This window comes from Halpernia sp. (assembly GCF_048269545.1).
Taxonomy (GTDB): domain Bacteria; phylum Bacteroidota; class Bacteroidia; order Flavobacteriales; family Weeksellaceae; genus Halpernia.
The window spans coordinates 57672-115342 of sequence record NZ_JBLXIJ010000008.1 but is presented as its reverse complement, the minus strand read 5'-3'; the positions used below and the strand labels follow the sequence as shown (position 1 = coordinate 115342).

Genomic DNA, 57671 nt, shown 5'->3' with positions numbered 1-57671 from the left:
CAAAGTCTAAGTACAAATCTGCAATACAAGAAGTACCTTCACTTCCTTTTTTTGCCCCTACTAATTCAGAGATGTATTTTTCAGATGTTAATTCTGTATCCTTTAAATGGAAAAAATATTTAATAGCCTGTTGTCCTAAAGGAATTATTGTTACAATTTTTAGCATTTGAAACTTTCCATAAAAAAAAGGTCTGTTTTGTGGCACTTCATTTACGGCAATATGTAAAGTTCTAACCGAAGTAGAGAGTTCCAATGTAGAACCAGATATCGAATTAATATTTTCTAAAGATACATAACCGCCACTTTTATTATTTCCTATAAAGGCTTCAAAAAGCCTCACAGAAATTGGAACATTTGAATTGATGTTATTTCTTAAAACCGTCAAAGAAGAAACTATAACAGAGGCTAAAAAAAAGACACCTATAAATTTATACATTGATATTTTCCACTTCGTTAAAACAATATAAGAAGCCACAATTCCGGTAGCTAAATATATAACAGGCCCTCTATCACCAGAAGCTAAAACTGTAAAAGTATAAACTATTAAAAAAGAAAGTCTTAATAAACCGAGTGATTTTACAAATTGGAAAGGAGAAATTTCTTTTCTATTATCACTACTTAAATTAAGAATATGTTGGATAATCCCCGCTGTAAATGATAATTCAAAAAGCACAGCACAAAAGCGTGCGGGTTCGCCCATTTCCATAACTCCATACCCACCAGCAATATAAAGAGGATTTATAGTTATTAAGTATATTAGTAAAAAAAGTGCAGTAAGAACATTATAGCCATTTAATGAGAGCTTTGAAGGAGTAATTTCAATTTTCTTTCGAGTAGGGAATTGCTTTTTAATAGAATATCCTAAAAGGAAACAAACTAAACCAATTGACGAAATTATTAAAGCTTTTGGAACTATATTATAATTTACCCAAAATCTAGTAAATGACTCTCCAACATTTCCTAATACATAATCTAAATTAAATTGAAAAAAGACAACACAATACCCTAATAGAAAAATAGTAGAGATTCTAATATATTGTTTCCTAAGATTAGAATACGGTTCATACTGAAGAAAAAATATAACAATAATAAGTAGGTTAAATATTAAAATTTTCGATATTAGAGCCACGTTCATTCTCTCGGACTGCAAAAAAGCATACAAAATCAAATAAACAATAAGGGATACTGCTATAAGAAAGGTTGAAAGTTTTATGTTCAACTTCATTTAATTAACATTTTTTTTAAAAATTTAATATTAAATATTATTATAAATATAAAATAAAATATAAATTTCAATATTCCTTCAATTAAACTATCCAGATTAATCCAACAAAATAGAGAATCTACAATAATTAGAGACAAAACAGATAAAATCAGAGGACGAACTATAATACTAAATTGAGAAAGCATTCCGTATTCTAACTTAATTTTAACAAAAAATGAACTTAAAATAGCAATTATAATACTATTTAAAACAATAGAATAGGCAATCCAATGCAAACCTTTACTTACAACGAAAATTAAAAGTGTAAGTCCAACAGTAGTTATGGCAAATTCTAAAGCTAATATTATTTTGGTCTCACCATGTGCTTTTAATAAACTTCTATTTAATATCTTAATAATTAATGGAATTATCGCATAACATAAAATTTTAAATATTGGAGCTGAAATAATCCACTTATTTCCAAAAATAAAAATAAAAAAATCTTCAGATATTTCATTAAAATATACGAAAATTGGTATAATTACAAAATATAGATATTTATATAAATCATGCCCCACGGTTATCATTTCTTTAAGATCTTTCGCTTTTGATAACATGGTAAAACTCACTTTATCAATTACTGCGGAAACAATTCCAACAGGAGTGTTTTGTAGTTTATTACTTTGATAAAAATATCCCGCATCTTTCGCGTTATAATATTTCCCAATAATTGAACTATATATATTATTATTAATAATCATAAGTATATTAGATATTAATAATGGACCTCCAAAAGAAAATTGTTCTTTGAAAGATTCTCTTGAAAATTGAATACTAAGTCTAAATTTGTTTACTATAGAAAGAAATAATGCACTAAAAAAAAAATGTAACAATTGCAAAGCAATTAATGACCAAATACCATAACCCATTTTAGCGATTACAATAGATAATAAAACTGAAAGTATTTGAGAACTTATTGTAATAATTGCCTGAGTTTTAAATTGTAAATCTCTCGTTAACTTAACTGTTTGGACTAACCCAAAAGCATTGATAACAATTGCGAGTGACAATATTCTAATATATAATATTATAGAAGGTATATGGTAAAAATTTGCAATTAAAGGTGCTGAAAAAAATAAAATTAAATAAATTAAAACACTAAAAAAAAGATTATAAGTAAAGAAAGTATTATAATCAATGTTTTCAACATACTTTTTCTTAATTAAAGCACCCATCATTCCAGAGTCGATTAATACATTTGATAAATTTATAAATATTGATAATATTGCAATTAAACCAAAATCGTAGGGACTAACCAAATGAGATAAATAAATTAATGCAATAAACTGCATTAATAACATTCCGCCTCGATCAAAAAGAGCCCAAAAGAAATTAGAAGAAGAATTTTTTAATAACATTAATAAATTTTAGTTTTAAAATCATTAAAACTTTGTGCGTCTTGGTCTTTTTCGGACAAAATCATTTTTTCAAAATCTATTTTCCAGTCTATTTTTAAAGTTTTATCTAAAGGATTTACTCCATTTTCTGAACTTTTATTATAGCCATTATCACACTTATAAAAAAATGTTGCATTCTCACTTAAAACTGAAAAACCATGTAAAAAACCACGCGGTACAAAAAGCTGTCTTTGATTTTCAGCAGATAATTCTACAGAAACCCATTGCCCGAAAGTATCGGAATTTGGCCGAACATCTACAGCAACATCTAAAACTGAACCTTCAATTACGCGTACTAATTTTGCTTGCGCATTTTCTCCGGATTGTAAATGCAGACCTCTTACAACTCCATAATTTGAACGCGATTGATTATCTTGTACAAATTTTGGAGAATATCCCAAAATGGTATTTAATTTTTCTTCGCTATACGATTCAAAAAAATAGCCTCTATCATCTTTAAAAATAGTGGGTTCTAAAATAAAACAACCTTTTAATTTAGTTTCTATTCCTTTCATACTATTTTGTATATTGTTTTTGATAGTATTTTTGATAATCTCCGGACGTCACATTTTCGAGCCAATCTTTATTTTCTAAAAACCAATCAATTGTTTTAGAGAGACCTTCTTCAAAAGTAACCGAAGGACTCCAATTTAATTCTTTGTTTATTTTAGTGGCATCAATTGCATATCTTAAATCGTGACCAGGTCTATCTTTAATAAATGTAATAAGATTTGCCGCAGTTCCAATTGATCGATTTAATTTTTCGTCCATTTGTTTGCACAATTCTTTTACCAAATCTATATTTTGCCATTCATTAAAACCACCAACATTATAAGAATTGCCATTCTCACCTTTATGAAAAACCAAATCAATTGCTTTTGCATGATCGATTACAAAAAGCCAATCACGCGTGTATTTTCCATTTCCATAAATAGGAAGTGGTTTATTATTTAAAATATTATGAATACAAAGTGGAATTAATTTTTCAGGAAAATGATTTGGCCCATAATTATTCGAGCAATTAGTTATCACAATTGGTAAACCATAAGTGTCATGATAAGCTCTTACAAAATGATCCGAGGAAGCTTTAGAAGCAGAATACGGTGAGTGTGGATCGTAACTTGTTTCTTCAGTAAAAAAACCAGTTTCGCCTAAAGCGCCATAAACTTCATCCGTAGAAACATGGTGAAATCTCTTTCCTTCATAATTGTCTTTCCAAATTTCTTTTGCTGCATTAAGTAAATTAACAGTACCAATTACATTGGTCATTACAAATTCTAAAGGATTTGTAATAGAACGATCTACATGAGATTCTGCAGCAAGATGAATAATGCCGTCTGGTTTATGTTTTTGGAAAATTTCCATAATTGAAGATGCATTTGTAATATCGGCTTTTATAAACTGATAATTATTACAATTTTCAATATCTGAAAGATTTTCTAAATTTCCTGCGTAAGTTAATGCATCAATATTGATTATTTTTTTTTCTGGATATTTATAAACAAATTCTCTCACTACATGAGATCCTATAAAACCTGCTCCGCCAGTTATTAATATCGTATTCATTTTTTTTATTTTAATTATAATCTTCCATCAATAGGAAACTTCAAAACACCTTTTATATCGTAAACCACTGCATTTTCTTTTTTAAAATTATTTAGATCAAGTTCTAAAAATTCATTATGAGCAACTCCTAAAATTATGGCATCAAAATTATCGGTCGGAATTTTTGATGTACTTACAATATTATAAACTTGTTTTACTTCATCAGAGTTAGCCCACGGATCAAAAGTTGTAACTTGAGTTCCATAATCTTCTAATGAATTTATAACATCTACAATTTTAGTATTTCTAACATCAGGACAATTTTCTTTAAAAGTTATACCCAACATTAAAACTTTTGCATTTTTAATTGAAATGTCTTTTTTAATCATGGTTTTGATTATTTGCGAAGCAACATAATTTCCCATACTATCATTAAGACGACGACCGGCTAAAATAATTTCTGGATGATAACCAAATTCCTGTGCTTTTTGGGCTAAATAATAAGGATCTACTCCAATGCAATGACCGCCAACTAAACCTGGTTTAAAAGGAATAAAATTCCATTTCGTACCTGCAGCTTCTAAAACATCTATTGTATTAATTCCCATTAAATTAAAAATCTTAGCCAATTCATTCACGAAAGCAATATTAATATCACGTTGTGAATTTTCAATCACTTTTGCAGCTTCTGCGACTTTAATTGTTGGTGCTAAATGAGTTCCTGCTGTAATTACAGATTTATAAATATCGTTTATTATAACACCAATTTCTGGTGTAGAACCAGAAGTTACTTTTAATATTTTTTCTACAGTATGTTCCTTATCTCCAGGATTTATCCGTTCTGGCGAATAACCTACAAAAAAATCTACGTTAAATTTTAAACCTGAAATATTTTCTAAAATAGGAACACATTCTTCTTCTGTTGCACCGGGATATACAGTAGATTCATAAATCACTATATCTCCTTTTTTCAAAACTTTACCAACAGTTTCGCTCGATTTTAATAATGGATTTAAATTCGGTCGGTTATTTTTATCTATTGGAGTTGGAACGGTTACAATATAAACATTGCAATCAGAAATATCTTTTAAATTTGAAGAACATAATAATCCTGTATCTTTTTCATTAAAATTTTCAACTAAAACTTCTTTTAAAATATCATCAGAAACTTCTAAAGTGAAATCTATTCCAGAGCGTAAATCTTTGATACGCTTTTGATTGATGTCAAATCCAACAACGGGATATTTGGTTGCGAATAAGCGCGCCAAAGGCAAACCTACATAACCTAAACCTATTATTGCTATTTTATACATCTTTAATTTTTACTACTAATTAATTGTTATTTTAAATTATTCCAATACCAATCAACGGCTTCTTTTAAACCGTCTTTCATTGAAAATTCTGGATTATAATTAAGTAATTTTTTAGCCTTTTCAATACTCGCTAAAGAATGTGGAATATCACCTGCACGGTTTGGACCATGAATTACTTCTACGGAAGCAATTTTTTCGTCATATTGAGACATATGTTTTTTTAAGTATTCCATTAAGTTATTCAAAGTAGTTCTGTCTCCAAAAGCTGTATTATAAACGGTATTCATCGCTTCTGGATTTTCAGTAAGCATTGCTAAAACATTCATTTGAATTACATTATCAATATAGGTAAAATCACGAGAATAATTACCATCTCCATTTATAATTGGGCTTTCGTATTTCATCAACTGCATTACAAATTTTGGAATTACTGCAGCATAAGCGCCATTCGGATCTTGCTTACGCCCAAAAACATTGAAATAACGAAGACCAATTGTATTTAAACCATAAGTATGAAAAAAAATATCTGCATACAATTCATTTACATATTTTGTAATAGCATACGGAGACAAAGGTTTTCCGATTGTGTTTTCTACTTTTGGCAAGGCTTCTGAATCTCCATAAGTGGAAGAACTTGCTGCGTAAATAAACTTTTTTACTTTTGCATCTCGTGCCGCAACTAACATATTTAGAAAACCCGAAACATTGACATCGTTACTTGTAATTGGATCATTGATTGAGCGTGGTACGGAACCAAGAGCTGCTTCGTGTAAAATATAATCTACTCCTGAAACTGCTTTATGACAATCACTCAAATTTCTAATATCACCAACTATTAATGTAAAGTTTGGATTACTTAGCAAGTGTTGAATATTAGATGTTTTACCCGTTGCAAAATTGTCTAAGCAAATTACTTTATTTCTTTGACTTAAAAGATATTCGCATAAGTTGGAACCGATAAAACCAGCTCCACCTGTTACTAAAATGATTTTATTCTCAATTTGCACCATCATTCATGAATTTTATAAAAATCTTTATACCATGATACAAACTGACTTACACCTTGTGAAATTTTGGTATTTGGTTGATAATTATATTTATTCTTTAATTCAGTTACATCTGCCCAAGTTTGTTCTACATCTCCTGGTTGCATTGATAAATATTCTTTGTCCGCTACTTTATTAGTTGCTTTTTCAATTTCTGTAATGAAATCGAGTAACGCTACAGGTTGACTATTTCCAATATTATAAATATTTGCATTTCCCTCTTCATTATTAGCAGTTATTACTTTTGTAACTCCTTGAATAATGTCATCTATATAAGTAAAATCTCTTGATAAGGCTCCATTATTAAATACTTTAATTGGTTTATTATTCAAAATAGCGTCAGTAAATAAAAACATAGCCATATCTGGTCTTCCCCAAGGTCCGTAAACGGTAAAAAAGCGCAAACCTATTGTTTCTATCCCAAACAAATGGCTATATGTGTGCGCCATTAATTCATTACTTTTTTTTGTGGCTGCATATAAACTTATAGGATGATCTACATTATCATTTACTGAAAAAGGCACTTTTTTATTACTTCCATAAACACTTGAACTACTTGCATAAACTAACTTTTTCACATTGAAGTGACGACAGGCTTCCAATAAATTTAAAAATCCAACAATGTTACTATCAATATAAGCAGAAGGATTTTCTAAACTATAACGTACTCCTGCTTGTGCAGCTAAATTGCAAACTATGTCAAATTGCTGCGATTGAAATAAAAAATTAATGATTTCTTTATCTTCTAATTTTGCTTTAATAAACTGAAAAGAATTATTTAAATTACTTTTAATTAATTTTTCATTTTGAATTTCATTTTTAACTATACCTAATTTTTCTAATCGGGCATATTTCAAATTCACATCATAATAATCATTAATATTATCTAAACCTACCACTTGATAATCTTCAGTTATCAATTTTTCACACAAGTGAAATCCAATAAATCCAGCTGCTCCAGTAACTAATATTTTTTTATTTGTCATCTAATTTTACGATTTCTATGTTCTTAATTTCTCTTGTGCAGCCACCAATAAAACTCCAACACTTTAAAAAGATTATATTCTAAACAATACTGGTTTTGTTTAAAATTATAATTTTAATCATTCCCAAATAAATCTCGTGTGTAAACTTTATCTTTTACATCGTTAAGTTCTACTGCAAAACGATTTGAAATAATCACATCACATTCTTTCTTAAAGGCTTCCAAATCCCGCATTACTTTTGATCCAAAAAACAAATCTTCTTCCAAAACAGGTTCATAAACCACGACTTCAACTCCTTTCGCTTTTATTCTTTTCATTACTCCTTGTATTGCGGACGCTCTAAAGTTATCTGATCCAGATTTCATAATCAATCTGTAAACGCCTACTTTCTTAGGATTTTTTTCTAAAATAGAATCTGCAATAAAATCTTTGCGTGTACGATTTGCATCAACAATTGCTTGGATGATATTATTTGGAACTGAATTATAATTGGCCAACAATTGTTTTGTGTCTTTTGGAAGACAATATCCACCATAACCAAAAGAAGGATTATTATAATGCGAGCCAATTCGAGAATCTAAACTCACACCTTCAATTATTTGTCGACTATCTAATTTATGGATTTGTGCATAACTATCTAATTCATTAAAATAAGCAACACGCATTGCCAAATAAGTATTAGAGAAAAGTTTTATAGCTTCCGCTTCAGTTGGATTAGTAAATAATACTGAAATGTCTTTCTTTACTGCACCTTGTTTCAATAATTCAGTAAAGATTTCTGCTCTTTTACTTTGTTCACCTATGATAATTCTGGAAGGATATAAATTATCATATAGTGCTTTACCTTCTCTCAAAAATTCTGGAGAAAAAATAATATTTTGAAAATCTAGTTTAATTTTTAAAGATTCTACAAATCCAACAGGAACCGTAGATTTAATTATAACAACCGCATTTGGGACATATTTTTTTACGTCTTTAACTACAAATTCTACATTGTCTGTATTAAAATAATTAGTTTTGGGATCATAATCTGTAGGTGTCGCAACGATGACGTAATCTGCATTTTTATAAGCTTCTTCTTTATCTAAACTTGCTTTAAAGTTTAAATCTTTGTTATTTAAAAAATTAATAATTTCATCATCTTCAATTGGAGACTGTTTATTGTTAAGAATCTCAATTTTCTCAGGTACAATGTCTAAGGCTATGACTTCATTATGTTGAGCTAATAAAATTGCATTCGAAAGACCTACATATCCTGTCCCAACTACAGTAATTTTCATGATTTTAATTATATTGTTTATTAGATAAAGTATTTAATTTTTAGTTTTAAATGAAATTAAAACTTTACTATTTCTCTTGCGTAGAATATTACCGTTCTCTTGTTAACTTATAATTTTCACAGAGCTAATGTTAAACGGAAATAATTAATTTTTAAGAATCCTACTTATTATTAAAATAAGTAGAAATCAATTTAAAAGTTAATTTTCTTATCTGTTAATTAAATCCTTTTAGATAAAAGTGAAAAATTTATATCTATTAAAATCTATCTTTAATTTCGTCCCAAAAGCTTTTTTGCACAGTTCCGTAACCGTATCCATATTTATTTCCGTATCCAAAATTACTTTTATCCACGTCATTAAGAACAAAACCAACATTCTGAATTTTTTTAGTTTCTGTGCTTTTATTCGCAAAATCTATGAGTGATTTTTCTGTATAACCAGATCTTGTGACATATAATATTGCATCTGCCAATTCAGAAATAAGAAAAGTATCTGTAACTAACATTAATGGCGCTGTATCTATAATTATATAATCGTATTTCGTTTTTAGTTCTTCCATAAGCTCTATAAGACGACCATTTGTTAATAATTCTGTTGGATTTGGTGGAATACTTCCCGAATAAATTACATCTAAATGGGAATTAATATTGGATCTATGAACAACATCGGATAAATTTAAATTAGGTTCATAAAGAAATTCAGTAAGACCTGCAACTCCTCTTCGTGATTCATTATAACGTTGCAATTGAGGATTTCTAATATCTGCACCAATTAATATTACTTTTTTAGACGGCGTCGCTAATGTTAAAGATAAATTAACCGAAGTGAAAGTTTTACCTTCACCTTTCACAGTAGAAGTCACCAAAATAATTTTTGATTCTTTCTTTTTCGGTAGCATAAAATTCATATTGGTAATTAGAATTCTGAAGGCTTCTGCCATTGGAGAAAGATCATTCACTTCAACAATTTCGGATTGTCCTTTTTCTAATTGAGGTAGTTCGGCTAAAATTGGGATATTACTCAATTTTTCAATATCATGTTTTGTTTGAATTTTATTATTAAACAATTCCTTAAGATAAATTAATGCAAATGGAATAAGTACTCCTAAAAGTAAAGCAGCCAACATAATAATCATTCCTTTAGGAGCAACTGGCTCATCTGAAGAATATGCAAAATCTATTATTCTAGCTTTAGGCGCGGTAATTGCGAGAGAAATTGCTGTTTCTTCTCGTTTTTGCAATAATAATAAATACAGGTTTTCCTTAATTTGTTGTTGTCGCTCAATCCCTCTAAATATTTTTTCTAACGATGGGATTTTTGAAATCTTTCCGCTTATTTTATTTTGTTCAGATTCATAACTTTGTTTTTCAATTTCTAAACCCGTTTTGTTTTTCTGCAAACTTTGAAGTACAGAAGAACGCAAAGTATTGATTTGATTTGATAATTCTACAACAGCTGGGTGATTATTAGTAGCTGTTTGCATTAGTCTATTGCGATCTAAAATCAGTTGATTGTAAGAAGAAATTCCAGAAGTTGCAGTAGGATTTAGAAGACCAATATTTGAAGGTAAAACTTCATATTTCCCTTGCTTGTTTATGTAGCTAATTAATGCATTAGTGAGGTCTAACTGCGCATCCGTTTCTAACTGTTTAACTCTTGCATCGGATGCCGTTTCTAAACTGATTTTAGCTTCTGTTTGTAAATCTGTAATTTGATTGGCAGATTTAAAACGTTCCTTTTGCTCTTCTACTTGACCTAATTCTTTCGAAATTAAAGTGATACGTCCATCGATAAAATCTTTTGTTTTCTGTGATTCTGAGTTTTTATCTTTTATTGCATCTTCATTATAGGCATCAACTAATTTATTTAAAATGGTTTTTGCTTTCTCCTTTTGAGGATAATTCATACTTAAACCTATAACAGTAGCATCTTTATTTACAAGATCAACATTTAAAAGTTTTTGTAAAGAACTTACTCTCTTTTTCATTTTTGCAATATTTATCACAAGCTGATCTGTACTAATATCGCTGGAACGTTGAAATGAATTATTTTTTTGGATTATAATATTAGCAAATGGTAAATTAATTATTTTACCATAGTTTGTTTTTATATCCGATTTTAAATCTTCAGATTTTAATATTAATTGACTCCCTTTAATATCTAAATTTATGGGAAACGTTTCACCCTCTTTTTCTGTAACTACAATAACTTTAATTGGAGACGTTTTTTCATAAAGTTCGGAATCTTTTATATTTCCTTCAGTTTTAATAACAGTTTGTAAATTGTTGCTTTCTACAACATCTGTCATTAATTTTTTAGATTTAAAAATTTCAAGTTCATTATCTACACTATTAGTGCCCATTCCGCCTAAGCCGGATAAATCTGCAAGAAGCGCATTATCTGCACCCATAGAATTATTCTTAGCATCTTTAATTAAAACGCTTGTTTTTATTTCATAAATAGGCGTACTATAACGAAGGTATAGAAAAGCTAATGCGAACATTACAATTGTTGAAATAATAAACCACACCCATTTACGGATATAAGGTTTTATAATTTCTTGAATATTAATTTCGGCCAAATCCTCTTCAAAAACAGTTTGTGTTTGTTTCTCCATTTTGTAACAATTGTTAAAAGATAATTATTTTCTGACGATGAGTGCAACAATAGTTATTAAGATTGATGCAATTGAAATATATAATCCATTATTAGGATTTAATTTAGATATTTTCTCTTTTGTATCATTCGCAGAAACATAAATAACATCTCCTTGTTTTAATTGATAATAAGGAGAATTTATAAATTCTGCATTATTAAGATTTACTCTGTGTTTTGTAATATTACCATTAATATTCCGAACTAAAAGAACATCATCACGTTTTCCATAAGTTGTAAGATCTCCCGCTAAACCCAAAGCGTTAAGAATAGTTGCATGACCATCGGTAACAAGATATTGTCCAGGTCTATTTACTTCACCTAAAACCGTTACTTTGTAATTAGAATTCGTAACACTTACCACTGGATCTTTGATATATTCCTTTAAAGTCTCGCGCAAATCATCTTTAAATGCTTCTATAGTTTTTCCCGTAGTTTTAATCTCGCCTAAAATTGGAAAATCAATCACTCCATCCGTATCAACAAGATAAGTTGGTCCCGTGATGGAAATAGGATTTGGTCTTAAATTTCCACCAGATACTGCATCTTGAACCATTTGGCTGGAAGAAAAATTTTGGTTGAAAGGTTTTACAACATCTAAATCTTTTGCAGAAACTACAATTACAAGCTGATCTCCTGGTTGAATAGTGGAAACAGTAGAATTTAAGGCTGCATTTGTCGCAATACTATCAATATTGCGCATATAGTTTAATGAGTTTTCTTCAGATTTATTCTTAAAAACCCCACATGATACAAGAAACACAAGAAAGAATAAAGAAATTAATTTTTTCATTTTTTTAAATAATGTTGGCAAATATACAATTTTTAGTCTTATTTTTAATCTAGTTTTTGGTAAACAGAATTCTGACTTTTAAATTCTGGTACTATTTTCTTTAAAATTATAACAATTTCAACTTTATCTTGTCTTAAAGCTGCTTTAGTTATTAAATTTGTAAGTTTTGTAATCTCATGAAAATCTGCAGTTGGATCTTTTGAAATTAAAATACTATTATGATGTGTTGGTAAAGTTTTAGAACCATCGCTTAATAATTCTTCATACAGTTTCTCACCTGGACGCAAACCAGTAAAGACAATTTCGATATCCTCATTTAATTTTAAACCAGATAATCTAATCATCCTTTTTGCAAGTTCCACAATCTTCACTGGATTACCCATATCAAAAACAAAGATTTCACCACCTTTTCCCATTGTCCCTGCTTGTAAAACAAGTTCACAAGCTTCTTGAATAGTCATAAAATAGCGTACAATATCTTTATGAGTTACCGTTATAGGACCGCCTGCTTCTATTTGTTTTTTAAAATATGGAATAACAGAACCATTTGAACCTAAAACATTTCCAAAACGAGTGGTAATAAACTTAGTCGTATTTCCCTCAATATTTTGTAATGATTGAACGTAAAGTTCTGCAACTCTTTTTGAAGCGCCCATCACATTAGTCGGATTTACTGCTTTATCGGTAGAAATCATCACAAAACGATTGACATTATAATCGCTTGCTAATTTTGATAAATTTTTAGTTCCCAAAACATTAACTAAAATAGCTTCATGCGGATTTTTCTCTACGAGTGGAACATGTTTGTAAGCTGCCGCGTGATAAACCATTGAAAAATTAAATTTCTGGAAAATAGGTTCTATTCTATATTTATTTGAAATATCAGCTAAAATAAATTCAAAATTAATATCTGGAAATTCATGTAACATTTCCAACTCTATTTCATAAAGCGGTGTTTCTGCCTGATCAAGAACTACTATTAAATCTGGATTTAATTTGGCAACTTGCCGTACAATTTCTGAACCGATGGAACCGGCTCCTCCTGTTACTAAAATATTTTTACCTGAATGACGTGGATTAATCGCAAAATTATCAATTTTAATAGGTCGTCTATTTAATAAATCTTCAATCTGTAAAGACTCTATCGCATGTTTTAAATCACTTGAGCGAAATTTCTGCAATGATGGAGATTTAAAAACTTTAAGATCTTTTTCTAAAAATAGACTTACCCAATTCTGTAGCTCAGAATCAGAAATTAATTCTTTAATAATTATAACACCATCAATTCCTAATTCCTTTTTAGATTTTTTCTCCAGTTCTGCTTTGGTTATAATTCTTTTGCCTAATAATCTTGCGCTATTACTATCTTTTCTTGCAGTAACAAAACCTTGTACACAATATGGAAGATTGGGATTTCCCATTATAACACGAGCAATTGCTACGGAACTTTCATCAATTTCTAAAATAACTACTTTAGTACGCTGTTTATCATTTTTAACATCTCTAATAATTTGAAAAAATTCTTTAACTACAAGACGAAATACAAAAAGTAAACTAAAAGAAAGTGCAAAATTGATAAAAAGTATAGGAATTAAAAATAACTTTTGTCCAAAAAAAATAAAAGTAAAATAACTTGCAATTACCAAAGTAAAACAGGCAAAAAAGCACGTAATAAAAATCTTCCATAAATCCACAAAAGTAGAATGACGAATAATACCAGAATAGGTTCTAAACCAAGCCATAAAGACAATGTTTACACCTAAAATTATTAAAATCTTTAAAGGGAACGAAAAATAAGTATAAGGAGTAACATCTAGGTTATCAATAATAAAATAGGAAACAAATGCAGATATTAAAACCAAAAATATATCAATCAATAATACAATCCATCGGGGAAGATACCTTAAATCTGATAATTTAAGAAAGTTATCCCCATCATAAATTTTTTTATTTATATTAATAAAATCCATTTTTAAAAAAATTCTTTCTTTTAATTTTATTACTTAAAAAGTTAATCGCTGCAAAAATACACTAATCTTGTTAAAAAGTATATATAAATTAAAACTTAGAATATACTTTAAACAAAATAAAGAAAATCTGATTTTCCTTTTGATAAATTTCAGCAAAATTTGTTAGTTTTAAAAATAATTTTGTTTTACGTTTAAAATAATTTCAAATTCATAACCTTTTCCTAACAAAAATTTGACGGTTTTTTGATGTTTCATATAATCTCTGCCACCTTTTTGAAGTTCAAAATGTTGCTTGTATAATTTCTTAATAGTTTCTTCATAATCGTACTCATCAATTTCATTCATACAATTATTAATCAATTTCTGTGAAATTCCTTTAAATTTTAACTGACCCATAATTTTTGTGCGTCCCCAGTTTTTTTGATAGAATTTTCCTCGGATATAGCTTCTTGTAAAACGCTCTTCATTAAGATAATTTTCCTTTATAAGATAAAGTATAATTTCATCTTTCGCTTCTGGTATTAAAAGAAAATCTCGAAACTTCTGCTCTACTTCTTTGTGACAACGATCTTGGTAAACGCAATAATTTACCATTTTCTGTTTTATCTCTTCAAAAGTATAAGATTTCTTTTGGGTATCAGTTGTCGATTGCCAGTTGATAGTTTTTGCTTTTAGATTAAAAATTATGCTTTCTAACTTTACGTATTTTCAATTTTAACTTTCTAGTATTTAAACAAAGCTTTTCCTTCCATTAATTGATTAACCTCTTTTTTCACTTTTTCTAAAACGGCGTCATTTTTTAAATCAGAAACACACTCAGAAATTAATCCTGCAATAGTTTCCATATCTTTTTCTTTTAAACCTCTTGTTGTGATTGCAGCTGTTCCCAAACGAATTCCAGAAGTGGTGAAAGGTGATTTATCATCAAACGGCACCATATTTTTATTACACGTGATGTCTGCTTTTACCAAAGCTTTTTCAGTTTCTTTTCCGTTCACATTTTTATTTCGCAGATCTACTAACATTAGATGATTGTCTGTTCCACCACTCACAATATCAAAACCATTATTTATCATTGCTTTCGCCAAAGCTCTCGCATTTGCAACCACTTGTTTTTGATAAATTAAAAATTTCTCATCCAAAGCTTCACCAAAAGCAACTGCTTTTCCTGCAATCACATGTTCCAATGGACCGCCCTGAATTCCTGGGAAAACTGCGCCATCTAAAACCTGACTCATCATTTTGGTTTCACCTTTTGGCGTTTTATGACCATAAGTATTTTCAAAATCTTTACCCATCATAATCATTCCACCTCTTGGTCCTCGCAAAGTTTTATGAGTTGTAGTTGTAACAACGTGACAATATTCGAATGGAGAATTTAATAATCCTTTTGCAACCAAACCTGCAGGATGTGCAATATCTGCCCACAAAGTTGCACCAACTTCGTCTGCAATTTCACGGTATTTTTTATAATCTAAATCTCTGGAATAGGCAGAAAATCCTGCAATTAACATTTTTGGTTTAACTTCCAAAGCTTTTTGGCGCATTTGGTCATAATCAATCAAACCACTTTCACGATCGACTCCGTAAAAATTCGCTTGGTATTGAATTCCAGAAAAATTCACAAAACTTCCGTGCGTTAAATGACCGCCCATCGATAAATCCAAACCTAAAATAGAATCTCCAGGTTTTAAACACGCCAAATAAATTGCAGCATTTGCTTGCGAACCAGAATGTGGTTGCACATTGGCGTATTCAATTCCAAATAATTCTTTTGCTCTGTCAATTGCCAATTGCTCCACTTGATCTACCACTTCACAACCGCCGTAATAACGTTTTCCAGGATATCCTTCTGCATATTTATTGGTTAAAACACTTCCTACCGCTTTCATTACATTTTCTGAAACGAAATTTTCTGAAGCAATTAGTTCTATTCCGTGAGTTTGTCGGTCGCGTTCCTTTTCTATTAAAGCAAATATCGGATCTTGATTCATTGTGAATTTTTATTATATTGAATGTTAAATTTAGATTTCAAATTTAAGTAAATTTTAGATTGCATAAAAGACCTAATTATTGGAAGAAAAAATAGTAAGTTTGCAGAAATCTCAAAGTTGAAAATTGTAAAACAGCAAAGAATTAAAACTTTATAAATTAATCAAACTTAAATACTTTCAAAAAATATCATGGGTAAAAAATATAATAAAGAACTTCTCAAATCACTGAAAGTTTTAGCAAAAGCAGAACACAAAATTCTAGAAAAAATGACCAATTTGATGCTTTTAGGAGAATTAAAAAAAGACGACATCGAATTTAAAGAAGGCGATACATTTACTTTTAAAGATTCTATTTTTAATTACAGTTCAGATTCTAATATCAGGAAATTAGCAAAATTGCGTATTAAAACTTTAAAAACAATGAACAAATTGGTGGAGCAAAATGATTTTAAAGATAAAGATTTGGAGTTTTTAGCTTAAATCTAAAACCTAATTTTATTAGTTAATAATGAGAAATTTTATAAAAAGTTTCTCATTTTTTTTATCTTTTCATTTAACTATTTAAAACATTGCACTTATGAGTAAAATCATATGTGGAAGATTTTGAATAGTCTAACTTTGTAAAAATCAAAAATCATTTATGACAATCCTTATATTTATCATAGTTCTCTGGTATTCTGGTTTATTTTTCCAGACCTTTTTTTTACACCGATACGCAGCGCATCAAAGTTTTAAAATGTCAAAATTTGGCGAGAAATTATGCTTCGTTTTAACTTGGATTACGCAAGGTTCTAATTACCTTTCCGCTTACGGATACGGCGTAATGCACAGAATGCACCATGCTTTTGCCGACACAGAAAAAGATCCGCATTCTCCAAAATACGATCCCAATTTATTTGCAATGATGTGGCGTACAAAAAATATCTACGCCGATATCAATAATTATAAAATTCAAATAGAAGAAAAATTCACTAAAAATGTTCCGCAATGGAAAAAATTTGATCAGTTTGCCAGTTCTTGGTTTTCTAGAATTGGATGGGGAATTTTTTACACCACATTTTTTATCCTTTTCGCCAATCATTGGTGGGAATGGCTTTTGCTTCCAGTTGCTTATTTAATGGCACCAATTCACGGTGTAATTATTAATTGGTTTGCGCATATTTATGGCTACACTAATTTTAAAGTGAGCGATACTTCAAAAAACCTCTTGCGTTTTGATTGGTTAATGATGGGCGAAGCTTATCATAATAATCATCACAAACACGGTGGAAGACCAAACTTTGGCGGAATTAGATGGTACGAAATTGATCCCACTTATTTGATAATGTTACTTTTAGAAAAAATGAAACTCATCAAACTCAATCGTGTGGCGATAAAACCAACACGAGAAAAGTAAAAAAATAAATCGGGAATTTTACCCGATTTTTTTTGCGCCTAATTGTCAGAAAAAATATTTTTGGTTAATGTTTTGAGATTAAGTTTTTAAAGTTTTGGAGAAGTTAAGATTTTTGCAAAACCCTGCCAGAGTTTTAAACTCTAGCAGGGTTGATTTTAAAGATTTTTAAATTAAAAAAAGCTTTTGTTAACACATAATATTTTCAATTGTGTTCTCTGCGAAATTTTGCGAAATGAAAATAAATCTCTGTGAACTCCGTGTTTAAATAAAAAAAAATAAAAAATGGACTTAAAATACCTCCTCCGAGAACCCGGAAATATCACTCCAAAAACAACGCTTTTAGTTTTACTTCACGGTTATGGAAGTAATGAAGAAGATCTTTTCAGTTTTGTTCCTACTTTGCCAGAAGATTGGCTCATAGTAAGTTTTCGGGCACCATTAAATACAGATTTTGAAGGTTTTTCGTGGTATGATATTGATTTTAATAACGCTGAAAAATTTGTTGGTGTTCAACAAGCGGAAAAAGCAGAAAAAGCAATTTTAGAATCCATCTTAAGAATTTCTAATCAATATGGTTTAACCGAAAATGAAACACATTTGGTTGGATTCAGCCAAGGTGGGATTCTCAGTTATGCATTGTCTTTAAATAATCCAGAACTATTTTCGAAAGTTGCTTGTATGAGTTGTTATTTGGAAGAAAAAATTCTACATAACATTTCAAAAGATAAAAAGAAATTAGAAAAGTTGCGTTTTTTCATTTCTCACGGCACAGATGATGCAATAATTCCTTTGGAATGGGGAAGAAAAGCAGCAGATTTTTTATATGAAAAAAGCTGTTATTTCAGCTTTCGAGAATATATGAGCGGACACGGCGTGAACCAAAAAAATTATATGGATTTGATGGATTTTTTTGGGAAATAAATTTAATTTAAGAAGAATAACGGATTGAAATTTTTGCTTTATTGGAAAAGCAGTTTCTATTTTTTTAATTTTAGAGAATAGCCATCATATACGTCTTCAGTTAATTCTAAAGAATTTCCATCTATTTTGTTAATCATATATCTCATTGGTAATGTAATAATGGAATCAGTTCCAAACTCTTTGAATTTATAATCAATAGTTAAAAAATCAAAATCTTTTTGAAATAAAATACTTTTTTCTCTTGTCAAATGATATTTTGTATTATTAAATTTAAGGGTTTCATTTTTTGTTATCGAAATACTATCATTTGATTTGAAATTATATTGCATTGTATAACCTTCACTTTGTGGCGTATGAATCTCTTTGCCATTCATTCCACCTGTGCTATTTTCCCAATTCCATTTTCCGTTTAATTTTTCTTTTATAGTTAATTCTTCATCTTTTCTACAAGAAATTATTAAAAATAATGTTAAAAGAAGCAGTAGTAAATTTTTTATTTTCATAGATTTTATTTAAGAATTTAAAACTCAAAAAAGTATAGAAAATGTTTAATTTTTCAATTTTCTTTTGTTGATTTTATTCAGTAATTACTTTTATTTTTATAAAGTGTTTATGCGTAAATATATAATTAATTACCAAATTTAAATAATTTTTCCAATACTATTTTTATGATTTGTAATTCTTCCAATTCTTCCCTTCAAAGAAAAAAATCCCGTCTTTTTAGCCCCGATTGAAACGGCATCCTTTTTCTTTTGCAAAAGAAAAAGATATAGTGGAATGCGGGAACAATTTTCGGAAAAAGAATATCCGTATTGCTTTAAAAAAATTTATATGGACTTGATGGAGTTTTTAAATAAATAAAATTATTCTAAAAAAACAGTCGTTGTATTTTTCACTTCTTCAATCACAAAAGAACTTTGTGTACTTGCAATGTGCTCCATAGATGTTAATTTAGAAACCATAAATTCCCTATATTCTTGAATATTTTCTAAGGCAATTTTCAAAATATAATCAGAATCTCCACTCACGTGAAAACATTCTAAAATTTCTGGGAACTTTTTAATTTCTTTTTCAAATTGAGAAATGTATTCCTTTTTATGCTGAATAAGTTTCACTTGACACAAAACTATAAAATCTCTTTTAACTTGTTTTTTATCAACTAAAGCCACATAATTTTTAATAATTTTTTGCTTTTCTAATTTTTTAATTCTCTCAAAAACTGCAGTTACTGACAAATTAAGTTCCGCCGCCAATTGTTTATTGGTTTTTTTCGCATTTTCTTGCAATAAAACAAGAAGTTTTTTATCCTTTTCATCTAAGTTCATCTGAAAAATATTTGGTTAAAAGTATATTTTATCAAAAATAATAAATTTTAAAACTATAAATATAATGTTTTATAGTTTTAATTTCTAAATCTTAATTCATTTCTTGTTTTAAAGTTTAAAATTAAATAGATTTACAAGAAATAAATAATTATGGAAATTTTTGACGCAGCAAGTAACATTCAAGATTTGCAATATTTCGGAGAATTCGGAGGTGTAAATCCTTCAATTTCTGATAGTTCAACTTACACATTTCTTTCTGCAAAAGCGATGTTTGATACTTTTGAAGGAAATACCGATGGTTGTTATCTTTATTCTCGTCATTCTTCACCGAGCAATCTTTATTTATCTGAAGCTTTGGCAAAAATGGAAGGAACTGAAAGTGCAAATGTAACCGCTTCCGGAATGGGCGCAATTACTTCTACTCTTTTACAGCTCTGCAAATCCGGCGATCATATTGTTTCAAGCAGAACAATTTATGGCGGAACTTATGCTTTTATGAAAAATTTTCTTCCAGATTTAAATATTAAAACCGATTTTGTTGATATTAATAATTTAGAAAAAATTGAGAAATCAATTACACCAAATACAAAAGTTATTTTTTGCGAAACGGTAAGTAATCCACTTTTAGAAATTGCGGATATTACAGCGCTTTCAAAGATTGCAAAAAAACATAACTTGAAGTTAATTGTTGATAATACTTTTTCGCCACTTTCTGTAGTTCCGAAACTTTTAGGAGCGGATATCGTCATTCATAGTTTAACAAAATTTATCAACGGAAGCAGTGATTCAATTGGCGGCGTTATTTGCGCTTCTCAGGAATTTATTAATGATTTGAAAAATGTAAATTCTGGAGCTTGTATGCTTCTAGGTCCAACTTTAGACAGTTTGCGCGCTGCAAGTATTCTTAAAAATTTACGAACACTTCATATTCGAATAAAAAAACACAGTGAAAATGCTTTATTTCTTGCAGAGAATTTTGAAAAAATAGGATTAACTGTAAAATATCCTGGTTTAAAAAATCATCCACAACACAAACTTTATTCTGAAATGATTCAAACAGAATACGGTTTTGGTGGTCTTTTAACACTTGATGTAAAAACTGCAGAAAAAGCAGATCAATTGATGGAATTAATGCAAAATGAAAATCTGGGCTATCTCGCTGTAAGTTTAGGATTTTATAAAACACTTTTCACCGCATCTGGAAGTTCTACTTCATCTGAAATTCCAGAAGATGAACAAAAAGAAATGGGTTTATCTAAAGGATTAATTCGTATGTCAATCGGTTTGGATCATGATATTAAAAGAACTTTTGAGAAAATGAAAAAATGTATGCAGAAAGTAAATGTGATTTAATTTTATCTGAAATAAAAGAAGATTAAATATTTGAATTCATTTAAGTAAGGAAAAAGTTTAAAATAAATATCTATAATTTTTCTAACTTTGAATCAAACTTCTTATTAATGAAAAATTATTTTTTGCTTTTATTTTTTATGATCACTTCTTTTTGTTCAGCACAAATTATTTTTAAAATAAATTCACTCCCCGATAATACACCAAAAGATGCGAAATTTTACATGGCTTCTTCTTTAAATAATTGGAATCCTTCCGACCAAAATTTTCAATTTAAAAAAGATATTAACGGAAATTTTATATTAGAAATTCCAAAAGTTACAGAAAATTTTGAGTATAAAATAACGCAAGGTTCGTGGGATTTTGCAGAAGGTGATGCGCAAGGAAATTCATTATCTAACAGAAAATATTCTACAGAAACGGATGGGAATTTAATAAATTTAAATATCCTTTCTTGGGAGAAACCAGTTGAGAAAAAAAATACTTTGTCACCAAATGTAAAAGTTTTGTGCGAGAATTTCAGTATTCCACAATTAAAAACAAGCAGAAAAATCTGGATTTATTTACCACCAGATTATGTGACTTCTGGTAAAAAATATCCCGTTGTTTATATGGAAGATGGTCAAAATCTTTTTAATGACGCAACTTCTTTTTCTGGTGAATGGAAAATTGATGAAACTTTAAATGTACTTTTTTCACAGCATAAAACCGATGCGATTGTGATTGGAATAGAAAATGGTGGTGCAGAAAGATTAAACGAATACTCTCCGTGGAAAAACGCAAAATACGGCGGTGGAAAAGGTGATTTATACACAGATTTTTTAGCAAATACTTTAAAACCTTACGTTGACAAACATTACCGAACTTTAAAACAACCAAAATATACAGCTTTAATTGGAAGTTCAATGGGCGGATTAATTTCATTTTATGCAGGTGTAAAATATCCAAATAAATTCGGAAAACTCGGGATTTTCAGTCCAAGTTTTTGGTTTGCACCGCAAGATTTGACTTTCTATTTACGGAAAAATGCAAAAAAATTAAAAAACTCTAAAATATACTTTTATGCCGGATTAAAAGAATCTGAAGAAATGGTTTCCGACATCAAAAAAGCTGAAGCAGAACTTTTAAAACAAGGTGTTTCAGAGAAAAATATTAAAACAAAATTCAGTAAAGATGGAACACATTCAGAATCTTATTGGTCCCAAGAATTCGGTAAAGCATTTGAATGGCTTTTTGCTAAGTAAAATACTTTAATCACAAAAGTAAAATGCAAGAATGCTAAAGTTTTATATTTATAAAGTACACAAAAATTTTGAAGATCTATAGATTTTCTCTTTGTGAACTTGTATGTTGAATTTTTAGGAGAAATCTTTTGTGACTTTGTGGTTGAAAAACTCAATCATAAGAATTTGGGTGTAAACCTTTAATTTCATCTACTGTATTCAAAATCTTTTCTGTTAAAGATTTTTGAAAATTCTCCAATTTATTTTTAATCTTTTCATCAGAACTTCCCAAAATTTTTGCTGCTAAAATTCCGGCATTCATCGCGCCATTTAGCGCAACCGTCGCAACTGGAATTCCAGAAGGCATTTGAAGAATCGACAAAACAGAATCCCATCCATCAATAGAATTAGATGATAAAATTGGAACACCAATTACTGGTAAAGTAGTACAACTTGCAACCATTCCTGGTAAATGTGCAGCACCGCCTGCTCCTGCAATTATGACTTTTAAACCTCTTTTTACTGCAGATTTAGAATAATCAAAAAGTCTTTCCGGTGTTCTGTGTGCGGAAACTACGGTTAATTCATAAGGAATTTCTAAAGATTTTAGGAAATCAGCCGCAACTTCCATCACGCCTAAATCACTTTTACTTCCCATAATTATTCCGACCATTTTATAATTTTTTTTTGATTATTGACTGTAAAGATACTAAACATAGCTCAAAAATAAATATCTTCGCAAGGTGAAAATCCCAAAATTTAAAAACCTAAAATTGCTTTTTGCATTGGTATTGGTTGCCATAATTTGGGGCACAACATTTTTAGGAATAAAAATAGCAGTAGAAACAATTCCACCGTGGTTTGTAGCGGGAATCCGACAGTTTTTAGCAGGTGTTATTTTGTTCTTTTATTTAATTTTTTCACGAAAATTACATTGGATTGGTTGGAAAAAAACGGCACAACAATTTCTAATTTCTTCTTTGATGCTAATTGTTGCAAATGGATTTACAACTGTTGCAGAATTGCAAATTACTTCCAGTTTGGCTTCTCTAATTTCTTCTTGTTCACCTATCTTAGTATTTATTTTAAGCGCTATTTTCATCGTAAAAGAAATAAATTTAAAATCTTTAATTGGCGTTGCTTTGGGATTTTCAGGAATTGTTTTTGTCTTTTGGGATAATTTAGAAGACTTTCTCAATCCCGCTTATGCAATGGGTTTATTACTCGCTTTTCTTGCAATTCTTGGTTGGGCAATCGGAACAGTTTACAGCAAACATATTTTAAAAAATAAAGAAAATATTTTTCTAATTTTATTTTATCAATTTAGTTTTGCAGGTGTGGTTCAAATTATTTTTGGCTTTTTGTTTTCGCCAGAAATTAATTTTGAAAACTGGAGTTTAAATGGAATTTTAGCCATTATTTATTTAGCAGTTTTCGGTTCGGTAATTGCGTTTTTTAGTTTTAATTATTTACTGCAAAGATTACTTCCGACGCAAGTGGTAATTTTATCTTACGTCAATACAATAATCGCGATATTTTTAGGTTGGTTACTTTTAAATGAAGAAATTTCCTTGAAATTTTTAGTCGCCGCAATTTTAATTATTGCGGGTGTTTTTATTACCAATTACAAACGAAAAAATATTAAAATCTAAATCAAAATTTGTCTAAAAAGACAAAATTTTAAATACTAAATTAATGCGAAATCACTCTTACTAAAGATTTAATGTTAATTAATCTTTCTAAAAGTTCTTCGCGAGAATCCGCCAAAACATTAATATGTCCCATTTTTCTGCCGGGTTTTGTATCTTTTTTCCCATATAAATGAACATAGGTTTTAGGTAGTTTTAAAACTTCTTCTAAACCTTCATATTTCACTTTTCCGGAATAATTTTCATTACCAACTAAATTTAACATTCCAGAGAAAACGAAACTTTCCGTATCCGCTAAAGGGAGATTTTTTAAAACCCGATACATTTGTTCAAACTGAGAATTAGCATTTCCTTCCTGCGTTTGATGTCCAGAGTTATGTAATCTCGGTGCAGTTTCATTCACCCAAATTTTTCCTTTTTTATCTAAAAATAATTCGATGGCAAATAAACCTGCGGAATTTGCAGCGGTTATAAATTTCTCAACAATATCTGTAATTTGTTTTTCAACATTTTTAGAAATTTCTGCCGGACAAATATTAAAATCCAATAAATTTAATTTTGGATCTGCAACCATTTCTGTCACTGGGAAAGTTTGACATTCATCTTTTTCATTAATTGCTAAAATTACCGATAATTCTTTGTCAATATCTACCAAATTTTCAATAACGGAAGGTTCATTCCAAAGATTTTTTAAATCATTCTCATCTTTAATAATTTGCACACCTTTCCCGTCATAACCGCCTTTATTTAATTTTTGAACAAAAGGAAAGGAAAAATTGAGTTCTGATTTATTTTGAATAATCTGAAAATCCGCACTTGGAATGTTATTGTTTAAATAAAATTCTTTCTGCAAAATTTTCTGCTGAATAATTTTAATAATTTCCGCAGATGGAATGACTTTTACACCTTCATTCTCTAACTGAAAAAGCGCATCAACATTGACATGTTCAATTTCTATACTTAAAACATCTTTATCTTTTCCAAAATCTAAAACCGTTTGGAAATCATTAAAGTCACCTTTTGTAAAATGCGAAATATTGGCGCAGGAAGCATTTTCAGACGGATCCAAAGTGTAAATCTCATCATCATATTTTAACGCATTTTGTATAAACATTCGGCCCAATTGTCCGCCGCCAAGAATCGCGATTTTCATTTTTATTTAAATTTGAGATTTGAGTTAAAATTATTTTAAACTCTTTAAACTAAAATATCCAATATTTGTAATATTTTCTTGATTTTCTAAATCGGTTTTTTCTAAAATGATGGCATATTTTTCTTTTGTTTTAGGGGAAATTAAATCTTCAACTTTATAAATATCATCAATATCTACTCCGTATTTATCATCAATGTGGCTTTCTGCATTTTTAAAACCCATTGTTTTATAAAATTCTGTTTTCTTCACGCGTCTGATAATTTCCGACATTTTTTTGCCAATCATCAAATGTTTTTCATGAAATTCCTGAAAAATACCTGGTTTATAACCACCCAAATTGATGAAAAACAAATGTTTTTCTTGTAATTCGCTCAAATTTCTGGGAACAATTTTAAGTTCAAAACCATCTACAAATTTCACTTCTTGGTATGCATCTAAGTGAAATTTTCCTTTGGTTTCTGGCCAGAAAGTTTTCATTTCCGGAATTAAATCTTTTATATTTTTTGCAATGCCGAAAAAAACATCGTGTTGTTCTGTAGTTCTTCCTTTTGGCGTTGCACCGATTATAACGTAGAAAAGTTTTTGCATCTTTTAAAAGTTGTACAAAAATAATGTAATTTTAAATAAAAATAAATCTAAAAAGACCTTTTATCATTCCGTAAGAATTTAATCAGAGAAAATAACAAAATTAAAATCTATTAATGAAACTACTGAAGGAATTTATACATTCTATGTTTTACATTTTAACAAATCCGCGCAAAATAGTTTTGTATACAGGTGTCACAAATAATTTACATATTAGATTCCCAAAACATTCGAAGAAAAATGATTCAAAATGCAATTTTAAGAGAAAAAGAAATTAAAAATTTTTCGAGAGAGAAGAAATTGGAATTGATCAGCAAACAAAATCCCAATATGGATTTTTAAAATCATCTTTTTGAATGGAAATAAAATACTTTTTCTACTTTGCTTAGATTTCTACGGAATGACAAAACTATGGTTTAAAACCCCATATTAAAACTTCATTTCATCCTTCACAATCCCTCCTTTTTGCGTAAATTGTAACAACTCATCTTCAATAAATTTTTCAATTTCTGGTGAATTATTATCATTTGGAAACAATAAATGCACGTTTGCACCTGCATCTAAAGTGAAAAATAACGGCAAATTTCTTTCTTTTCTAAATGTCCAAACTTTATTAATTACTTCCAATGTTCCAGTTTTCATAAGAATAAATGCAGGATCACTCATCATCATCATGGCGTGTAAAGTCAAAGCTTCATGTTCAACCAAAGTGATAAATTCTTTTAAATTTCCCGATTTTAAAATGGTTTTCATTGGCAAAAAGTTATCTTTTGCTTCCTGAAAACGGGTTTCCGCGTAAGGATTATTTTTCATCAAACCATGACCAATTGTGGAAGAAACACTTTTTTCACCTTCATGAATCAACAAAACCCAATCTTTAAAATTTTTAAAAACAGGATGTATTTCTGTCTCGGGAAATTTTACCGCAAATAAATCTGAACTTCCTTCAATTTCATCCGTTTTTCCCCAAACGACTAAACCGTTGAACAAACTTCTACATGCACTTCCGCTTCCTAATCGTGCTAAAAATGAGGCTTTTTGGTGGTTAGTTGTTGGATGTCCGTTGTTAGTAAATATATTATCCAAATCCATCAAACATTTTGCAATCGCACCGAAACCAGATGCCGAACTTGCAATTCCTGAACTATGGGGAAATGTATTTTCGGTGTGAATTTTAAAACTTCCTTTTAAAATCCAAGGCAAATAAACTTCTATATTATTAAAATATTTTTCAATTTTTGTTGCGAAATTTTTCTCTTCTTTTCCTGCTAAAAGAGTTTTTACAGAAAATATTTCATTTGGTTTAAACTCAATTTCAGTGCGTGTTTTACAATGATTTAAAGTAAAACTAATACTTGGATTTGCGGGAATTTGATTGTCATATTTACCCCAATATTTTATTAAGGCAATATTTGAAGGACAAGAATTCTCCACTTTTTGAAGTGAAAGTTGGAAGTTTTTATTTCCGTAAAAATCTTGATTAGTCATTTTAGATATTAGATTTGATACTTTAGATTTTAAATTTAATTATGAATGTTTTTTGTATTTAGGTATTAGAAAATATTAAACCATTTGTTTTTAAAACTAAACTTTAAAGATTAAAGCCTAACTTCTCATGTCTAATATCTAGTATCTTTTTAATACATTTCTTCAATTTGTTCCGCGTACTTTTTTAAAATTACGTTCCGTTTCACTTTTAAAGTTGGCGTAATTTCACCTGTGCTAATTTCAAAAGCTTCTGGTAACAATATAAATTTTTTAATTTTCTCAAAAGCTGAAAGATTTGTTTGGATTTTCTCAATTCTTTCTTTGTAAAAACTTAGAATTTCCGGAGTTTGCAATATGGTTTTCCAGTCTGTAAATTTAATATTTAATTTAACTAATTCTTTTTCTAAATTTTCAAAATATGGGACTATAATTGCTGTTACGAAAGATTTACCTTCTGCAATTAACATAATTTGATCAATAAAAGCATCATTTGAAAGTGCATTTTCCAATGGTTGTGGCGCAATATATTTTCCGTTGGAAGTTTTCATTAAATCTTTAATTCTATCGGTAATTGTTAGATTTCCATCAGAATCAATTTCTCCTGCATCCCCCGTTTTAAACCAATTATCTTCCGTAAAAACTTCGGAAGTTTCTTTGGGCATTTTGTAATAACCTTGCATCACACTACTTCCTTTTATTAAAATTTCATTGTTTTCACCAATTTTAATTTGTGTGTCACCAATTGGTTTTCCTGCAGTTCCGTGTTTATAGTTTTTAAATGGAAAAGCCGTCAAAGTTGCCGTAGTTTCCGTCAAACCATAACCAACTGTGATGTGAATTCCCATTGCATCGAAAAATCTCGTAACCTCTTCTGATAAAGACGCGCCGCCACACGGCATGAACCAAAGTTGACCGCCTAATTTTTGTTTTATTTTCTTAAAAACCAATTGATTTGCGAAGAAATTTTTAAAATTTAAACCGATAGGAATATTTTTATTTTGTCTTTTTAATTCAGAAACTTCAGTCCCCACTTTCATTGCCCAATTAAAAATTTTCTTTTTTGATTCTGAACCTTCATTAATGGTTTGTTTGATTCCAGCAAATATTTTTTGATAAAACCTAGGAACTGCGCACATAAAAGTCGGTTGCACTTCTATCAAAGCATTTGCAATTAATTTTGTGTTTTCTAAAAAATAAACTTTTACACCAGAATGAAGACAGAACAAAGTCCAACTGCGCTCAAAAATATGACTTAAAGGTAAAAATGCTAAAGATTTTTGATAGTCAAAATCATCAAAATTAAAAAAATCTTGATGCGCAGTAAAAGTTTTTAGAAAATTTCCGTGTGAAAGCATCACACCTTTTGGGATTCCTGTAGTTCCTGAAGTGTAAATAATAGTTGCTAAATCTTCATCAATTCTAGGAACTATTTCAAAATTTGAAGAAATTTTTGCAATATAATCCTCGAGAAAAACGGAACGATCTTGTTTAATCCAAACCGCTTTTTTAGCAACAATAATTTGACTTAAATAATTACTTTCTTGCAGAATTTCCAAACAATCATCGTATTGTTGTTGATTTCCAACCAACACAATTTTGCTTTCAGAATTTTCTAAAATATAAGCCGCTTGTTCTTTATTATTAGTAGAATAAATGGGAATTGTGACAGCTCCTAAAGATAAAATGGCCAAATCAAAAATGAGCCATTCTGCTGAATTATCTGCGTAAATTGCCACTTTATCACCATCTGAAATCCCAGATTTTCTAAGTGCATTTGCAGTTTTGAAAACCAAAGTACGAAGTTTCAACCAAGAAATTGTTTCCCACTTTTCTCGTTTTTTAAAACCAATTGCGGGATTTTTTAAATATTTATCTGAATTTATATTTAGAAATTCTGTAAGATTCATTTATTAATTATTTTTAATCAAAATGTAAATTTTTAACGCAAAGTTCGCAAAGATTAATTTACAAATTTGCTGCTTTTCATTCTTTTTTTAATAGCGCAAAGACGTTTCACTTAACAAAGTGCGGAATTAATTTTATTTTTTAAATTATATTAATTTTAAATTTTAGGATGGTCTTTAAGATAATTTTTAAGATGAAAATCGAGACTTTGAAAAACGGGAATAAATTTAAAATTTAATTCTCTCTTAATTTTTTCATTTGAAATTTCAGAATGAAAACTGACGGATTTTACATTCACAGAATTAATCATTTTTAAAGGTTTTATAAGCCAACCCAATAAAAAATTGAAGAAAACGCCGATTTTTAAAATCCAATAAGGCAAAATTTTCACTTTTGATTTATTCAATTTTAAACGTAAAAAATTAGCTACCTCTTGGTAACTTTTAGATTCAGAAATTAAAATAAATCGTTCTCCAAAACTATTTTTTTCCATTAAATCTATAGAAATTTTCGCCACATCTCGCACATCAACATAAGCGCTATTCCCAGAAAATGAAAATTTATTATTTAAAAGTTCATTAATTAATTTGCCACTGCTATTGTTCCAGTTTCCTGAACCGATAATAACTCCGGGATTTATAATAATTGTATTTAAACCTTCCGCAGAAGCGCGCCAAACTTCCATTTCCGCAAAATGTTTTGAAATGGCATAATCTGAATGGTCTTCTTTTGGATTAAAATTGGAGTCTTCATCAAAAATTCCATTTTCATTTTCATTATCTAAAACCGCGATAGAACTTACATAGAGAAACTTTTCTACGGAAGAATTCTGACATTGGTACAATAAATTTTCCGTAAACTCAATATTGCATTTTTGCATTTCCGTTTTATCATCTGGATGAAAACTGACTTTTGCAGCGCAATGATAAATTTCGGTAACTCCAATTAAAGCTTGTTCTAAAGAATCTGAATCTTTAAAATCCACATCAATCCAATTAATTTTATTAAAATAATCCTCGGAATTTTCTGTGTAAAACTGAAAAGAATGTTTGACATCTTCAAGATTACTTGTTGGTCTTTTCGCTGCACGAAAGGTTTTACCACGCTTTAGAAGTTCTAAAACTATCACTCTTCCGAGAATTCCTGTGGCGCCTGTAACGAAAATCAAATCTTAAATATTGTTGCGCTAAATTACGATTTTAAAAACTCATAAACCACATTATGAAAGTCTTTTGGATTTTCTGCTTGAACCCAATGTCCCGCCTTTTGAATGGAAATTATTTTAGAATTTGGAAATTGTTGTTTAATTAAAAAGGAGTCTTGGGGTAAAATGTAATTGGAATTTGCCCCAGAAATAAATAAAGTTTCTCCCGAAAAAACACCAAATTTAATCGCATTTGAAACAAATTCTGTATATTTTTCTGTTAAAGTTTTAAGGTTAAAACGCCACGCTAATTTTTTATTTTCCGTCCAATACAAACTTTTGGCTAAAAAATAAACCACTGATTTCTCTGGAATATATTGACTTAAAATTTCTTCAACTTCACCTCTACTTTTTACATTTTCTAAATCAACCGATTGCAAAGCTTTTAAAATTCCTTGATGATGCGGCGGATAAGATTTTGGACCAATATCTACAACAATTAATTTCTCCACTTTTTCTGGAAATTTCATGGCAAATTGCATCACCGCTTTTCCACCCAAAGAATGTCCGAGCAAATGTGCTTTTTCAATTTGATTTGCCGACATATAATTTAAAATATCTTCGGCTAAATTATCGTGTGACATTTCATCGGAATGAAAACTTTTGCCGTGATTTCTTAAATCTAATAAATGAACGGGCATTATTTCTCCAAAATCTTTTCCGAAAGTTCCCCAATTATCGAGCATTCCGAATAATCCGTGAAAAACCAATAAAGGAATTTCGGGTTTTTCTTTTCCGTAGATTTTTGAGTGTAATATATTTTGTTCCAACAATTAAAATTTTAAAAAATTGATTTTACCATTTCGCCAATCGCTTCAAATACGCTTGAACGGTATTTTCTAATCCCATATAAAGCGCTTCAGAAATTAAAGCGTGACCGATTGAAACTTCTAATAAATTAGGAATTTCATCTGCGAAATATTTTAAATTTTCTAAGCTTAAATCGTGTCCTGCATTAACGCCAAGATTAAAGTCCACACATTTCTGTGCAGTTTCAAAGTAAGGTTTTATGGCCAATTCTTTTGTCATTCTGAGCGAAGTCGAAGAATCTGCATAATCTTTTGCGTACGCTTCAGTGTAAAGTTCAATTCTGTCAGTTCCTGTTTTTGCAGCAAATTCTACCATTTCTGGATTTGGATCAAGAAAAACTGAGGTTCTAATTCCTGCATTTTTAAATTCTGAAATAATTTCTTTCAGAAAATCTTGGTGTTTTTTGCAATTCCAACCGGCGTTTGATGTAATTGCATCATCTGCATCTGGAACCAAAGTGACTTGTTCCGGTTTTACATTTAAAACCATATCAATAAAATCTCTGTGTGGATTTCCTTCGATATTAAACTCCGTTTTCACCAAAGGTTTTAAATCGTAAACATCTTTTCTGGTAATATGTCTTTCATCCGGTCTTGGATGAATCGTAATTCCTTGTGCGCCAAATTCTTGTAGTTTTATCGCCGCTTCTGTCACACTTGGAAATTCTCCGCCACGCGCATTACGTAAAGTGGCAATTTTATTAATATTTACACTGAGTTTTGTCATTTTTTTAATTTTTCAAATATTGGATTACCTGCAGATCAAATTCTTTTGCCGCAACCAAAATATGGTCAAAAATATCGGCTTGTATTTGCTCAAAATGTTCCCATTTAGAATCATTGGTGAAACAGTAAATTTCCAGAGGTAAACCTTGTGGAGAAATATCCAACTGCCGAACCATCGAAGTTCCATCTTTATCAACATTTTTATTATGCTTTAAATATTCCATCGCATAAACTCGAAAAACGCCAATATTTGTCAATTGAGCACCATTAACAATCGTTTCAAAATGGCTCATTTCCTTTTTACTGTCGCTGATCTCTTTAGATTTTGAATCTAAATAATCTGAAATAAGATTGATTTGTTTCAATTTAGTAAACAGTTCTTCATCAATAAATTTAAAAGAATTAATATTGAAATAAATCGACTTTTTTATTCGTCTCGTGTTGGTTTCCGACATCACCTGAAGATTTTTAATTTCAGTAGTAAGCAGATCATACGTGGGAATTGTAGAAACTGTTTTATCGAAATTTAAAATTTTTGTGGTTAAAAGATTGATGTCTAAAATTGTTCCTTCCAAATTATATTTTGGAATACCAATCCAATCGTTTACTTTTAAATTTTTAGAAGTTGCGACATGAATTCCAGTAACAAAACCTAAAATAGTATCTCTGAAAACCAAAACTAAAACCGCCGTCATTGCACCTAAACTTCCTAAAATTGCCGTGCCGCTAATTTTGAATAAAATACAGATTGCGATAATTGTAAAAATGAAAGTACCAAATATTTTTATTGTTTGATTGATGGCCCGAAGCGCCATAATAATATAAAAGTCTTTCTTATACAAATAATAATATTCTACGGCTTTTAGCATTCTAAAAGCCAAATTGGCAACAACCAAAAGAAGAGAAATATGAATGATGATTTCTAAAAAACCGTAGCTATGTTTATGTCTGTAGAATATCGAATACAAAGCGTAACTTCCAATAAACAAGGCAATTACCATGGAAATTGAAGTTGTGATTTTAGCTTTATAAATAGATACCAAAACCGGGAACTTATCTGTATTAACAAAAAGTTTAAAGATGACTTTAAAGATAATCTTGAAAACAGTACTAACAATATATATTAGAGCAAATAAGAATAAAAACTTCGCAAGAATTTGTACCCACAAAATTATATCATCCGGAAAATTTCCTTTTACAAAATAGTGAATCTGATCACTAATATTTTGCAATAAATCTTTAGTGGTAATTAAATCTTTGCCCATAACTACAAAAATAACAAATTACTTTTGCTAAGCATTTATATTTAACTAATTTTATCTTTTAAACTTAAAAAAATGAGCGAAAGTCTAATATTACTATTTTCTATAATTCTTTTAATCTTGGGAATTATTGGTACTTTTTTACCGATTTTACCTGGTCTTTTGTTGAGTTTATGCGGACTTTTGATTTATAAATTTGGTGGGAATTCTGATTTAAGTATGTGGTGGATTTGGATTTTTTCAGTTCTAACTATTATTTCTGTCGTTTTAAATTATGTAATTCCAGCAAAAACCAATAGAAAATATGGTGGAACAAGATATGGAAGTATTGGTTCTTTTGTGGGAACAATTCTGGGGATTATTTTTATTCCAATTCCTTTTGGATTTTTAATTGGAATGTTTGCAGGCGTTTTTCTAGGCGAATTATTCCACGATTTTAGTGATAAAAAGAAAGCTTTTAATAGTATGAAAGGAGCATTTATCGGATTTCTTTATGGAACTTTTTTTAATTTTTTAGTTGGTTTGGCGATGCTAATTGTCGTAATAACCGATATTATTTAAAAGTAAAAATCCTAAATTATCCTAATTTACCACTCAATAATTTCTTTATTTTTGTCTTTTAAAAAATTGTTAATTTTGGAAAATGGTTTACTTCCAAAAAAACCACGGTAAGAAGAAAGCGGCGATGGATGAACTGCTTTTAAAATTAAATGTTTAGATTCATTAATTAAAATCGATTTTTTCTGCGCAAAACTTCCCCACAATACAAAAATTACATTTTCCTTTTTATCTGAAATTTCTTTAATAATAAAATCCGTAAATTTTTCCCAATCCAATTTTTGGTGAGAATTGGCTTCATGTGCACGAACTGTTAAAGTTGAGTTCAAAAGTAAAACACCTTGTTCCGCCCAATCGTCTAATTCTTTTTCTGTTCTTTTAATACCTAAATCATTTTCCAGTTCAGTGAAAATATTTCGCAAAGAAGGTGGAATTGTCACTTTTTCTGAAACTGAAAAACACAAACCGTTTGCTTGAAAATCATTATGATATGGATCTTGACCGAGAATTACAACTTTCACTTCATCAAAAGGCGTCAACTCTAAAGCACGGAAAATTTGCTTTGATGGTGGAAAACATTGTGAAGTTTCATATTCTTCTTTTACTTTTTGCCAAAGATTTTTAAAGTATTCTGAATTTTTTATTGGGGCAAGAATTTCTGTCCAAGTCATTGTTCGATGTGAAGATTTATTGATGTGAAAATGTGATAATTATTCAGACTTTATTTAATTCAAAAATAATATTTTCTTTCACATCTTCATCTACTCTATTTTCATTTAATGCAAATGAAAATTTTTCTAATAATTGTATGGATTTCAAATTATTTTTATGCGTAAATGCTTCTATATTCAACAAACTCAAATCATTAAAACCATAATTCAATATTGCTTTTAACGCTTCAAACATAAAACCATTTCCATGAAATTCTGGTAACATTTCATAGCCTAATTCGGCGGTTTTCTGATCTTTAGAAAAATTCCATAAACAAATAGTTCCTATTAAATGAGAATTGTTTTTCAAAGTAATCCCAAAAAAACCAACTATTTTCTGGTTATTATTTTTAATTTTAAGGATAAAATCAAGCGCATCTTCTATTGACTTCGGAGGTTTTCTGCCGATATATTTATTGATAGTCGCATTGCTTCTAATCGTCAAAATATCTTGTACATCATCTTCTGAAATTGGTTTTAAAACGAGTCTTTTTGTAAGGAGTTTCATTATTCAAAAGATAGAATTTTGAAATTTATTCCAAACCCAACTTTACAGCAAATTTAACCAAACCAACTGTACTTTTGCAATGCGTTTTTTCCAAAATATGTTGACGATGATTATCGACTGTTTTTTTGCTAATAAATAATTTTTGGGCAATTTCTTCGCTTGTGAATTCTTTTACAATGAGCGCTAAAATTTCTTTTTCTCTTACTGAAAGCAGACCAAGTTGCTCATCTTGTTGTTGTTTTTGGTGGTATTGATTGTAAATAATTGGAACAATATCTTGTGAGAAGTAGGTTCCTCCATTGGTAATTCTATGTAATGCTTTTAATAATTCATTTCTTCCCGCATTTTTTAAAATATAACCATCTGCTTCCGCAAAAACCGCTTCTTTCACCGCAGTTGCATTATTATACATGGAAAGAATCAACACTTGAATATGAGAAAATTTACTTTTTATCATTTTGCAAAGTTCGGTTCCAGTTAAAAGTGGCATACTAATATCTGTGAGCAAAATTTGAAATTTTTCAGGATTTGCGGCAATTATTTCATATGCAACTTGACCATTATTTGCTTCTGCAATTATGTGAAATTCGGGGTTTTTTGCAAGCATATCTTTAATTCCATCCAACATCATTTGGTGATCATCTGCAATAAGAATATTTGTAGTATTATTCTCCATTTCTGGGTAAAGTTATTTTGATTTGTGTACCAGATAATTTCTCGGAATGTATTTTTATTTTTCCATCGAGAAGATGAATTCTTGCTTTGATGTTTTTCCAACCCATCCCTTTTGAATTGGTGATGGATTCTTCGTCAAAACCTTTTCCATCATCGTTTATAGAAATAATTATATTTTGATTCACTTGTTTTATCGACAAATTAATCAAGTTTGCATTCGCGTGTTTTAACATGTTATTAACGACTTCTTGAACGATTCTGTAAATTGAAAGTTCATTTTGGCGGGAAAATTTTATGGCTCTTATTTCTTTACCAATGTCTATTTCCATTTTAGTTTTTCCCGAAGAATTTACTTTTTCAGTTAAATTATCTAAAGCAGAAAAAATTCCAAAATTAAGTTCTTCAGGAATTAAATTATGAGAAACATTGCGTACTTCTTCAATGGTTTTATCCACTAAATTCATTGTTTTTTCTGTAACTGAATCCTTTTCCCAGGTGGATAAATTCATTTTCACTAAGGAAAGCATTTGTCCAACCCCGTCGTGCAAATCTCTCGCAATACGGATTCTCTCGTGTTGTTCGCCTTCGAAAAGAGCTTTAGCTTCTAATTCTTGTTGACGGAAAATTTGATTTTGCAATTTTCTATTCTGCTTGTGGCGATAATTTTTATAAATAAAATAAGCTGCAAGCAGCGAAATTAAAAATAAAATTCCACTAAAAATAAGCCAAATATTTTTTTGTTTTAATTCAAATTGTTGTTGTTGAATGAGTTTTTGTTTTTTTTCAGTTTCGTATTTTATATTGAGTTCTGAAAGTTGTTTTGTGCTTTCTTTATTGATAAACTCATTCATTACTTGCGAAAATAATTTTTGGTAAGCAAAAGCATTTTTGTAATCTCCGGCTTTCTCTGCAGCATTTGCCATACTGTCGTAAGTGGATTCTATGATTTCATCTGCGTGGATTTCTTTGGCAATTTTCAGAGCTTTTTCACAGAATAAAATGGCTTTTTTATAATCACCCATTTCACCATAAAGATTTCCAATATTGTTATAAGTTGCAGCCATATTCCATTTGTCACCTAACTTTTCGGCTATAGAAATAGCTTGAAAATTATATTTAATAGATTCTGGATAGTTTTTTTGAAATTTGTAAACAATGGCAATATTACTAAGTGCCATTGAAATTTTCTGTGGATTTTTCTTCTCTATATAAAGTTCTAATGCACTTTTATAATTTGAAAGTGCTTTTGGATAATTTTTTTGTTGTTCATAAATAATTCCTTTGTTATTCTGACAATCTGCGATTAACTCTTTATTTCCGATTTCTGTTGCTAATTTTTCTGCTTTATCGTAATAATTAAAAGCTTCATCAAATTTTTTCCAACTGACGTATAAAATACCGATGTTTTTTAAAATGTGCGGAATTGATTCTTTGTCTTTCGTAGATTCGGCAACTTTTAGTGCATCTTGATAATATTTTAAAGCTTGAACATTATTACCTTTGTCTCCATAAATTCGCCCAAGATTCAACTCGGATTTAATGTAAATTTTGGAATTATTTTTTTTAATTTCTGGTTTTAATAAATCTTTAAATTCAGTTTCTGCAGAATCTAATTTGTAATCGTTTAGAAATTTTAAAGCTTTTTCAAGTTTTTTTTCTTCAAGAATATTACTTTGAGATTTTAAAGTGAGAGAAACCAAAAGTAATAATAGATAGATAAGGTTATTGATTTTCACGGGTTTAAGTTTACACAAATATAAAAATTAATCTTTATCCTTTTAAAAAAATTAGTTTCTTATAATTAATTTTTGACTTGTTATTATACCATTATCATTAATTTGAATAAAATAAATACCATTTATAAAATGACTTGTATTAATTTTTTCATTTGTGTTTTTTGAAACAGAATTGTAGATTAATTTCCCACTACTATCTGTTATTTTTATAGATGCATTTTTTGAAATTTTATCAATGTTAACAAAGTCTTTCGCTGGATTTGGAAATAAATTTGGATGATTTTTTTCATCAATATCCCCTACAGAAAGATTATCTTGATAATAATAAATTCCACCTTTTGGATTAATAGTCGAACCTTCTGCTACAGCAAGAAAAAATTTACCATTTGTTGTAACATCTAGTTTCTGTGCAGTATACGCAGGTAAACCAGTTCCCATTGCTGTAAAAGTTTGTCCACCGTCTGTAGAAGTCAAAATGTTACCAGATTTGTTTACAATAAGCCTTCCAGTTTGGTTGGCTTTAATACTATAAATATAACCTGCGGTCATTGCAGTACATTGAGTCCAAGTAACTCCATTATCAGTACTTTTTATAACTTCGGTGTTTACACCTGCCGTATAGAAAGTATTATTTCCTGCAAAAGTAATAAATGGAGCAATTTTGGTATTTCCAATCAAACTTTTAAGCGAAATGTCTTTCAACGTTGCGCCATTATCATCTGTATAAGATAAATCATAACCGTTATTACCGTCATGCCCGAAAATAGTTCTTCCTGTAGAATTAGTAGCAAATTTTGTATAATCTACATTCAAATTTGTGCTGTAAACATTTCCTAAAGAAATGTAGTCTGGAGAAACACTTAATTTACTATTAATCTGATCACTATATAATAACTTTCCGTTCGCTAAAATACCTGATGGGAAATAATAGTCGTTTGTAGTAACCGGGATCCAAGTTTTTCCACCATCTGAAGTATAATTTGTTGTAGGTTATTTTAAGATATCTCCTACAACTAAACCTGAAGGTGTTGCAACAACATACACCCAATTATAAAGAATCGTTCCCACAGTCCACGTTTGTCCACCATCCGTGGAACTCACAAGTGTATGCGGAAGAGATTCTCCTTTTGCACTTGCTAAAGCATAAATAATATTGTTTCCATAGATTCTAATATCTGAATAATTTAAATCTGTGGGCGCCGTAGTTTTAACCCATGTTTGCGCATTAGAAATAATAGAAACTATAATTAATAAAATAGAAAATTTTAAAGAAGTTTTCATAATTTTTAATTTATTGTTCCACTAAATTTTCCTTGTTCTGCATAAGCTTCTTTCGAACTATTATTATGACAAACTGCATAAAAAGTTCCTTCAATTTGATTTCCATTAACAGAAATGATTTTCACTTCTCCACCTCCTGTCATTGTCGGACTATCATTATCTGTACTATAAGACAAATCTCGATCATTAACATTTTGGTAATCTTTTCTAATTATGATGCCACTTGATGATCCATTTCCTAAAGCGAAAGTTTTAGGAGCAGTAATGTCTCCGTACAAAATGATATTAATAGATTCTTTTCCTCCATCTCTAATTCCAGAAATAGCCAAAATGGTCACTCCTGCGGTTGTAGTTTTTACAATTCCTGCTTTTGTAGAACTAAACTTTCCAGAATTTGCACCATCAAACCCATAATGTTCGGCGGTTAAAGTTGCAGAATTTCCATTCGAATTTCCTCCGTTATCTTCATCTCCTATTCCTTTACAAGAAATAAAAATTGTGCTCATAAAAAGACCTGCCATTAGATAAAAAAATAATTTTTTCATGATAATAAAAATTTATTGGTTATTTATATGGCAAAATTATTTTCAATCCTAACAAAATGCAATAATGAATAACCCACTTTTTTATAGGTATTTGTACCTATTTTTTATAAAATGTCTTTAATTATTAAAATCAAAAACATCTACATTTCAAAATTATCTCATTAAATTTGCACGTGCATATTACAAAAGACCATTTACAGGAATTAGAATTTGATCAACTTTTAGGAGAGATTGCTCCCTTTGCGTTTACGGAAAAAACCGTAGAAAATATTTTGCAAATTCAACCTTTGGATTTTGATAATGCGCAGATTTCTTTGCAGAAAACTTCTGAATATTTAAGTTCTTTTGAAAGCGAAAACTACATCCCTTTCACAAGTTATGATGATATTGAGTCAGACTTAAAATTAATGCACATCGAGAATTTTCGCCTTGAAAATAAAGCGTTTATAAGAATAAAAAATTTAACCACGCAGATTGGAAAACTTCAAAATTTCTTCTCAAAACTACCAGAAAATTTTCCGCTTTTAATGTCAGAAGTGACTGATTTAGATTATCAAAAAAATATTATTGATAAAATTGACAAAGTTTTTAACCGTTTTGAAGAAGTTAAAAGTGACGCTTCACCAGTTTTAAAAACCTTGCGCATTGAAATCAACCACGCTAAAAAAGCCATTCAACAGAATTTCAGCAAAGCACTTTCTTCTTTTGGGGGAACTGATTTTTTAGATGATATTAAAGAAACAGTGATTGATGACCAACGCGTTTTAGCCGTAAAATCTGCCTATAAAAAAAGAGTTGCAGGCAGAGTTTTAGGTGTTTCAAAAACAGGTTCAATTACTTTTATACAGCCAGAATCTGTGGTGAAACATCATTTTAAATTAAAGGAAAATGAAGACGAAGAAAAGAAAGAAATTGACAAGATTTTACGAAAATTAACGTCAGAAATTTCCGAGTTTTGTCCACAACTCACGACTTATCAAAACTATATTTTCGATTTAGATATTGTTCGAGCAAAAGCAAAATTTGCCGAAAAAATAAACGGTGTTTTACCAAAAATCAATAAATTTCAAACAATGCGTTTGATAAACGCGTTTCATCCTTTGCTTTGGTTGAGCAATCAGGAAGAGAAAAAAGAAATTTTTCCGCAGACTTTAACTTTTACCGAGCACAAAAGAATTATCTGTATTTCTGGCCCAAATGCGGGCGGAAAATCAATCACTTTAAAAACCGTAGGATTATTACAATTAATGATTCAAAGCGGGATTTTAGTTCCCGTTCATCCGAAAAGTGAAATGTTTTTCTTTGATAAAATTATGACCGATATTGGTGATAATCAATCCATAGAAAACCATTTATCCACTTATTCTTCGCGCCTGAAAAAAATGGGCGAAATGATTAAAAATACGGATGAAAATACGCTGCTTTTAATTGATGAATTTGGAACGGGTTCAGACCCAGAATTGGGCGGCGCTTTGGCGGAAGCTTTTTTAGAATTTTTCTATGGCAAGAAAAGTTTCGCGATTATCACAACGCATTATACCAATATAAAACTGGTCGTTGAAAATTTGCCAAACGCACAAAATGCCGCGATGTTGTTTGATGAAAACACTTTGTTGCCGTTGTATAAACTGGAAATTGGGCAAGCCGGAAGTTCTTTTACTTTTGAAGTGGCGCAAAAAAATAAAATTCCAAAATTTATATTGGATTCGGCTCGTTCAAAAGTCGAACACGATATTGTGAATTTAGATAAAACCATCGTGAAACTTCAGCAGGAAAAATTTGAAGTTGAAAAATTAAAAACCAATCTTACCGAGCAAAAAGATTCTGCCCAAAATAAGAAGGATAATCTGCAAAAACTGAATGAACAATTAGAGCAAAAACTTTTTAATTTCCAGAAATTATACGAAGATGAACATCGAAAATTGCAATTTGGAAATAAAGTGGAAACTTTTATAGAATCTTACGCTAAAGGAAAATCCCGAAAAGATGTGGTGAAAGATTTCGTGAAAATTTTAGAACAAGAAAAATTCCGAAGATTGGGTGAAGATAAAACGGAATCTAAAAAACTGCAAGTTGTAAAACGCAAGATTACACAGGAACTGAAAAAAGCCGATGTTCAAGAAAAAATAGAGAAAACCAATACAAAAATCGAAGAAAAAAAATCAACCGAACGCGCCGTTTGGATGAAAATCGGACAAAGAGTTCGCATAAAAGGTTCTACAAGTGTGGGAACAATTGAGCAAATTTCTAAAAATAAAGTTTCTGTGAATTATGGGACTTTTAAGACGCAGATTTCAGGGGATGAATTGGAAAGGGTTTAATTTAATAACATAAAAAAAGCGGCAAATGCCACTTTTAATTATTCTGCTTTTATATTAATCTCAGAAGTTGCAAGTTTGGTAAGATCCTTATCACAAGTTTTTTCTTCGTCAAGAGTGGCGCCTAATAAATTTTTTACTTTTTTCAAATTCAAAAGTTCTGTATAAGTTGCCATAGTTCCATAAGATGCAATTTCATAATGTTCTACTTTTTGTGCTGCAGCAATAATTGCAGCATCTCGAACTGCGCCTGGTTCAGTTTCTTTCATAATGCTTTCGGCTTCTTTCAAAAGACCATCCATTGCATCACATTTCACTGCTTTCGGTTTTAAATCCATAGCTGCAAATGCATCTTCCAATCTTTTTACTTGTCCTTCGGTTTCTTTCAAATGTTTTTCAACCGCAGTTTTTAATTTGGGAGAAGTTGCATTTTTTGCCATTTTTGGAAGATTTTTCACCAATGCTTTTTCCGCCCAATACAAATCTTTTAATCCATCAATCAAAAAATCTTTTAAATCTTCTGCAGCATTTTTTTTGGTTTAATTTTGCCAATTTCTTTTTTTGTAGTTGCCATAATATTTAATTTTTAATTTTTAATACTATAAAAAATATTACAAAAATAAGACCAAAAAAAGATAATTTAATTGTTCTAATTTTCTATAATTCAACATTTTTGCAAATATTCTTTATCTAAAATATTTTTAACCCAAATTTCCCAGTTCATTTTTCCTAATCCAAAAATACCTCCATTTGCAATAAAAAAATTTCTCAATTTATTAATTAATGGTAAATTTTTATAATTTGGAATTTCATTTCTACCATGAACTTCTGCCGAAGTTTTGTTTTGATATTTTTTTATTATAAAATAACTTTTAGATTCTGCGGTATAAAAATGTGCGATAAACGTTTTTTTAGTCGGCAAAGAACAAGGTTGTAACACAATCATTAAAGTTTCACAATTTTTAGATTTTGAAAAATCCATTTCTTTTACTTTAACCCAATCAAAACCTTTTCCTGAAGTATTTGGAGGTCCTGGAATTTTAATCTTTACAAAATCTCCAACAATTATATTTTCATTTTTCTTTCGTTCAAAATTATCAACAACTTGAAATGTGGTTGCATTATAAAAAAGATTTCCCCAACAATTAATATTTAAAAAAATAGTTTCAATTTTATAAAAAAGCCTCACAATCTTCATTTTTTTCAAAATTTATAAAATTTTCTGTATCATGATGACCGCCCGTTACTTGCTTATCCATTTTAATAAAAATCATTTTAATTAAGAATTTTTATTATCTATAGATTTACTGTTTTTCTGTGAATTATTCTCTGTTTTCTCAATGGAATGGGATTCACAAAAATCACCTTTTTCTTTAGCTTGAGTAGAAAGATCTTCATAATAAGTGTGCAACTGATCTAAATCTTTTTCCTCAAGATCTTCAATATCTACAATTCTATTGCTGGCTTTTTGACTTGCTGCAATGAGTTCGTTAAGTTTAATTTGTATAGCTTTAGAATCTTTATTCTGGGTTTTCTGAATGAGAAATACCATAAGAAAAGTAATAATTGTGGTTCCTGTATTGATTACTAATTGCCAAGTTTCCGAATAATCGAAAATAGGACCAGTTCCTGCCCAAATCAAAACAAGTAAAACAGCGCCGATAAATGCGTAAGAACTTCCTGTAAAAGTTGTCGCTAAATTAGAAAACTTCTCGAATAAATTTTTGTTTGAGTCCATAATTTTATTTTTATAAACCCAAAAGAAAAAAGTTTGCCAAACTTTGTAAAAATTTAATTTTCAAACTTTGGTACCAAAAAAATATTATTTTTAAATTATTTCTCTAAAACCTCAATCAACTTCTTCGTTAAATTTCTCCTAGAATATTGCTCAATATTTCTTTCTGAAACTAAAGAATTTCCAGTTTTCCAAAGTTGATATTGTTCTAAAATAAAGGCTTTCAGATTTTCAGATTCTTTAAAACTGAAATGTTTTCCGGAATTGGTTTCATTCAATATTTTTTCAACATCTGCATCTTTTGGTCCGAAACTTAAAATAGTATTTCCTGTTTGCAAATATTCAAATAATTTTCCTGGAATAATACCTTTTGATTTCTCTTCCGGAAAGTTGGTAATCAACAATAAATCTGATTTTTCCATTTCAACATTTGAATCTTTGTGAGATAAATAACCTAAATTTTTAATAGAATTATTTAATCCAGAATTTTCTAATTTATTTAAAATTAAATCGTCAATTCTGCCGACAAATTTTAACTCAAAATCATTTTTAAAATCTTGATTATCTTTAATTAAATCTTCTAAAACCTGCCATAAATTTTCTGGATTTCTCAATTGCTCTAAAACGCCGATGTAACTTAATGTGAATTTTTCGGTTTTGTTATTAGCAGAATTTATTTCGCCATCAAAACCGTTTGTGATGCAAACAGAATTTGCACCTTTTTTTCTAAAATTTTCTGCGTCGGTGAAACTTGTTGCCAAAGTTAAATCTGCATTTTTAAAAACTTCTAATTCTAATTTTTTATGTTTTCTATCTGCGGATTTTGTCAGTTTTAAATGTTTGTAATAAGAAATTTCCGTCCATGGATCACGAAAATCTGCAATCCATTTTAATTTGGGAAATTCTTTTTTTAAACCCAAACCAATTAAATGCATCGAATGCGGCGGTCCAGTTGTGACAATCGTATCAAAATGATTTTCATTTAAATAATTTTTTAAATAATTTATGGATGGTTTCACCCAAAAAACACGCGCATCTGGAATGAAAAAATTTCCACGAATAAAAATTGAAAATTTTGATTTCCATGATTGATTTTTCTTTACATCAAACTGTCCGGCTTTGAATTTTTTATTGTCTTTTCCAAAAATTTCTGCCAATTGATACGGTTCCCAAATTTTAGTTTTAATAATGTTTAAATTGGGAGAAACTTCATTTTTAAGCGTTTTATCTAGAATTGGATAACTTGGATTTTCGGGAATAAAAAGTGTGGGTTCCCAACCAAATTCTGGTAAATATTTTGTGAATTTCAACCAACGCTGAACGCCGGGTCCACCTGCAGGCGGCCAATAATAGGAAATTATTAATATTTTTCTTGGTTGATTCACAATAAAATTTTGCTTTTGTCATTCTGACGAAGGAAGAATCTCTATTTAAATTTCAAAATTAAACTTCATCGTTTAAAAATCGCCAAGAAGAATTGAAATTAGAAATTAATTCATCCTTCTTTTTTCTCGTCCAACCTTTGATTTGCTTTTCTCTATTTATTGCAATATCAATATCTTGATAATGTTCGAAAAAAATCAAAAAGTAGCATTTATATTTTGTAGTAAAATGTCTTGAAATTGCCTCAGGATTTTTGTGCCAATAAAGTCTGTTCTTTAAATCATTAGTAACTCCCGTATATAACACCGTTTTTATTTTATTAGTAAGAATATAAACATAATAATTGTGAGTTGCAAAAGTTTTCATCTAATAAGATTTAAATTGAACGGTATTATTAATCTAAGATATGTTAATTATTAATTATCATTTGTCATTATCAGGAACGAAGAATCTTAATCATACCAGAGATTCTTCACTTCGCTTTGCTTTGTTCAGAATGACAAAATCAAAAAAAATCTCAATCATAAATTTTCAATTTGTGGATATGTAGCGCTCATTCGTTACCAGATTATCATTATGTTTTCGGTATAAAAAGTAAATTCCAAAACCACTAAAAATTAAAAATAATAAAAGTGAAATCAATGAAACAATTTTTCCAGTAGCAATTACTTTTGGTTCAAAAACCATTTGTATAGTGTGATTTCCTGCCGGAATTGAAACTGCACGCAGCAAATAATCTGCTTTTATGTATGGAACTTCTACATCATCGATAAACATTTTCCAACCTTCTGGATAGTAAATTTCTGAAAAAACAGCGAGTTGTGGCGTTTTAGATTGTGTTTTGTATTCTAAAGAATTCGCTTGGTATTTTGTTAAATTAATAATCGCCGTAGAATCTTTGGCTAAATTTTTTCCATTAAAATAATTTTTATCCAAATCTGAAATGACGGCTGTTTTTTTAGAATCTATTTCGCCCAAAGAATTAAGTTCTTCATTGGGTGTTTTTACAAATTTCACATCAGAAACAAACCACGCATTTCCATTATTTTCTGGATTTGGAACAATTTGCGGATTTTCCTGATTTCCCAAGACCATATATTTTACATCCAATAAATTTAAAATTTTTGGCGTTTTAATGGAATCTAATGTGGAAAAATAGGCATTAATTAAATCATCGTATCGTCGCAATTTTACCGCGTGATAACCTCCCACAGAAGATTTATAATAGGAAGTATTGGTTTCGCTAAATGTTCCTAGAATATTATTGAAAATCCGGTAATGCGCTTTGTCTTTTTCGGAAATTGTTTCTAAAGCTTTATTCACTTTCGCATTATCTAAAAGTGATTTTAAATTTTGATTATCACCCACTTTTTCAATTAATAAATCTGAAGTTTCAGTTTGAAAAGGTTGTTCTGCAAAGGTTTTATCAACAAAATTATCATTATTTAAATAGCGTTTGTTCACAGACCAAAGATCAAATAAACTGATTAAACCGATAATAATTAAAGCTAAATTTTGAGATAACTTTTTCTTTAAAGCAAAATACAAAACGGCGAAAACAAGCGCTACATAAAGAATTGCTTTTAAGGCATCAATTTTAAAAACAGAATATCGCGCAACTACAAAATAATCTAAAAGATACGGTGGAAAATAAGTTTTTTCTGCATCGGTGTGAAAACCGAGTAAACTTTTACCAAAAATTAATAATAGCAAAGTAAATCCTAAAATTACAGAACTCACCCAAATTAAAACTTTCTGTTTGTAAACATCCGTTAAAATATTTTCTTCCGAAGTTTCAGTTGTTTCGTTTGAATTAAAAAATCGATAAAGTCCGATGATTGCTAATAAAGGAAATAATAATTCTACGACGACTAAAATAGAACTCGGCGCTCGGAATTTATTATAAAACGGAACATAATCAATAAAGAAATCTGAAACAATTAAAAAATTACTTCCCCAAGCTAAAAATATAGTGAGAATTGAAGCGCCTAAAATCCAATATCTGTATTTTTTCCAAGCGAAGAAAAATCCTAAAATTGCAAGAAAAATCACAACTGCTCCTTGATAAGCGGGACCAGAAGTTCCCGGTTGATTTCCCCAATAAGTGGTGCTCGAAAATCCTTTTTGGATATTATCAACTTCTTGCTGTGAAGTGGCGTTTTGTTGGATTAATTCTTGCGTTTTGTTCATCATTTCGGCAGAACCATCTTCTTGACTTCCACCGCCCATCAAACGTGGAATAAATAAATTTAAAGTTTCAAGTTTGCCATAACTCCACATTAACATACTTTCTTTGTCCATTCCAGATTTCCCAGAAGTATGCAAATCATTATTTAAAATTTGCTTTCCTCGAACAGTTTCTTTAATGTATTCAGAATTTGCCATTATTCTTTGAGAATTCATCCCAACTCCCAAAACGAAAGCAACGGCTAAAATTCCTGTGGAAATTCCAAAATGTTTCCAACTGATTTTCCCAGTAGCGGCGCGTAAAAATTCTGATAGAAATAAAAATCCCAAAGCAAGAAAAATATAATACGTCATCTGCGGATGATTAGCGAAAATCTGCAATGCCATAAAAAGTGTGGTCACGATAAATCCAAAGACATATTTTTTTCTAACGTAAACCAATAAAATTCCTGCTAAAAGTGGTGCAAAATAAGCGACAGTATGGATTTTACCATTATGTCCCGCTGCAAGTGCTATATAAAAATAAGTAGAAAGTCCGAAAAAAGTAGCTCCCAAAAGTGCATATTTCCAATTTCTAACTACAACTAAACCTAAAAGAAAAAAACCAGAAAAAAGTAAAAATAAATAATTTGCGGGCTTTGGCAAAAGCATAAAAAAATCATCTACACTTCTTATTAAATCGCCCCGAAATTGTGCCCCCATTTGATAAGTAGGCATTCCACCAAACATAGAATCACTCCAATAAGTTTCTTTTCCATTATTTGCGCGAAAATCTAAAAGCTCTTTTGCGCCACCTTTATATTGAATAATATCGTGCTGAAAAAGTTGTTTCCCATTTAAAACAGGATTGGCGTAAACTACCGCCAAAATTACGAACAGTAATAAACTTGCTGCAATAAAAATATATTTTTTGTTTTTCAGCATAAAGCTATATTTTTAGTTTTTTGAGTCAGAATCTTTCGGTTCTTTTATTTCTTCATAATCCACAGTTTCTGCGTCCCAATGCACTTTTCGATTGATTTTTGAATCTTTTGGATTATTTGTTGTTGAATTATTTTGAGGATTTTTCTGCTGAAAATTCTTTAAAACACTATTGAAAAACATTTTTTTTAAAAATCTCCAAACAAAAGAAACAATAATTATTACAAGAATTACATCTAAAATATCTTTAAGCATAATTAAAATAAAAATTTAATATTATTTATTAGAAGGATTAATCATTACAGATGAAGTTGATGTACTCGTCATTGTTTGAGATTTTTTACCGTCAGAAATTCCTTCTTTTTGCGTTGTTTTTACAGAAATATTTTGATTTTTTATCCACCCAGAATATTGGTCAAATTTTATTGTGCCATTTTGTGCAAGCTGTGAACTCATTGTATGAGTAACGCCATCTTGCGTTTTTTTATCAGATTTAATCGGGATTCCTCCATTTACAGAAATTTCAGCAATTCCATTTCCTACACTTTTCAAAGTATAAGTTGTGGTTAGCTTTACTTTTCCATCTGGTGAAGCATTTTCTGCAACAGTCCATTTTCCTCCTATTTTAACACCTTTTGAAGGAAAAAAAGATAAGTTTTTAGAGAATTGTTCTTTCAATACTTTCTCATCAAAATTTTGTTTGAAATTTGCTAAAAATTCTGCTCTTTGTTTTGCATCTTTAATAATTGAGGTTGTTGCTAAATTTATTTTTTTATAAATTGGATCAAAACCCGTAATAGAAATAACTTTTCCCGATTTATCCATTTTCATATTCAATTTATTTCCGGTCAAAGCTTTATTAATTGTCCACATCATTTTTAACTGATCTTCTTGTGGAATTGCTTGTTTTGTATCAATTACCGTTGTTTTTCCGTTCGCAGATTGTGAATTTCTTTTGCCTATTAAATTAATTGTAATATCATAAATATTATTTTTAAAATCATTTACCGTAAAAGACATCTCATCTGTTGCTTCACTTGTGCCACTTACTTTTTTACCTGTAGGATCTGTAATTTCCTGTAAATCTCTTTGGTAAGTTACGAGCGGATACGTTTTTCCTATTTCTAAATTAAAACTATGTTTAAAAATTCCAGCTGAATCTTTTATGGCTAAATTTTCTGTTTTTTCTTCTGTGGTATTTGTAGAATCTTTCACGGGAACTTCTACTGTTATAGTTTTTCCTGTTTTCGGATCTACTTTTGTAATGGTTTTTGTTTCTTTTTTACAAGAAACAAGCGTTAAAGAAATAAGCGCAATGGCTAAAATATTTTTCATAAAGATTTGTCTATTTTTTTTAATCGACTTATGCAACCGCTATTTTAATTATTTTATTTTTAAATTTTTATTAAAAAGCGATTTCATTAAATAGTTAATTTATTGTTTTTATTTAAAATTGAGAAACAGCTAGCTTTTGTCTAACTGCTTCGTATAAAATTGCACCACAAGCAACGGAAACATTTAATGACTGTGTTTTTCCTTTAATTGGTAATTTTATTTTTTCATCTGCATGATGAAGAACTTCTTTTGAAATTCCGGTTTCTTCATTTCCCATCACAATTAATGTTGGTCCAGAAAAATCTGCCGCATAAATTAAATTTTCCGCTTTTTCAGTTGCTGCGAAAACTTTCACTCCAGATTGTTGAAGAAAATCTACCGTATGAGCAAGATTTTTTTCTTTACATATTTTAATATTATAAAGTGCGCCCGCTGAAGTTTTTATGGCGTCAGAATTAATTGGAGCACCTCCTTTTTCAGGAATAATTATGGCATCAATTCCGACACATTCTGCAGTTCTGCAAATTGCGCCAAAATTTCTAACGTCGGTTAATCTATCGAGCATTAATAAAAAAGGCGTTCTTCCTTCTTCAAAAATTTGTGGCAAAAGATTTTCAATATTATAAAACGGAACATCAGAAATAAATGCAACTACACCTTGGTGATTTTTTCGTGTAAAACGGTTTAGTTTTTCTATCGGTACATAATTCGCACGGATTTTATGTTTTGCTAAAGTTGCTTTTAGTTCAGCATAAATTTGTCCTTGCAAAGCATTTTGTAAAAATATTTTATCAATGGTTTTTCCTGCTTCTAAAGCTTCCATTACAGGTCGCAAACCAAATATAAAGTCGTCTTTTTCTTTCATATTATTTTCTCTAAAAGAAAGTTTTAATTTAATTTCGCTCTGCTAAAAGCGCTCTTCTTTGCGCTAAAATATAGCCGTAGTGTAAACTTTCATGCATATTATTAAAAATAATTGCGTCTTGAATACTTTTTAAATCTACACCATAACTCGTAGAATAAGGCGTGTAATCTGGGAAAAAATTATCATCGTAATCTTTCATTAAAATACGCGAAGTTTCTGTTAATAAAAAACCCAAATCTTCTATCTCCGAAGCAGGAACATCTAAATTTGCAAGCGTTCCTTTTTTATATTTTTCTATCCAAAAAGCATCAATTCTAAAAGGATTTCCACTCAGATAATAATGCAAAAGTTGTTGTGTAGCAACGCAATGTGCAATATTCCAATATATATTATTATTAAAACCGTCCGGAATTGTTAATAAATCTTTGTGAGAAGTTTCCCGTAAAATTTCTAATAAATGTTGACGGGTTTGTTTGTGTAAAGAAAAATGATAATTCAAAGCAATTATTTTTAATCTTCAAAAATACTTCATTTAAATTGAATTGCATAAAATTTTAGAAGCTATCAAAAAGAGATTAACATTTTTTTAATAAAAATTTACTCAATTTGGACAAAAAGGATTAATTTGTGATGGTAATTTTTAACAAAGTTTAACTCAAAATTATCATTAAATAGTTTGATAATGCTCAATTTTATTAGAAATTTACCCATTATTTTATTTCGCAAATTATGGCAGAATTACAACAAGCAGAAGATATTAAACTTTTAATGGAAAAAGTGCAACAGCAAAATATGTACTTTTCATTATTAAAACAAGAAATAAATCGCACAATTATCGGTCAAGAATACATGATTGATCGTTTACTCATCGGACTTTTAGGAAACGGGCACGTTCTCCTGGAAGGTGTTCCAGGTTTGGCAAAAACTTTAGCGATTAAAACTTTAGCAGAAGCCGTTCACGGAAAATTCTCAAGAATTCAATTTACGCCAGATTTGCTTCCTGCAGATGTAATCGGAACACAAATTTATAGTGTGAAAGACAATGATTTTTCTATAAAAAAAGGACCAGTTTTCGCGAATTTTGTTTTGGCGGATGAAATTAATAGAGCGCCCGCAAAAGTGCAATCTGCATTATTAGAAGTGATGCAGGAAAAGCAAGTAACAATTGGTGATGAAACCATGTTTTTACCGAAACCATTTTTGGTTTTAGCAACACAAAATCCAATTGACCAAGAAGGAACTTATCTTCTACCAGAAGCGCAAAGTGACCGGTTTATGCTGAAATGCACGATTGATTATCCAGATTTTGAATCGGAAAGAAAAATTATGCGGATGATTTCCACTCAAGAAATTCCGACCATTAAACCAGTAATTACGCTGGATCAAATTATTGATGCGAAATCAATTATCAATCAAATTTATTTGGATGAAAAAATTGAAAAATATATTTTGGATATGGTTTTTGCCTCAAGAAATCCTGAAAAATATGGAATGTCGGATTTAAAAAATTACATCAGTTTTGGTGCTTCACCGAGAGCTTCAATTAATTTAGCAATCGCTTCTCGTGCTTTTGCATTTATAAAAGGACGCGCTTTTGTGATTCCGGAAGATGTGAAAGAAATTGCAAAAGACGTTTTGCGCCACAGAATTGGGTTGAGTTTTGAAGCAGAAGCAGAAAATATTTCTTCTGATGAAATTGTCGATAAAATTTTGGGTAAAGTTCAGGCGCCGTAAATTCACGAGCAATTTAACTAAGCAATGAATTTTATGAATGAACTACGAAATACTATGAAAAACTTTACTCTTTTTATTTTTACATTTTTATCAATTGGATTATTTGCCCAAAATTCTAAAATCTACCCAAAAGGCAAAATTATTCTCGGTGAAGAAAACACCTTTATTTATGAACCCAGAAAAGGTATTTCGGTTCCAGAAGGAAGTGAGGTAAAGTTTGTTACGATCGTTCAACAAAAAAGTTCACCATTAATTAAAAGCCAAAATAAATATGAATTTAAAATTAAAGTTCCAGATAGTATAAGAACGATTGTTTTGTCTGTTTTTGATAAAAATGAAAATTTATTTGATAATAATTTTGATAAAGGATACATTTCAATTTTAAATAAAAGTGATAAATCAAAGGCAGAATTAGATAAATTGGCATTGCTTCAAAATCAGGCCTCCTACTTTTATAAATTAAAATATTCAAAACAATACTATGTTAATCAATATGAGAAACTCTTTAAATCAGAACCGAAATTAAAAGAAAAACCAGAAAATATATTTTATTATTTAGAGGCGCTATTTGCCGCAGATGAAAAAAAAGCAGAAACTGAAAGTTTAATTATTGCAAAAAAACTGGAAAATAAAAATGATGAAAAAAGTTTGATGACTTCAAGGGATTTTTATCAAAATTTTCTAAAAGATTCGCAAAAAGCGACTACTCTTTCAACATTAATTTTAAAAAAATATCCAAAGGGTAATTTTGCAAAAAATATGCTGATGGATAAATTTCGCAAAGAGGCAAAGGAAGCAGACGTAAATACACTAATGCAATATGTTTCAGATTATAAAAATAATTATCCAAGTGGAGAATATGACAAAATATTGACAGACCAGATGAATGCGGTCATACTAAGTAAAATTATTGAAAGCAAAGATTGGTCAAAAATTGAGGATTTTACAAAAAGATTTAATTGTGAAATGAATGCGGCGAATGTTTTTAATTTGAGTGCCTGGAAATTAGCCGACGGCGATGATATTACTTCTGACGGAAAAGATTTAGAATTTGCCGAAAAATTAGCTCGTAAATCTGTAGATATTCTCGATAATAAACTTAATAATTTGGGGAAATATGAAGAGAAATCAGAATATAATGATCAGTATCTATATTATACTGACGCTTTGGCTTTAGTCTTATATAAAGAAAAAAAATATGATCAGGCGTTTTTGGAGCAAAGCAAAATAATTGACTTGACTAATATAGATGATACAAATCGTGAGCGCTATGTTTTGTATGCACAAAAGGCAAAAGGCGATGACTTTGTTAAAAATTATATTTACAACTTACTTAAAAAACAAAATATTTCCGAAAAACTTTTTACAACACTTTCTGATATTTACAAAACTGAAAATTTACAAACTGCAGAAATTAACAACTTAAAAGAAAGCAATAAAAAAATAGAAACTAAGAAGTCACAGGAGAAATTGCTTAAATTATATTCTGGAAATTTAAAAGCAAAAGATTTTGAATTGACAAACTTACAAGGTCAAAAAGTTAAGTTGAGTGATTTCAAAGGAAAAATTGTAGTACTCGATTTTTGGGCAACTTGGTGTGGACCTTGTAGAGCAGCACTTCCACATATGCAGGAATTAGTTAAAAAATATGACAAGTCTGAAGTTCAATTTTTATTTATAAATACAATGGAACGGGAAAAACCAGATGAAATTAAAAAGAAGGTTAGCAAATTTATTGCAGATAATAAATATGATCTAAATGTCTTATATGATTTTGATAATAGTGCTTATAAGAACTATTTAATAGACGGAATTCCCTGCGAAATTATAATCGATAAAAATGGCAATCTTATATCTAGAAGTTTAGGCTATGATAGTAATTTGGAAGCGCTTATTAATGAAAATAAATAATTAAAAATAAATAAAAGGTTTGCTTCGGCGTTCCTTATATCATTGAAAATGGAAGTAAAAGATATTGTAAAAAAAGTAAAGCAGATTGAAATCCGAACTCGCAGGAGAACGGAATCTACGCTTATGGGGCAATATCATTCTGCTTTTAAAGGACAGGGAATGACGTTTTCGGAAGTTCGGCCGTATCAAAGTGGTGACGAAATCCGACGAATGGATTGGAATAAAACCGCACGTTTTCGAGAACCATTTGTAAAAGTGATGGAAGAAGAAAGGGAATTGACGATGATGATTTTGGTCGATATTTCTGCCTCAATGAATTATGGAACTCGAAACGAACTTAAAAAAGATTTTGTAGCAGAAATCGCGGCAAGTTTAGGCTTTTCTGCCGCAGGAAATAATGATAAAGTCGGTTTAATTTTATTTGCCAATAAAGTTTATAAAGTGATTCCACCGAAGAAAGGGAAAAAGCATATTTTGGCGATTTTAAGTTCAATTTTAACGGCAGAATATGTTCCTGCGGTGAGTAAAATAGATGTTGCGCTGGAATATTTGATGAATATTTTTAAGAAAAAAGCGCTTGTTTTTTTACTTTCAGATTTTGAAGACGAGTACAGCGAAAAAATTGTAAAAATTGCGGCAAAGAAAAATCAACTGCTTGGTTTGAGGATTTTTGATGAGAAAGATGAGGAAATTCCAGACGTTGGTTTTGCACATTTTACAGATGTAGAAACAGGAAAAAAAATCTGGGCAAATACTTCAAGTGTTCGATGGCGCTATGATTTTGCAGAAAAACAAAAACAAAAAATAAAAAATATTAAAGAAAATTTCGAGAACAGTTCCGCCAGTTTTTTAAACATCAATACTTCGCAAGATTATTCTAAAATTTTATACCAATATTTCCAAAGAAAGTAAATCAATTGAAAAAATTATTCTTTTTAAGCGTATTGTTATTCGGGATTTTTAGTTTTTCCCAAACGCTTTCTTCTACTCTAAACAAAACGACTTTGGCTTTAGGCGAACCTGCAGTTCTCAAAATAAACATTGAAAATCTGCAAGGAAAAGACGTGAAATCTGCACCAAAAAATGAACTTTTGCCTTTTCATTTAGAGGAAACAAAAGATGAGATAATTAAAAAACAAAATAATTATACAAGAGAAATTGAATTTGCAGTTTTTGAAGAAGGGAAATTTCAAATTCCTGCACTCGATTTTAAAATTGGTGAAAACACTTACAAAACCATTCCTTATGAAATTGAAGTTATAAATACTGCGAAAAAAGGCGACAAGATTAGCGATATTATGAATAATAAGGAAGTTAAACTTGGGTTAAAAGATTATTGGCAATTATATAAATTTTATGTTTTGGGAGCGATTGCATTAATCGCATTATTTATTATTATTTATTATTTTATTCGCTACAGTAAAAGAGAGAAAAATACGCCAAAAGTGATTAGTAATAAAACATTGAAAGATTTAGAATTATTAAAAAAGAAAAAATATATTGAAAATGGTAATTACAGATTATTTTATGTAGAATTATTAGAAATCACGAGAAATTTTATTAGCACACAATATAGAATTCCTGCAAATGTATTATTGACCGATGATCTTATTGATTTTATGAAACAAAATAATACCATTTCGCAAGAAAATGAAAAGGTTGTAGAAGATATTTTTTTACGTGGAGATTTAGTGAAATTTGCGAAAACTTTTCCTGATAAAGAAACAATGGGAGCTGATTTTAACGACATAAAAGATTTTGTAAAACGCTCTTCAAAAGATATTGAATTTGAAAATATTAGAAGCGATGTTTAACTGGAATTTTGAATTTTACAGTCCATGGTTACTGCTTTTGTTTCTATTATTTATTCCATTAATTTTCAGGGATTTAAGTAAGAAAAATAAAATCGGAATTAAAGTACCTTCCATTCAAAACATGAAACGGAATCAAAGTATTATTCCGGTTTTATTCTTTCTAAAAATTTCAAAATATCTAATTTTATTTTGTCTAATAATTGCCATTGCAAGACCGAGAACTTTCACTATTTCACAAGATAGAGATGATTCAAAAGGAATTGATATTATGTTAACTGTTGATGTTTCATACAGTATGTTGGCAAAAGATTTAGATCCAGATCGTCTAACTGCACTTAAAGAAATTGCGAAAAATTTTATTGAAAAAAGACCAAATGACAGAATTGGTTTGGTTGCGTATTCCGGGGAAGCTTTTACAAAAGTGCCTTTAACAACAGATCATGAAGTTGTTGAAGATGAAATTGCAAATTTAAATACAAATGAATTTTTAATACAAGGAACTGCAATTGGAGAAGGACTTTCTGTGGCGGTGAATCATCTAAAAAACAGCAAAGTAAAAAGTAAAATTATTATTTTGATGACGGATGGTGTAAATAATATTCAAAATGCAATTCCGCCACAAACCGCTGCTGAATTAGCAAAAAACAATAACATAAAAGTTTACACTATTGGAATTGGAAGTAATGGATTTGCACTTTTTCCAACCAATCAAGATGTTTTTGGAGATTTAATTTTTACTGAACAACCTGTAGAAATTGATGAACCAACTTTGAGAGATATTGCACAATTAACTGGCGGAAAATATTTTAGAGCGACATCAAAAACAAGTTTAGAAAATGTTTATAACGAAATAAATCAGTTAGAAAAAACGGATATTAAAACTGCAACTCTTTATAATTATACAGAATATTTTAGAATATTTCTTTGGATTGCTTTGGGAGTTTTGCTTTTTGATGCGCTTTTGAGATGGGCTTTTTACAGAACTTTAAATTAGGATATAGATTTTAGGTTGTAGGATTTAGGTTGTAGAATTTAGAATTTTAAGAAATTATGAATTGGACTTTAGGAAATTATTGGTATTTATTCTTGCTGCTGCTTTTGCCGCTGTTTGGGATTCTTATTTTCCGATATATAAAATGGAAAAATGAGCGTCAAAATTTATTTGCAGAAACCAGATTTCAAAAGGAATTATTTACAAAAAGTAGCCGATTTTCTAAAATTTTACCGCTACTCTATCTTTTAGCAGGTTTATTTTTAATTTTATCAATCGTCGATTTTATAAGTGGAACAGAAGAAATAAAATCAAAACAAAATGTAAATAATGTCATTTTTTTATTAGATGTTTCTAATTCTATGAACGCACAAGACATTGAACCAAGTCGATTAGCGGAAGCGAAAAACTTGATGATTCAAAGTCTTAAAAAAATGCAAAATGACAAAGTTGGAATTGTAGTTTTTGCAGGCGATGCTACTTCAATTATGCCATTAACAAAGGATTTCGATGCTGCTTCAACTTATATTGATGGAATTGAAACGAGTGTAATGCCCACTCAAGGAACAGACTTTCTAAAAGCAATGCAAGTTGCTTCAGAAAAATTTAAAAATATTCCAAAAGGTTCAAGAAAAATAATTTTAATAAGTGACGGCGAAGATAACGAAGGAAATGATGAAAATGCTTTGAAACTTGCAAAAAAAGAAGGGATTTCAATAATTTCCGTAGGAGTTGGAAGTGAAGAAGGAGCGCCAGTTCCGGAATATATTTTTGGACAATTAATGGGTTACAAATTAGATGGAAACGGCGCAACTGTAATTTCTAAAAGACAAACTGAAGCTTTAAAAGATTTAGCTGAAAATACGGGTGGAAGTTTTATCGACGGAAATAATTTAGATAATGCAACTTCTGCGATAAAAACAGCTTTGGAAAAAAGCGCATCTTCTTCCGAAAGTATTGTTACTTCTCAAAATGCAGTACATTATTATCAATATACTTTGGGAATTTCAATTTTCTTTTTTAGTTTAATTTTTCTACTCAATCCAAAACGGGATTTCAATATTTAAAATAAAATTTTAAGAGCAAATGGCTTTTAAACCAATATTTTAACCCTTATTTAACTATTTTTGAAAGCAACTTTAACATTTAATAGATTAATTTTGCATTGATGAATATGGTGAAAAATTTATTAGTGTTTTTTCTTATTTCTAGCGGATTTCTAAAC

Annotated in this window: 57 protein-coding genes (2 of these 57 cut by a window edge); 16 read left to right on the top strand and 41 right to left on the bottom strand. The window is 29.6% G+C overall.

All coding sequences use genetic code 11. The features are described 5' to 3' along the window. The 13 genes from wzy to glyA form a co-directional block, all read right to left on the bottom strand. Positions 1-1225: the 5' portion of an O-antigen polysaccharide polymerase Wzy gene (gene wzy, locus ACN0WB_RS10105; RefSeq protein ID WP_417431388.1), read on the bottom strand. The gene continues 254 nt to the left of window position 1, outside the view; 1225 of the gene's 1479 nt are visible here — the first part of the coding sequence; the start codon lies at positions 1223-1225; its stop codon lies beyond the left edge, outside the window. Beyond that, on the bottom strand, positions 1222-2622 hold the full coding sequence (locus ACN0WB_RS10100; protein ID WP_417431386.1) for a lipopolysaccharide biosynthesis protein: 1401 nt from the start codon (positions 2620-2622) through the stop codon (positions 1222-1224). The genes wzy and ACN0WB_RS10100 overlap by 4 nt, the downstream gene beginning before the upstream one ends. Then, positions 2622-3176: a dTDP-4-dehydrorhamnose 3,5-epimerase gene (rfbC, locus tag ACN0WB_RS10095; RefSeq protein ID WP_417431384.1), complete on the bottom strand. Its 555-nt coding sequence runs from the start codon at positions 3174-3176 to the stop codon at positions 2622-2624. The genes ACN0WB_RS10100 and rfbC overlap by 1 nt, the downstream gene beginning before the upstream one ends. A 1-nt stretch (position 3177) precedes the next feature. Further along, positions 3178-4227, bottom strand: coding sequence for a dTDP-glucose 4,6-dehydratase (rfbB, locus tag ACN0WB_RS10090; RefSeq protein WP_417431382.1), 1050 nt, complete (start codon positions 4225-4227; stop codon positions 3178-3180). A gap of 14 nt (positions 4228-4241) precedes the next feature. Further along, positions 4242-5519 carry a nucleotide sugar dehydrogenase gene (locus tag ACN0WB_RS10085; protein ID WP_417431380.1) on the bottom strand — a complete coding sequence of 426 codons (1278 nt, stop codon included), beginning with the start codon at positions 5517-5519 and terminating at the stop codon, positions 4242-4244. A gap of 26 nt (positions 5520-5545) precedes the next feature. Continuing rightward, on the bottom strand, positions 5546-6532 hold the full coding sequence (locus ACN0WB_RS10080) for an SDR family oxidoreductase (protein ID WP_417431378.1): 987 nt from the start codon (positions 6530-6532) through the stop codon (positions 5546-5548). Then, entirely contained in the window at positions 6529-7551 is a 1023-nt protein-coding gene (locus ACN0WB_RS10075) for an NAD-dependent epimerase (protein WP_417431376.1), read from the bottom strand. Before ACN0WB_RS10075 ends, ACN0WB_RS10080 begins: the two co-directional genes overlap by 4 nt. 113 nt (positions 7552-7664) lie before the next feature. Beyond that, entirely contained in the window at positions 7665-8831 is a 1167-nt protein-coding gene (locus ACN0WB_RS10070; RefSeq protein ID WP_417431374.1) for a nucleotide sugar dehydrogenase, read from the bottom strand. Positions 8832-9087: 256 nt separating this feature from the next. Continuing rightward, positions 9088-11448, bottom strand: coding sequence for a GumC family protein (locus ACN0WB_RS10065; protein WP_417431372.1), 2361 nt, complete (start codon positions 11446-11448; stop codon positions 9088-9090). Positions 11449-11472: 24 nt separating this feature from the next. Then, positions 11473-12279 (bottom strand): polysaccharide biosynthesis/export family protein, encoded by an 807-nt coding sequence (locus ACN0WB_RS10060; protein ID WP_417431370.1) that lies wholly within the window; start codon positions 12277-12279, stop codon positions 11473-11475. Positions 12280-12323: 44 nt separating this feature from the next. Further along, positions 12324-14249, bottom strand: coding sequence for a polysaccharide biosynthesis protein (locus ACN0WB_RS10055; protein ID WP_417431368.1), 1926 nt, complete (start codon positions 14247-14249; stop codon positions 12324-12326). Positions 14250-14417: 168 nt separating this feature from the next. Further along, positions 14418-14843 carry a regulatory protein RecX gene (locus ACN0WB_RS10050; protein WP_417431366.1) on the bottom strand — a complete coding sequence of 142 codons (426 nt, stop codon included), beginning with the start codon at positions 14841-14843 and terminating at the stop codon, positions 14418-14420. Positions 14844-14971: 128 nt separating this feature from the next. After that, the gene (glyA, locus tag ACN0WB_RS10045; protein ID WP_417431364.1) at positions 14972-16243 is read right to left on the bottom strand and encodes a serine hydroxymethyltransferase; all 1272 of its coding nucleotides are present in this window, start codon (positions 16241-16243) and stop codon (positions 14972-14974) included. A gap of 189 nt (positions 16244-16432) precedes the next feature. On the opposite strand from glyA, the gene ACN0WB_RS10040 reads away from it, so the two are divergent. From ACN0WB_RS10040 to ACN0WB_RS10030, 3 genes are all read left to right on the top strand, one after another. After that, complete coding sequence (locus tag ACN0WB_RS10040) at positions 16433-16723, top strand: hypothetical protein (protein WP_417431362.1); 291 nt, start codon at positions 16433-16435, stop codon at positions 16721-16723. Positions 16724-16883: 160 nt separating this feature from the next. Then, on the top strand, positions 16884-17639 hold the full coding sequence (locus tag ACN0WB_RS10035; protein ID WP_417431360.1) for an acyl-CoA desaturase: 756 nt from the start codon (positions 16884-16886) through the stop codon (positions 17637-17639). Between the two features lie 282 nt (positions 17640-17921). Further along, on the top strand, positions 17922-18560 hold the full coding sequence (locus ACN0WB_RS10030; RefSeq protein ID WP_417431359.1) for an alpha/beta hydrolase: 639 nt from the start codon (positions 17922-17924) through the stop codon (positions 18558-18560). 56 nt (positions 18561-18616) lie between these two features. Here ACN0WB_RS10030 and ACN0WB_RS10025 read toward each other — a convergent pair whose 3' ends face one another. Beyond that, positions 18617-19063 (bottom strand): hypothetical protein, encoded by a 447-nt coding sequence (locus tag ACN0WB_RS10025; RefSeq protein WP_417431357.1) that lies wholly within the window; start codon positions 19061-19063, stop codon positions 18617-18619. A gap of 360 nt (positions 19064-19423) precedes the next feature. Further along, the gene (locus tag ACN0WB_RS10020; RefSeq protein ID WP_417431355.1) at positions 19424-19885 is read right to left on the bottom strand and encodes an Lrp/AsnC family transcriptional regulator; all 462 of its coding nucleotides are present in this window, start codon (positions 19883-19885) and stop codon (positions 19424-19426) included. Positions 19886-20035: 150 nt separating this feature from the next. On the opposite strand from ACN0WB_RS10020, the gene ACN0WB_RS10015 reads away from it, so the two are divergent. Further along, the gene (locus ACN0WB_RS10015; RefSeq protein WP_417431353.1) at positions 20036-21238 is read left to right on the top strand and encodes an aminotransferase class I/II-fold pyridoxal phosphate-dependent enzyme; all 1203 of its coding nucleotides are present in this window, start codon (positions 20036-20038) and stop codon (positions 21236-21238) included. Between the two features lie 107 nt (positions 21239-21345). Beyond that, positions 21346-22479, top strand: a complete 1134-nt coding sequence (locus ACN0WB_RS10010) for an alpha/beta hydrolase (protein WP_417431351.1) — start codon at positions 21346-21348, stop codon at positions 22477-22479. Positions 22480-22630: 151 nt separating this feature from the next. Here ACN0WB_RS10010 and purE read toward each other — a convergent pair whose 3' ends face one another. Beyond that, on the bottom strand, positions 22631-23131 hold the full coding sequence (gene purE, locus ACN0WB_RS10005) for a 5-(carboxyamino)imidazole ribonucleotide mutase (protein ID WP_417431349.1): 501 nt from the start codon (positions 23129-23131) through the stop codon (positions 22631-22633). Between the two features lie 70 nt (positions 23132-23201). Between purE and ACN0WB_RS10000 the strand changes: the two genes are divergently transcribed. Then, entirely contained in the window at positions 23202-24110 is a 909-nt protein-coding gene (locus ACN0WB_RS10000) for a DMT family transporter (protein ID WP_417431347.1), read from the top strand. Positions 24111-24150: 40 nt separating this feature from the next. Here ACN0WB_RS10000 and ACN0WB_RS09995 read toward each other — a convergent pair whose 3' ends face one another. After that, positions 24151-25260, bottom strand: a complete 1110-nt coding sequence (locus ACN0WB_RS09995; protein WP_417431345.1) for a 5-(carboxyamino)imidazole ribonucleotide synthase — start codon at positions 25258-25260, stop codon at positions 24151-24153. 30 nt (positions 25261-25290) lie between these two features. Continuing rightward, entirely contained in the window at positions 25291-25848 is a 558-nt protein-coding gene (locus tag ACN0WB_RS09990) for a DUF1543 domain-containing protein (RefSeq protein WP_417431343.1), read from the bottom strand. A gap of 113 nt (positions 25849-25961) precedes the next feature. Between ACN0WB_RS09990 and ACN0WB_RS09985 the strand changes: the two genes are divergently transcribed. Further along, complete coding sequence (locus tag ACN0WB_RS09985; RefSeq protein ID WP_417431341.1) at positions 25962-26123, top strand: GIY-YIG nuclease family protein; 162 nt, start codon at positions 25962-25964, stop codon at positions 26121-26123. A gap of 151 nt (positions 26124-26274) precedes the next feature. Here the strand turns inward: ACN0WB_RS09985 and ACN0WB_RS09980 are convergent, their stop codons facing one another. The 6 genes from ACN0WB_RS09980 to ACN0WB_RS09955 all read right to left on the bottom strand — a co-directional run bounded on the left by ACN0WB_RS09980 (position 26275) and on the right by ACN0WB_RS09955 (position 32978). After that, positions 26275-27333, bottom strand: a complete 1059-nt coding sequence (locus ACN0WB_RS09980; RefSeq protein WP_417431339.1) for a diphosphomevalonate/mevalonate 3,5-bisphosphate decarboxylase family protein — start codon at positions 27331-27333, stop codon at positions 26275-26277. A gap of 149 nt (positions 27334-27482) precedes the next feature. Continuing rightward, the gene (locus tag ACN0WB_RS09975; protein ID WP_417431337.1) at positions 27483-29240 is read right to left on the bottom strand and encodes an AMP-dependent synthetase/ligase; all 1758 of its coding nucleotides are present in this window, start codon (positions 29238-29240) and stop codon (positions 27483-27485) included. A gap of 155 nt (positions 29241-29395) precedes the next feature. Next, a complete protein-coding gene (locus ACN0WB_RS09970) occupies positions 29396-30406 on the bottom strand; it encodes an NAD-dependent epimerase/dehydratase family protein (RefSeq protein WP_417431335.1) in 1011 nt (336 codons plus the stop codon). A gap of 23 nt (positions 30407-30429) precedes the next feature. Further along, positions 30430-31212 carry an alpha/beta fold hydrolase gene (locus ACN0WB_RS09965; RefSeq protein ID WP_417431333.1) on the bottom strand — a complete coding sequence of 261 codons (783 nt, stop codon included), beginning with the start codon at positions 31210-31212 and terminating at the stop codon, positions 30430-30432. 25 nt (positions 31213-31237) lie between these two features. Next, complete coding sequence (locus ACN0WB_RS09960; RefSeq protein WP_417431331.1) at positions 31238-31978, bottom strand: pyridoxine 5'-phosphate synthase; 741 nt, start codon at positions 31976-31978, stop codon at positions 31238-31240. Positions 31979-31982: 4 nt separating this feature from the next. Then, on the bottom strand, positions 31983-32978 hold the full coding sequence (locus tag ACN0WB_RS09955; protein WP_417431329.1) for a mechanosensitive ion channel family protein: 996 nt from the start codon (positions 32976-32978) through the stop codon (positions 31983-31985). A 336-nt stretch (positions 32979-33314) separates the two neighbouring features. Between ACN0WB_RS09955 and ACN0WB_RS09950 the strand changes: the two genes are divergently transcribed. Next, positions 33315-33800 (top strand): DUF456 domain-containing protein, encoded by a 486-nt coding sequence (locus tag ACN0WB_RS09950; protein WP_417431327.1) that lies wholly within the window; start codon positions 33315-33317, stop codon positions 33798-33800. Between the two features lie 26 nt (positions 33801-33826). Here ACN0WB_RS09950 and ACN0WB_RS09945 read toward each other — a convergent pair whose 3' ends face one another. From ACN0WB_RS09945 to ACN0WB_RS09915, 7 genes are all read right to left on the bottom strand, one after another. Next, entirely contained in the window at positions 33827-34468 is a 642-nt protein-coding gene (locus ACN0WB_RS09945; protein WP_417431325.1) for a uracil-DNA glycosylase, read from the bottom strand. Between the two features lie 43 nt (positions 34469-34511). Continuing rightward, entirely contained in the window at positions 34512-35015 is a 504-nt protein-coding gene (locus tag ACN0WB_RS09940) for a GNAT family N-acetyltransferase (RefSeq protein ID WP_417431323.1), read from the bottom strand. A 25-nt stretch (positions 35016-35040) separates the two neighbouring features. Beyond that, positions 35041-35691 (bottom strand): response regulator, encoded by a 651-nt coding sequence (locus ACN0WB_RS09935; RefSeq protein ID WP_417431321.1) that lies wholly within the window; start codon positions 35689-35691, stop codon positions 35041-35043. Then, positions 35681-37426, bottom strand: coding sequence for a tetratricopeptide repeat-containing sensor histidine kinase (locus ACN0WB_RS09930; RefSeq protein WP_417431319.1), 1746 nt, complete (start codon positions 37424-37426; stop codon positions 35681-35683). Before ACN0WB_RS09930 ends, ACN0WB_RS09935 begins: the two co-directional genes overlap by 11 nt. A 51-nt stretch (positions 37427-37477) precedes the next feature. Further along, positions 37478-38239: a T9SS type A sorting domain-containing protein gene (locus ACN0WB_RS09925; RefSeq protein WP_417431318.1), complete on the bottom strand. Its 762-nt coding sequence runs from the start codon at positions 38237-38239 to the stop codon at positions 37478-37480. A 177-nt stretch (positions 38240-38416) separates the two neighbouring features. Then, a complete protein-coding gene (locus ACN0WB_RS09920; protein ID WP_417431316.1) occupies positions 38417-38707 on the bottom strand; it encodes a hypothetical protein in 291 nt (96 codons plus the stop codon). A gap of 5 nt (positions 38708-38712) precedes the next feature. Then, on the bottom strand, positions 38713-39252 hold the full coding sequence (locus ACN0WB_RS09915) for a hypothetical protein (RefSeq protein WP_417431314.1): 540 nt from the start codon (positions 39250-39252) through the stop codon (positions 38713-38715). Between the two features lie 173 nt (positions 39253-39425). Here ACN0WB_RS09915 and ACN0WB_RS09910 point away from each other — a divergent pair, with 173 nt between their 5' ends. Further along, positions 39426-41573, top strand: a complete 2148-nt coding sequence (locus tag ACN0WB_RS09910; protein WP_417431312.1) for an endonuclease MutS2 — start codon at positions 39426-39428, stop codon at positions 41571-41573. Positions 41574-41611: 38 nt separating this feature from the next. Here ACN0WB_RS09910 and ACN0WB_RS09905 read toward each other — a convergent pair whose 3' ends face one another. From ACN0WB_RS09905 to ACN0WB_RS09860, 10 genes are all read right to left on the bottom strand, one after another. Continuing rightward, positions 41612-42073 carry a ferritin-like domain-containing protein gene (locus ACN0WB_RS09905; RefSeq protein ID WP_417431310.1) on the bottom strand — a complete coding sequence of 154 codons (462 nt, stop codon included), beginning with the start codon at positions 42071-42073 and terminating at the stop codon, positions 41612-41614. A gap of 161 nt (positions 42074-42234) precedes the next feature. Then, the gene (locus ACN0WB_RS09900; protein ID WP_417431308.1) at positions 42235-42768 is read right to left on the bottom strand and encodes a hypothetical protein; all 534 of its coding nucleotides are present in this window, start codon (positions 42766-42768) and stop codon (positions 42235-42237) included. A gap of 81 nt (positions 42769-42849) precedes the next feature. Further along, positions 42850-43308 carry a low affinity iron permease family protein gene (locus ACN0WB_RS09895; RefSeq protein ID WP_417431307.1) on the bottom strand — a complete coding sequence of 153 codons (459 nt, stop codon included), beginning with the start codon at positions 43306-43308 and terminating at the stop codon, positions 42850-42852. 95 nt (positions 43309-43403) lie between these two features. Further along, on the bottom strand, positions 43404-44690 hold the full coding sequence (locus ACN0WB_RS09890; RefSeq protein ID WP_417431305.1) for a glycosyl transferase family 1: 1287 nt from the start codon (positions 44688-44690) through the stop codon (positions 43404-43406). A 58-nt stretch (positions 44691-44748) separates the two neighbouring features. Then, complete coding sequence (locus ACN0WB_RS09885) at positions 44749-45054, bottom strand: GIY-YIG nuclease family protein (RefSeq protein ID WP_417431303.1); 306 nt, start codon at positions 45052-45054, stop codon at positions 44749-44751. 165 nt (positions 45055-45219) lie between these two features. After that, positions 45220-47799, bottom strand: a complete 2580-nt coding sequence (locus tag ACN0WB_RS09880; RefSeq protein ID WP_417431301.1) for a YfhO family protein — start codon at positions 47797-47799, stop codon at positions 45220-45222. 12 nt (positions 47800-47811) lie between these two features. Beyond that, on the bottom strand, positions 47812-47979 hold the full coding sequence (locus ACN0WB_RS09875) for a hypothetical protein (RefSeq protein ID WP_417431299.1): 168 nt from the start codon (positions 47977-47979) through the stop codon (positions 47812-47814). 93 nt (positions 47980-48072) lie between these two features. Then, complete coding sequence (locus ACN0WB_RS09870) at positions 48073-49131, bottom strand: DUF6263 family protein (RefSeq protein ID WP_417431297.1); 1059 nt, start codon at positions 49129-49131, stop codon at positions 48073-48075. 112 nt (positions 49132-49243) lie between these two features. Beyond that, positions 49244-49996 (bottom strand): 23S rRNA (guanosine(2251)-2'-O)-methyltransferase RlmB, encoded by a 753-nt coding sequence (gene rlmB / locus ACN0WB_RS09865; RefSeq protein ID WP_417431296.1) that lies wholly within the window; start codon positions 49994-49996, stop codon positions 49244-49246. Between the two features lie 28 nt (positions 49997-50024). Beyond that, positions 50025-50495: a DinB family protein gene (locus ACN0WB_RS09860; protein ID WP_417431294.1), complete on the bottom strand. Its 471-nt coding sequence runs from the start codon at positions 50493-50495 to the stop codon at positions 50025-50027. A 230-nt stretch (positions 50496-50725) separates the two neighbouring features. Here ACN0WB_RS09860 and ACN0WB_RS09855 point away from each other — a divergent pair, with 230 nt between their 5' ends. The 7 genes from ACN0WB_RS09855 to ACN0WB_RS09825 all read left to right on the top strand — a co-directional run. Further along, positions 50726-51730, top strand: a complete 1005-nt coding sequence (locus ACN0WB_RS09855; RefSeq protein ID WP_417431292.1) for an AAA family ATPase — start codon at positions 50726-50728, stop codon at positions 51728-51730. Between the two features lie 54 nt (positions 51731-51784). After that, on the top strand, positions 51785-53641 hold the full coding sequence (locus tag ACN0WB_RS09850) for a TlpA family protein disulfide reductase (RefSeq protein ID WP_417431291.1): 1857 nt from the start codon (positions 51785-51787) through the stop codon (positions 53639-53641). Between the two features lie 48 nt (positions 53642-53689). Next, on the top strand, positions 53690-54553 hold the full coding sequence (locus ACN0WB_RS09845) for a DUF58 domain-containing protein (RefSeq protein ID WP_417431289.1): 864 nt from the start codon (positions 53690-53692) through the stop codon (positions 54551-54553). A gap of 5 nt (positions 54554-54558) precedes the next feature. Beyond that, a complete protein-coding gene (locus ACN0WB_RS09840; protein ID WP_417431287.1) occupies positions 54559-55455 on the top strand; it encodes a BatD family protein in 897 nt (298 codons plus the stop codon). Continuing rightward, entirely contained in the window at positions 55448-56449 is a 1002-nt protein-coding gene (locus ACN0WB_RS09835; RefSeq protein ID WP_417431393.1) for a VWA domain-containing protein, read from the top strand. Before ACN0WB_RS09840 ends, ACN0WB_RS09835 begins: the two co-directional genes overlap by 8 nt. 56 nt (positions 56450-56505) lie before the next feature. Continuing rightward, the gene (locus ACN0WB_RS09830) at positions 56506-57513 is read left to right on the top strand and encodes a vWA domain-containing protein (protein WP_417431285.1); all 1008 of its coding nucleotides are present in this window, start codon (positions 56506-56508) and stop codon (positions 57511-57513) included. 107 nt (positions 57514-57620) lie between these two features. After that, positions 57621-57671 carry the start of a tetratricopeptide repeat protein gene (locus ACN0WB_RS09825; RefSeq protein WP_417431283.1) on the top strand. The gene runs 681 nt beyond the window's last position, so the window shows 51 of its 732 coding nt (coding positions 1-51); the start codon lies at positions 57621-57623; its stop codon lies off the right edge, out of view.

Excerpts from the sequence above, each read along its gene's own strand:
- ACN0WB_RS10100 (WP_417431386.1), bottom strand. The coding sequence starts at position 2,622 with ATGTTATTAAAAAATTCTTCTTCTAATTTCTTTTGGGCTCTTTTTGAT.
- rfbC (WP_417431384.1), bottom strand. The coding sequence starts at position 3,176 with ATGAAAGGAATAGAAACTAAATTAAAAGGTTGTTTTATTTTAGAACCC.
- rfbB (WP_417431382.1), bottom strand. The coding sequence starts at position 4,227 with ATGAATACGATATTAATAACTGGCGGAGCAGGTTTTATAGGATCTCAT.
- ACN0WB_RS10085 (WP_417431380.1), bottom strand. The coding sequence starts at position 5,519 with ATGTATAAAATAGCAATAATAGGTTTAGGTTATGTAGGTTTGCCTTTG.
- ACN0WB_RS10080 (WP_417431378.1), bottom strand. The coding sequence starts at position 6,532 with ATGATGGTGCAAATTGAGAATAAAATCATTTTAGTAACAGGTGGAGCT.
- ACN0WB_RS10075 (WP_417431376.1), bottom strand. The coding sequence starts at position 7,551 with ATGACAAATAAAAAAATATTAGTTACTGGAGCAGCTGGATTTATTGGA.
- ACN0WB_RS10070 (WP_417431374.1), bottom strand. The coding sequence starts at position 8,831 with ATGAAAATTACTGTAGTTGGGACAGGATATGTAGGTCTTTCGAATGCA.
- ACN0WB_RS10065 (WP_417431372.1), bottom strand. The coding sequence starts at position 11,448 with ATGGAGAAACAAACACAAACTGTTTTTGAAGAGGATTTGGCCGAAATT.
- ACN0WB_RS10060 (WP_417431370.1), bottom strand. The coding sequence starts at position 12,279 with ATGAAAAAATTAATTTCTTTATTCTTTCTTGTGTTTCTTGTATCATGT.
- ACN0WB_RS10055 (WP_417431368.1), bottom strand. The coding sequence starts at position 14,249 with ATGGATTTTATTAATATAAATAAAAAAATTTATGATGGGGATAACTTT.
- ACN0WB_RS10050 (WP_417431366.1), bottom strand. The coding sequence starts at position 14,843 with ATGGTAAATTATTGCGTTTACCAAGATCGTTGTCACAAAGAAGTAGAG.
- glyA (WP_417431364.1), bottom strand. The coding sequence starts at position 16,243 with ATGAATCAAGATCCGATATTTGCTTTAATAGAAAAGGAACGCGACCGA.
- ACN0WB_RS10040 (WP_417431362.1), top strand. The coding sequence starts at position 16,433 with ATGGGTAAAAAATATAATAAAGAACTTCTCAAATCACTGAAAGTTTTA.
- ACN0WB_RS10035 (WP_417431360.1), top strand. The coding sequence starts at position 16,884 with ATGACAATCCTTATATTTATCATAGTTCTCTGGTATTCTGGTTTATTT.
- ACN0WB_RS10030 (WP_417431359.1), top strand. The coding sequence starts at position 17,922 with ATGGACTTAAAATACCTCCTCCGAGAACCCGGAAATATCACTCCAAAA.
- ACN0WB_RS10025 (WP_417431357.1), bottom strand. The coding sequence starts at position 19,063 with ATGAAAATAAAAAATTTACTACTGCTTCTTTTAACATTATTTTTAATA.
- ACN0WB_RS10020 (WP_417431355.1), bottom strand. The coding sequence starts at position 19,885 with ATGAACTTAGATGAAAAGGATAAAAAACTTCTTGTTTTATTGCAAGAA.
- ACN0WB_RS10015 (WP_417431353.1), top strand. The coding sequence starts at position 20,036 with ATGGAAATTTTTGACGCAGCAAGTAACATTCAAGATTTGCAATATTTC.
- ACN0WB_RS10010 (WP_417431351.1), top strand. The coding sequence starts at position 21,346 with ATGAAAAATTATTTTTTGCTTTTATTTTTTATGATCACTTCTTTTTGT.
- purE (WP_417431349.1), bottom strand. The coding sequence starts at position 23,131 with ATGGTCGGAATAATTATGGGAAGTAAAAGTGATTTAGGCGTGATGGAA.
- ACN0WB_RS09995 (WP_417431345.1), bottom strand. The coding sequence starts at position 25,260 with ATGAAAATCGCGATTCTTGGCGGCGGACAATTGGGCCGAATGTTTATA.
- ACN0WB_RS09990 (WP_417431343.1), bottom strand. The coding sequence starts at position 25,848 with ATGCAAAAACTTTTCTACGTTATAATCGGTGCAACGCCAAAAGGAAGA.
- ACN0WB_RS09985 (WP_417431341.1), top strand. The coding sequence starts at position 25,962 with ATGAAACTACTGAAGGAATTTATACATTCTATGTTTTACATTTTAACA.
- ACN0WB_RS09980 (WP_417431339.1), bottom strand. The coding sequence starts at position 27,333 with ATGACTAATCAAGATTTTTACGGAAATAAAAACTTCCAACTTTCACTT.
- ACN0WB_RS09975 (WP_417431337.1), bottom strand. The coding sequence starts at position 29,240 with ATGAATCTTACAGAATTTCTAAATATAAATTCAGATAAATATTTAAAA.
- ACN0WB_RS09960 (WP_417431331.1), bottom strand. The coding sequence starts at position 31,978 with ATGACAAAACTCAGTGTAAATATTAATAAAATTGCCACTTTACGTAAT.
- ACN0WB_RS09955 (WP_417431329.1), bottom strand. The coding sequence starts at position 32,978 with ATGGTAATTGCCTTGTTTATTGGAAGTTACGCTTTGTATTCGATATTC.
- ACN0WB_RS09950 (WP_417431327.1), top strand. The coding sequence starts at position 33,315 with ATGAGCGAAAGTCTAATATTACTATTTTCTATAATTCTTTTAATCTTG.
- ACN0WB_RS09945 (WP_417431325.1), bottom strand. The coding sequence starts at position 34,468 with ATGACTTGGACAGAAATTCTTGCCCCAATAAAAAATTCAGAATACTTT.
- ACN0WB_RS09940 (WP_417431323.1), bottom strand. The coding sequence starts at position 35,015 with ATGAAACTCCTTACAAAAAGACTCGTTTTAAAACCAATTTCAGAAGAT.
- ACN0WB_RS09935 (WP_417431321.1), bottom strand. The coding sequence starts at position 35,691 with ATGGAGAATAATACTACAAATATTCTTATTGCAGATGATCACCAAATG.
- ACN0WB_RS09920 (WP_417431316.1), bottom strand. The coding sequence starts at position 38,707 with ATGAAAACTTCTTTAAAATTTTCTATTTTATTAATTATAGTTTCTATT.
- ACN0WB_RS09915 (WP_417431314.1), bottom strand. The coding sequence starts at position 39,252 with ATGAAAAAATTATTTTTTTATCTAATGGCAGGTCTTTTTATGAGCACA.
- ACN0WB_RS09900 (WP_417431308.1), bottom strand. The coding sequence starts at position 42,768 with ATGAAGATTGTGAGGCTTTTTTATAAAATTGAAACTATTTTTTTAAAT.
- ACN0WB_RS09895 (WP_417431307.1), bottom strand. The coding sequence starts at position 43,308 with ATGGACTCAAACAAAAATTTATTCGAGAAGTTTTCTAATTTAGCGACA.
- ACN0WB_RS09885 (WP_417431303.1), bottom strand. The coding sequence starts at position 45,054 with ATGAAAACTTTTGCAACTCACAATTATTATGTTTATATTCTTACTAAT.
- ACN0WB_RS09880 (WP_417431301.1), bottom strand. The coding sequence starts at position 47,799 with ATGCTGAAAAACAAAAAATATATTTTTATTGCAGCAAGTTTATTACTG.
- ACN0WB_RS09875 (WP_417431299.1), bottom strand. The coding sequence starts at position 47,979 with ATGTTTTTCAATAGTGTTTTAAAGAATTTTCAGCAGAAAAATCCTCAA.
- ACN0WB_RS09870 (WP_417431297.1), bottom strand. The coding sequence starts at position 49,131 with ATGAAAAATATTTTAGCCATTGCGCTTATTTCTTTAACGCTTGTTTCT.
- rlmB (WP_417431296.1), bottom strand. The coding sequence starts at position 49,996 with ATGAAAGAAAAAGACGACTTTATATTTGGTTTGCGACCTGTAATGGAA.
- ACN0WB_RS09855 (WP_417431292.1), top strand. The coding sequence starts at position 50,726 with ATGGCAGAATTACAACAAGCAGAAGATATTAAACTTTTAATGGAAAAA.
- ACN0WB_RS09850 (WP_417431291.1), top strand. The coding sequence starts at position 51,785 with ATGAAAAACTTTACTCTTTTTATTTTTACATTTTTATCAATTGGATTA.
- ACN0WB_RS09845 (WP_417431289.1), top strand. The coding sequence starts at position 53,690 with ATGGAAGTAAAAGATATTGTAAAAAAAGTAAAGCAGATTGAAATCCGA.
- ACN0WB_RS09835 (WP_417431393.1), top strand. The coding sequence starts at position 55,448 with ATGTTTAACTGGAATTTTGAATTTTACAGTCCATGGTTACTGCTTTTG.
- ACN0WB_RS09830 (WP_417431285.1), top strand. The coding sequence starts at position 56,506 with ATGAATTGGACTTTAGGAAATTATTGGTATTTATTCTTGCTGCTGCTT.